The sequence below is a fragment of the Shinella sp. OV683 genome (genome assembly GCF_057787725.1).
The window spans coordinates 5,119,954-5,176,718 of the sequence record NZ_CM173543.1 but is presented as its reverse complement, the minus strand read 5'-3'; the positions used below and the strand labels follow the sequence as shown (position 1 = coordinate 5,176,718).

The following is a 56,765-nucleotide window of genomic DNA, read 5'->3' as shown; positions in this document are numbered from 1 at the left end:
TGGTCATGGCGGTGCCGGAAAAAGTGCTGAACGAGAAGATCATCCCGCAGATCCCGGTCGGACGTCTGGGCCAGCCGGAAGAAATCGCCCGTTGCGTGGTCTTTCTTGCCTCAGACGACGCCGGCTTCGTCACCGGCGCCACTCTGAGCGCCAATGGCGGCCAGTATCTGGCCTGACCGCTAAAGCCGCCGGTTACGCCGGCGGCTGCTTTATCCGATAGCGCTGCTGGACGAGGCTCGACGAAAAGACCGCGGTTCCCAAGTGGTCAAGTGCGATATCCTGTTCCAGCGGCCCGAACAGCGGCAGGCCGTCTCCAAGAAGCACCGGGATTTGCGATATGACCATATCCTCGATCAGTCCCGCTCGCAGGAACAACTGGATCACCTTGCCACCATCGATATAGGCATGCACCCAGCCTTCGCTCGCCAGCTCTGCGGCAATCGCAGCAGGTTCGAGATCGGAAATCCGCACCTTGCCGGCAAGGCGTGCGGGCACACCGTCGGGTGCCAGCGACCGGCTGAGCACGACGACAGGCTTTGTGTAGGGCCATTCCTCGAATGAAATCACCTTTTCGTAGCTGCCCCGCCCCATAATCAGCCCATCCATGCCAGCAATGAAATCGCCATAGCCATAGTCGCCACCACCGGCGGAGAGGGCCGGCAGCCAATCAATGTCTCCGTTCCTGCGCGCTATGAAACCGTCGAGACTGGTTGCGATAAAGACATGGCCTTGCAGCATGAAAGCTCCTCCAAAGCGGCGCTGAATGGCTGTCAAACCCCGCCTGAGCATCTTCTCCGATATGGTTAAGAATTTGTTCTTGCACAATATATTGCAGTGAACAAAGCAGGAAACATGGCCGAGCCCTGATTCGTCAGCGATTCGTTCCATATTGGTTCACAGAGCCGGCCTGTATCAGGCAACGAGGCAAGAGATTGCATTTTCCGCACCTGAATCAGGACCATAGGGCGCAAAATCGAGCGATTCCCTCATTTCTGCGACTCGATATGGTTAACATACTCTTGCTGCACCATATGCTGTGGAGAACCAACAGGGAACACCGTGCCAACCGCGATTCGTCTGCGATTCGTTCCTCAAAGGTTCAGTGCACCTTATCTGTGCCGAGCTGAGGCAGAAGCCATCAAAGTTTACAATTGGTTAACCATATGTTGAATCTCGCTTTGACACGGTTTCCCGCAACTTTTGCCATCTTCCACAGCTTTCGTGTGGAATCATGTCAGGGATTCAGATCCTCGTAGCCATATTGGGTGAAACCACCACATCTTGCGGTGAACAATCCGGGAACGTCGGGGAGTCAGCGATTCGTCGCCGATTCGTTCCTACGCTGTTCCAATGCCTTCCGAATTGTTGATTTTTGCACTTACCACGGCGCTCAAACGGCCTATCTATGTGTCATCTCACCCCTTGCCGGATCCTGTCTTGCAATTGCAACAAAGGAGATGCAAGGAATGCCGCCCGGCTCGACAGCCAGGCAAGACAGTGAACCCTGGACTGGACCGATTTGAAATCCGATCCCATGACATTGAGCGGCCGCGGGGTAACTGCGGTGCTCGGGCCGACCAATACAGGCAAGACCCACTACGCCATCGAGCGGATGGTCGCCCATTCGTCGGGCATCATCGGGCTGCCGCTCAGGCTGCTTGCGCGTGAAGTCTATGGCCGGGTTGTCGAGAGGGTCGGCGTGGCCAATGTCGCGCTGATCACCGGCGAGGAGAAGATCTCGCCGCCGAACGCGCGCTTTTCCGTCTGCACCGTCGAAGCGATGCCCAACGAAACGCGCGCGGCCTTCGTGGCGATCGACGAAGTGCAGTTGGCCACCGATTTCGACCGTGGGCACATCTTTACCGATCGCATCCTCAATCTGCGCGGCCGTGAGGAGACCCTGCTGCTGGGCGCGGCGACGATGAAGTCTATTCTCGCCCATATCCTGCCAGGCATTCACATCACCGAGCGGCCGCGCCTGTCGCAGCTTTTCTATGCCGGCTCGAAAAAGATCACCCGCCTGCCGCGCCGCAGCGTCATCGTCGCATTCTCGGCCGACGAGGTCTATGCGATCGCCGAACTGGTCAAGCGCCAGCGCGGCGGTGCCGCCGTCGTGCTTGGCGCACTCAGCCCGCGCACCCGCAACGCCCAGGTCGCCCTCTATCAGGAAGGCGAGGTCGAATATCTCGTCGCCACCGATGCCATCGGCATGGGCCTCAACCTGGATGTCGACCACGTCGCGTTTGCCCAGGACCACAAATTCGACGGCTTCCAGTACCGAAACCTCAATGCCGGCGAACTCGGCCAGATCGCCGGACGTGCCGGACGCTACATGCGCGACGGCACCTTTGGCGTTACCGGCAACACACCGCCGCTCACCGATGAGTTGGTCGAGCGCATCGAATCGCACCATTTCGACTCGGTCAAGGTCATGCAATGGCGCTCCAAGTCGCTGGATTTCTCCACGCTTGCCAGCCTGCACGCCAGCCTCGACACCGCACCCCGCGTTCACGGCCTGACAAAAGCCCTGCCGGCGGACGATTTGCAGGCGCTGGAGCTTTTGTCGCGCGACCCCGACATTTTGCGGCTTGCCACGACGCGGGAAAGAGTGGAAAAGCTCTGGGAGATTTGCGCATTGCCGGATTACCGGCGGATCACCTCGCTGCAGCATTCCGATATGGTTGCGGCAATTTACAAGGACATTGTCCGGCACGGCGCAGTCGATGAGACGTTCGTGGCCGAGCAAGTCCGCAGGGCAGACCGCACCGATGGCGAGATTGACACGCTGTCAGCGCGTATTGCGCAAATCAGGACTTGGACCTATGTGTCCAATCGCCCGGGCTGGCTTGCCGATCCGGTACACTGGCAGGAAAAAACGCGCGACATTGAGGATCGCCTCTCTGATGCGTTGCATGAACGGTTGACCAAACGCTTCGTAGATCGCAGGACATCTGTGCTCATGAGGCGCCTAAGAGAGAATGCTATGCTGGAAGCTGAAATCAGTGTGAATGGTGATGTCTTTGTTGAAGGACATCATGTGGGACAATTGTCGGGCTTCCGGTTTACGCTGGTGGCAGGTGCTGACGGCCAGGATCTGAAGGCTGTGGAAAGTGCTGCGAGCAAGGCGCTTGCGCTCGAATTCGAGGCGCGCGCCGCACGTCTGCACGCTGCAGGCAATAACGATCTTGCGCTATCCAATGACGGCCTGGTGCGCTGGCTCGGCGAGCCTGTGGCACGGCTGACCGCATCCGACCACATCATGCGGCCGCGCGTGGTGCTGCTGGCCGACGAACTGCTGTCCGGCCACGCCCGCGAACATGTGCAGGCACGTATCGAGCGCTTCCTCAATCACCATATCGCCACGGTGCTGAAGCCGCTCGACGATCTGATCCGCGCCGAGGACCTGCAAGGCATCGCCAAGGGTCTGGCCTATCAGCTTGCCGAAAATCTCGGCGTGCTGTTCCGTCGCGACGTGTCGGAAGACGTCAAGACGCTCGACCAGGATGGTCGCGCTTCGATGCGCAAATATGGCATCCGTTTCGGCGCCTACCATGTCTTCATGCCAGCGCTTCTCAAGCCTGCGCCCGCCGAACTGATCACCCTTCTCTGGGCGCTGAAGAACGACGCACTGACCAAGCCGGGCTATGGCGATCTGATTCCGGCGCTGGCCGCCGGCCGCACCTCGATCGTCACCGATCACGCGTTCGAGCGTAATTTCTATCGTCTCGCCGGCTTCCGATTCCTCGGCAAGCGCGCGGTGCGCATCGACATTCTCGAGCGTCTGGCCGATCTTATCCGTCCGCTGCTGCAGTGGAAGCCAGGCGCGCCGTCGCGCCCGGAAGGCGCCTATGATGGTCGCCGCTTCGTCGCGACGCCATCCATGCTCTCCATCCTCGGCGCCACCGCCGACGACATGGAGGAAATCCTCAAGGGTCTCGGCTATCGCGCCGACAGCGTGACCGCAGAAGAGGCAGCAAGCCATCTGGCGGCAAACGCGCCGGCCGCTGCTGCACCGGCTGCTGCGGACACCACGGAAAATGCGTCGGCCGAGAGCGAAACATCCGACGATTCGGCAGTTGAAGCATCGGCGCACACGTCATCCGAGCCGGAAGGCGAAAGCACCGAAGTTGTTGCCGCTGCAGCAACTGAGGAGACGCCTGCGACCGAAGCAAGTGTTGAAGTCGCTCCGGCAGTTGAAGTGGTTGAAGCAGGCGCCGAAACGGCCGCTGCTGTCGAAGCTGAGGCGGCTCCCGCTGCTGAGGCCGTTGTCGAAGCTCCGCAGGAAGAAAAGCGTGTGCTGCTTTGGCGCCCGGGTGGCGGCAAGCCGGAAACCCAGCGTCGTCCCGGCGAAGGCCGTCGCGAGCAGGGCAACCGAGACAATCGCGGTGAAAACCGCGGCCCCAATGGCCGCGGCGGAGAGCGTACTGGCGAACAGCGCCAGCAGCCCCGCCAACAGCGCGGCGACGGACAGAAGGACCCGCGCCCGGCTGAAGCCCGCAGCGACCGGCCGCCACGTGGCGATCGTCCGCCGCGCTCGGATCGCCCGAACAACGAGCATCGTGGAGAAAACAAGCAATCCGGCCCCAAGCGCGACAAGCAGGATCGCGCCCAGCCGCAACGCTTCGATTCCAAGCCCCCGCGCAAGGACAAGCCGATCGATCCGGATTCTCCCTTCGCCAAGCTCGCGATCCTCAAGGAGCAGATGAAGAAGTAGTGACATGGCTGACCAGCCTCCGACCCAACGCCAGCGCATCGACAAGTGGCTGTTTTTCGCCCGTATCGCGAAATCCCGCACCTTGGCGCAGGAATGGGTCGAGGCCGGCCACGTCACCGTCAACGGTGAGAAGGTCAGGCGGTCGAGCGCCGATGTCCGCCTCGGCGACAAGCTCGAGGTCACGACACGCGAGCGCGACTATGTCGTCGTCGTCAAGGCACCTGGTGAACGACGCGGACCATTCGAGGAAGCGCGCCACCTCTACGAAGATCAGTCTCCGCCGCAGGTGAGGCGAACGCCCTTCGAACAGGCGCAACGCGATCCCGGCACCGGGCGACCGGAAAAGAAGGAACGCCGCGAACTCGACCGGCTTAAAAACGGCGGCTTTTTCAGTCAGGACTGACGCGAGGCCGAATTTGGCGAAATGCAGGTCAGACCTGCCTGGAATGCAATGCTGCTTTCCACGTCCCAGTTCTTGCAAAGACCGTGCAAAGCCGCTAGTGGACGAACAATTCTGGAGCATCGGCTCCGCAAACGCGTATCGAGAAGCTGGAGTGTCTCATGACATATGTCGTGACCGACAACTGTATCAAGTGCAAGTACACGGACTGCGTCGAAGTCTGCCCGGTCGACTGTTTTTACGAGGGCGAGAACTTCCTCGTCATCCATCCCGACGAATGCATCGATTGCGGCGTCTGCGAACCGGAATGCCCGGCCGAGGCGATCAAGCCGGACACCGAGTCCGGCCTGGACAAGTGGTTGAAATTGAACGCCGATTTCGCCTCGATCTGGCCCAACATCACCCAGAAGCGTGACGCCTTGCCGGAAGCCAAGGAATTCGACGGTGTTGAGGACAAGCTGGAGAAGTACTTCTCCGACAAGCCGGGCACGGGCGACTGATCCGACCTTGCCTTGCTACCGGCCCCGGGTCGCCTCTTGGCACCCCGTTCCTGATACGAACTTTACAGTTTGTTGACGGACTATTTGAGTTTTGAACGGGAATGAACGGTGCGGCTTTACCATCCCGGCAGAAGCCTTCCGGGCCTATTTGCCGCGGTCAAAGCAAATTATTGATTTCCACTGTTTTTTATGTTATTCAAGCCAGTACTGATCCCAGAGGGCATATTTGTGCCCAGACATCACGAAAGCTACGATCCCCAAATGCGGTCTTCTTGAAAAATGCGCCCGTTCGGTTGCCGGTTTTCATTTTGCCGTGTTGAAGGTTTGTTTGCGTTGTAAATGTGGGTCCAGTCCGAAAATCTTGGCGCCAACGCGCCGTTCCCCGGCCACCACGGCCGCACCCGGGCAACCGGAAGCATATTAGGGAGTTTGTGAGAAGCATGACAACCCAACTTAAGAAACCTTCGACACGCCAGGGCTTCAAGACAGGTGAATCGATCGTCTATCCGGCGCATGGCGTCGGCATGATCGTGACCATCGAGGAACAAGAAGTTGCCGGCATGAAGCTTGAGCTTTTTGTTATCGATTTCGAAAAGGACAAGATGCGCCTGAAGGTTCCGGTCGCCAAAGCCGTCAGCATTGGTATGCGCAAGCTTTCGGAGACCGATTTCGTCGAGCGTGCCCTCAAGGTCGTGCAGGGCAAGGCGCGCATCAAGCGCACCATGTGGTCGCGCCGCGCGCAGGAATATGATGCCAAGATCAATTCCGGCGACCTGATTTCCATCGCCGAAGTCGTGCGCGATCTCTTTCGTGCCGATAACCAGCCGGAACAGTCCTATTCCGAGCGCCAGCTCTATGAACAGGCACTCGACCGGATGGCGCGCGAAATCGCCGCTGTCAACAAAATGTCCGAAACCGAAGCTGTTCGCCTGGTCGAGACCAATCTCGCCAAGAGCCCGCGCCGCGCCGGCAAGCTGACGGAAGAAGACGAGCAGGAAGAAGCCGCGTAAGCGGTAACATCCAACAACACCATTTCGGACTGACAAGAACCCGGCCTCAGTCGGGTTTTTTGTTGCGGTATCGAAACCCTCCCGCAGCGCCTGCCTGTGGTACTGCAGCGGACGAACAATCGTGTATCCCGTTCAGGCTTCAGATAAAAATGAGGTTATCGACGATGCTGCCATTGTGATCGACATCGGCGACGCCCTCAAGTCGGATCAGGTCTCCATCGCCGTTCAGCACAAGCTGCCAAACTCCGTGCACAAGGCTTTCGCCGGCGATACTCGCCTCCGCGTGCGGGAGGTCTATGACGTCCACCTGCTGCCGGCGATAGTCGTCTATGTCGGTGACCTCGAATACGCCGTCACGGAGAGTTTTGAAGCTGAAAGTGTCTGCTCCCGCGCCACCGGCAAATTCGGCGTTTCCAGATCCACCTACCAGTAGATCACTGCCACGTCCTCCGAACAGGCTGTCCCTGCCGTCGCCTCCACGAAGCGTGTCATTGCCGTCACGACCATACTCGGTATCGTTGCCCGCTCGGCCATTGATCTCATCACCTCCGGAATACCCCACAAGGTGGTCATTACCCGCCAGTCCATTTATTGAAATGCCAACGAGTTGCTCATACTCTCCGTCCGACGTCGTCGTCAGCACCTCCCCGACACCCGCAATATAGAATTTATGCTCGATATCACCGGGACTGAGCGGTGAAAATTCCTTAGTCTTCAGCGTATGATGGGACGCGCCGTAGACGGTGAATACATTTGCATCAAGACTGAGCACTCTCGCCCTATCCTCCGCAACGCCTTTTGCATTCTCCTGATGATAGACGTCGCCTACATGCGGTCTTGCCTCCATGATAATGCCCGGCATGGCGCCAGCGACCCCAGCGCGCCACGATCCCACGGTCCCGATCGGGACGGGGTTCCCCGGTTCGTATTGCGTAGAATCCTCGCCAAAATACCAGACGTTTCCCTGCTTATCTTGTGCGTAGTAGTCGAATGTGTCTTCTTCCAACTGCCCGTTGACGAAGCTGACATCATGCACAACAACGCATGTTACCCCGTCGATCACAGCCGTCTTGTGGGTTACGATGGTATTGGTCGTAATGGCAAGGCCCTTATCCTCATAGTGGAACGTCGTTCCCGCTTTTAGGATCATGTAGGGATTGTCTATCGTCGTCGTGAAATTCTTCGGGCTGATAGCCCCGCTGGTGTAAGTCGATTGCGTGAGCGGTAGGTTGCCGATGTCCGGCGCGCTATTTGGGTTTCGCTTGGTCATGATCTGATCCTCCCTGAAGCCCACCTGTTTTCATTGTAGTCCCATGAATCATCCGAATTTGTGTCCTGAATGAACGTGTGGGCAGCGTGGTCCAGCAAAAGGTTCTTCATTGCCACGAAGAGAATGCTGCCCGCCTATCTTGTATCGGCTGACCGACATCACTAACGGTGAAGTCGTTGTGACCAATGTGGAGTGCGCTCAAGCCATTCGCGGGTTTCTTATGACAACAAGAATTTGCCCAGTCGCTCGCTGGCGCTGCCGCCGGGCGAAGGCCAATAGATTTTTTTGATATTTGAACCCGTTATCGCAATGCCACCGCCGGGTTGGCGCATTCGGCAGCCAGCGGCCACCTCGGCTGTGTCAAAGGTCGATGGCAGGCACTATCAGTTTAGCGTCGAGTCAAGCGGTCCTTAGCCCAGCCAAACGGATGCGCCAGAGTCAAGTAGATGACCCCACCTTTGCTGATCTGGAACGAGCGCGTTGCATCCAAGCCTCAAGATCTATTCCGCGATGATCTTGACCTTGTCACCCGCCGACACGGTGGCGCCGAGCGGCAGTCCGTTGATCAGCCGGAAGAGCTCCAGCTTGCGGTCGGTGCCGAGCATGCGGTCGGACAACGTCTGGATGTTTTCGCCCGGCTTGACCACCACCACCCGGACACGCAGCGGCTTGAGGTTGGCCGCCTCTTGCGGCGTCATCCGCCGGAAGGTTTTGCGCAGCTGCTGTGCGGTTGCTGCCAGCGCCGCTGTGTTACCCTTGGGAACGGCCGTCAGGAAGCGATAGATCTTTGGGCCGTTACGAACGACGGTGACATCGAAATCCCAGCGGTCGGCCGACGCGCGGGCCGTGGCCGCCGGCATGCCGTTGACGAAGGCTGCACGGATCGTCTCCGGCATCAGCCCGGTGACCCAGCCGCTGGCAATGTAGTCGGTCAGGCTACCGCCCGATTTGTCATCGACCAGGTCGAAGCGAATGGCGATTTCGCCCGGGCCGGTTGCCATCACGGCTTCGGCCTTGTTGTCGATGCGGAAGCCGGCCGGCGCTTCAAAACGAATGCCGAGATTGCCATGCAGGAACGTCTGTCCACGGACATAGCCTTCCTGCGGGCTATCGCCATAGAGCAGGCCGTCTATGCCTTGCAGGAAATAGTCGCGTCCCTTGTCGCCCGCCTTGTCCTCCATGCCGAAGGCCCTGGCATGGCGCCGCGCAAGGTCGACGCGCTGCGGCGTGCTCGGATGGCTGGAAAGGAAGTCCATGCCCGGATCGGAATCCGGATCGACCGCATTGAACCTGGAATAGGCGCCCATCGCATCGAGGAAGCGCGCTGCGGCATAGGGATCGTAGCCCGCTTCGCCAAGCATGCGCACGCCGATCACGTCAGCCTGCAATTCCTGATTTCTCGAAAAGGCTGCAAGCCTGAGTTTGGAACGCGCCAACGCCTGCTTGCCGGCGAGCTCGGAAGACAACACCTCTGTCACCACGCGGCTGGCAATGACTTCTGCTTCTTCACGCTGTTGCCGCTCGATACCATGGTTGGCCGTGACGTGGGCCATTTCGTGGCTGAGCACTGCGGCGACCTCGGACGCGTCGGTGGCAAGCGCCAGCAGACCGCGCGTCACATAGACATAGCCACCGGGCAGCGCGAAGGCATTGATGGCCGGGGAATTCAGGATGGTGATGCGATAGGATTGCGTTGGATTTTCGGAAACCAGCGTCAGCGCACCCATGATGCGAGCAACCAGCTGTTCGGTCTTCACATCCTTGTACTCGCCGCCGTAGGACGCAACGATACGGGGATGCTCACGCGCGCCCATCTCGGCACGCGGATCGTTTTTCTGAACTTCGTCAACGATTTGCGGTGTCTGCGACGGCGCGACATCCGGCTCGTAAGTCTGGTCGAGGATCGACTGGCAGCCGGCCAGCGCGGCTGTCGCGAACAGCACGGCAAGCGTGTGACGGCGCAAACCCCGATTGCCCACCCGGCTTGGGAAGGTGGTCGTCGCCGTAAATTTTCCGCCAGCCTGTATGCTCTCGACCGTCAGGGCCCTGTCCTTCATATCAACCGGATTCCTTGCGGAAACGGGCCACTTTCATCCGATTTCACAGCTTACTGCATAGCACAAACTACGGAGATTCCGATGGCAAAGTCGAGAATAAATCGGTCGATTTTGAGGCTGGCACGCGGCTAGGAAGAATTTTTTTCTAACGTGACCCAAGTGGCTGTATCGCCACAATACACATTTCGACCGTCCGATACCTCGATGACGCGACTGGCGAGTCGCACAACTTCCCGGCGATCGTGGCTGATCATCAGCACCATCATGCCGCTCTCGGCTTGCAACCGCTTCAGCAACTCGCCCATATCGGCGCGCAATTCCTCGTCGAGGCTGCCAAAAGCCTCGTCGAGCAGCAGGAACGGACGCTTGCGGACCAGCGCGCGGGCGAATGCCACACGCTGTCTCTCACCGCCCGACAGTGCCTGCGGCATGCGTTTCTCAAACCCGGACAGACCGACCTTCGTAAGCGCGTCGCTGACGTCGACATTGTCCCGGGGGCTCAGCGACAGAGACGGCGACAAGCCGAGAGCGACATTCTTCCTGACATCGAGATGTGCGAAGAGATTGTGATCCTGGAAGATGTAGGTTAGCGGCCGCTTACCCGGCGAGACGCCGGCCATATCAACACCGTTCAGCGTGATCGTGCCGCTCTTGGCCGGCTCAAAGCCTGCGATCAGATGAAAGAGCGTCGATTTTCCCGAGCCAGACGGACCGGTGACGGCAACGATCTTTGGCCCGTCGAGGGCAAAGTCATAGACAAAACTGCGCGCGCCGAGCTGCGTTGAAACATGTTTGAGCGTGATCGTCGGCGTCATGATCGCGGCTCTGCCTTTCTGCGATCGCTGAGCAATGCCGGAAGCATCAGGACCAGGCACAGAACGCCGAGGATCAGAGACAGGCCCGCCGCATCCGTCGATCGATAGTTTCCAAGCTTCGCATAAAGCAGCGACGGCAGCGTCATGAAATCATCGCTGCCGAACAACGCGATAGCGCCCATATCACCCAACGACAAAGCCAGGCCGAAACTCAGCGCCATCAGCAGCGGCCCCTTCAGCACCGGCCAATCGACGATGCGGAAGCGATTGAGGCCATGAATATCGAGGCTGTCGGCCAGCTGCGCAGCCCTGATCTCATGGGTGCGAAGCTCCGGTCCGAGAATACGGCTGGTGAAGGGCAGTGCCATGATACAATTGATGGACATGACGATGAGGACTGCCGGATTTCCGCCCACACCTGCCTTGAGCAGAAAGACGAACCATCCGGCACCCAGTGCGAGCGGCGGTATCAGCAACATGAATTCAGGCAGGCGAAACAAGGCGGCGGATTTCCGGTGACCTGTTGCGGCAAGTGCAAGGCGGCCGCGCAAAATGACATAGGTGAGCGACACCGAAAGCAACCCGGCAGCAGCTGCAATGAACAGGCTGGTCCTCAATGCCTGCAGGAAAAGACTGTCCACCAGCAGTCCACCGAGATCCGCACGCAAGCCTGCGAGCAGCACAGCCAGCAACGGCGCACCGACAAACAGCAGGAAGAAAACGAGGATGGCGCTGTCCCCGACCATCGCCATGGGCCTTGCCGCATCCGATCGGAAGGGCGCATGTTCGGTGGCGCTGCGATCCTCTTCCGGATCCGGAAAGAGGTTGAGGAGCAGGAATACGACCGAGGTCAGCACCAGCTGCAACACACAGAGCGCCAGTGCACGCGGTGGATCAAACTCGAACTTCAGCGCCTGGTAGATCGCCACTTCCAGCGTCGAGGTCGCCGGACCGCCACCCAGCGTCAGCACGATCGTAAAGCTGGTAATGCAGAGCATAAACACCAGCCCCGCAATGCCGGGCAACACCCGCAACAGCGCCGGCCCTTCGACGAAGCGAAAAAGCGCGATCCGCGGAAAATCCAGGCTTGCCGCCAACCGCCATTCGTTGCCTGGGATTTTGGCCAGCGCCCTCAACATCAGCCGCGCCGCGAGTGGCAGGTTGAAGAACACATGCGCCAGCAGGATGCCGCCGAGCCCGTAGATCGAAAATCCGCCATCCATTCCCGCCGAGCGCATGAAATCGTTGACCCAGCCTTGCCTCCCCCAGACCTCGACAATGCCAAACACGACGGGCAGCACCGGCAGGCCAAGGGGCAGGATCATCAATGCCAACAGCAAAGGCCGCCCAACAAATCGTCGCCGCCGGGCCATAGCCAGTGCAACAGGAAGCCCCAAGACCAGCGACAGAACTGTCGACGCGGCCGCTTGGCCCACGGTAAACACTGCCACGCGCAACACATAGTCGGCTGGCGGCCAGGAGCTTTCCTCGCCGCTACCGATCACCAGCATCATCAGCGCAAGAACGCAAAACGCCGCGATCAGAGCAAGAGCGCTGGCTCCCGCCCAGATCCACAGCCGATTTTCGCCCTTGCGATCCATGGTGTGAATCCGGCTAAGCTTAGTTCATGCTCATGGCGGCGAGCCATTCGTCGATCCACACCTTGCGTTTCTCGGCGGCTTCCATTGGTGGAATCGTCAGTGTCTTTGCAGGATGCACGAGCGAATCGAACACCGGATTGAGCTTTTGCGCGGTCTCGCCGGCCGGCATCATCCAATTGTTTTCAGGAATGATGTCCTGAAATGCCGGGCTGATCATGAACTTCAGGAATTGCCTGGCCAGTTCAGCGTTTGCGGTCTTGGTCATCGCAGCGACTTCGATCTGGATGGGATGTCCCTCGGAGAATTCGAGCGCCTGATAGCGGTTCACCTTCTCGGCGATCATGTGGTAGGCGGGCGACGTCGTATAGGAGAACACCATTGGCGCTTCGCCCTTGGTGAACAGCCCATAGGCTTCCGACCAACCGGGGGTCACTGTGAGAATACGCTTCTTGAGCTTCGTCCAGGCTTCCGGCGCCTTGTCACCATAGACCGCCTTCACCCAGAACAGCAGCCCGAGACCCGGCGTCGATGTGCGCGGATCTTCGATGACGATCTTTTCCGAGGGATCACCTTCGACCAGTTCCTTGAGGCTCTTGGGCGGGTTCTTGATCGTATCGGTATCGACGACGACAGCGAAATGGCCGTAGTCATAAGGCACGAAGACCGGATCAGAAAATCCGCCGGGCACCTTGACCGCGGATGTGTCGATGCCATGCTCGGCAAACAAGCCGGTCTTGCTGGCTTCTTCAGTCAGGTTGTTGTCGAGGCCCAGCACGATGTCGGCCTTGGTCGCGTCGCCTTCCATCTTCAGCCGCGTCAGCAGGGCGACGCCGTCGCCGAGGCTGACATATCGTACCGAGCAGGCGCAGATCTTCTCAAAGGCCGCCTTGACCTTCGGCCCCGGCCCCCACTCGGCCGTAAAGCTCTCATAGGTGTAGATGGTCAGCATCTTGTCAGCGGCCTGGCTGGGCGTGAACAGCGAAAATGCCGCGACGGCTGCGATTGAAAATAGGGTTGTCTTGCGCATTGGCGCCTCCTTGGTTTCATAAAAAACGGGAATAGGGCGCTCGCAATGTGCCGTCTAATCCCTCCGCCGGTATGAGCCGGATCAGGTTCTGCGGGTCGGTCGAAACCTCTCAGCCCAGGACCGTTTCCGGCCGAGGACACCCCGTTAGAGCGGTGTCATGATTAGACGCCTGTCATGAAAATGACAAGTGGCGAAGTCGAAAGGTGTAGTCTGTGAAGGAGCGCGGGCCACGCTCAAAGCAGGTCCTGCTGATATGCGAGGCGCTGGAGAGGGCAATGCGGGAGCATCGGCCACTTATACGCAATCACCCCACGGCTGGCCTTCTCCTGACGAATCTCTGCTCTGGTAGATCAAACCCCCATTGGGTGCCTGACCATTCCTCGGCCAGTGCGAAGCCCACCGATTCGTAAAGTTTTCGAGCCGCATCCAGCCCCCTGAATGTCCAGAGCTGGGTCTCGGAAAATCCGTTCTCGTCGCAGAATTTCACCGCTTCCGTCACGAGTTTGCGGCCGGTACCCGTGCCGTGCAGGTCTTTTTCAAGGATGACCCAGCGAATGTGCGCCTTGCCGTCACCCAGATCTTCGCCGTCGACGACGATAGAACCCTTGATCTGGCCGGCTTGCGTGGCAAGCCACATCTGGTTTCCCGGGTGTCCAAGACGTGGAACGAAATCCGCCAGTCCGCCAGCGATCTTGGCTTCAAAAATTGGCGGAAAGCCCCATTCCCGTCCATAATAGTCACCATGCATCTGCGCGATGCGTCCGGCGGCACCGGGCTGGAAGCCGGCGGAAACCTCGATTGCAGCACCTGGATCCTGGCGGACGGCATCGTCCGCACCCACCTTGAGCGCACACGCGTAGGCTTGCAGCCCATTCACCACCTGTGTCCGGATATCCGCGCTGAGGGCGTGCAGTGCGCGACCAACCTGACGGTTGGCATAGCGCTCTATATCGCCAAACAGCGCCGTGCCAGACTCGGTTAGCGAGAGGATCTTCGACCGGCCATCCGCCTCGCTTGCCATCTCCGTCACCAGCCCGCGCTCGATCAACCGGGCGAGCATCCGGCTCACCGAGGATTTTTCCAGAACCAGCGTCTGTGCCAGCTGGTTTGCGGTCAATCGCTCATGATTGCCAAGCTCGATGATCGCATGGACTGCCGACGCCGACAGATCGGTATTGGCCATGGTCGACCGCATGAATCCGAGCTCGCGCACCATCCGGCGGGATGCATCGCGAACGGCAAGGATATCGGCATGCTTAAGCGGCGCGTTCATGAGAGTTTCCTTCGTATAGTTGTAGCTTACAACTATATTTCAAATCGCCGCCCTGGGCAAGCCCGCACCGCCGTACCGGAAACGGCATTAGCGGCTTGAAAACCCGGATATTGCGGATTATGCAGGCCCCAATTTCAACCCTCGAACCAAGAGAGTATTGGCAATGTCCGTACGCAAGCTTCTTCTGCTTCCCGGTGATGGCATCGGCAAGGAAACCATGGCCGAGGTCCGCAAGTTCATTGCGGCCATGAACGAGAAGTTCAACGCCGGCTTCGAGACCGAGGAAGGCCTCGTCGGCGGCTCGGCCTATGATGCGCACGGCGTTGCGATTTCCGAGGAAGACATGGAAAAGGCCATGGCGGCGGACGCCGTGCTGTTCGGTGCCGTCGGCGGCCCCAAATGGGATAGCGTTCCCTATGACGTCCGCCCCGAGGCTGGCCTGCTGCGCCTGCGCAAGGATCTGGCACTGTTCGCAAACCTCCGTCCGGCCATCTGCTACCCGGCACTCGCCAATGCATCATCGCTGAAGCAGGAAATCGTCGAAGGCCTGGATATCCTGATCGTTCGCGAACTCACCGGCGGCGTCTATTTCGGTAGCCCAAAGGAGATCATCGATCTCGGCAACGGCCAGAAGCGCGGCATCGACACCCAGGTCTATGACACGTTCGAGATCGAGCGCATCTCCGCCGTCGCCTTCGAACTGGCGCGCACGCGCAACAACAAGGTCTGCTCGATGGAAAAGCGCAACGTCATGAAGTCGGGCGTGCTCTGGAACGAAGTCGTCACCCAGACTCACAAGGCCAAGTACTCCGACGTCCAGCTCGACCACATGCTGGCCGATGCCGGCGGCATGCAGCTCGTCCGCTGGCCCAAGCAGTTCGACGTCATCGTCACAGACAACCTGTTCGGCGACATGCTGTCCGACATCGCCTCGATGCTGACGGGCTCGCTCGGCATGCTGCCGTCCGCCTCGCTCGGTGCACCGGACCCGAAGACCGGCAAGCGCAAGGCCATGTATGAGCCGGTGCATGGCTCGGCCCCGGACATCGCTGGTCAAGGCATTGCCAACCCGATTGCCATGATCGCCTCGTTTGCGATGTGCCTGCGTTATTCCTTCAACATGATCAAGGAAGCCGATACGCTGGAAAAGGCGATTGCCAACGTGCTCGACCAGGGCATCCGCACCGGCGACATCATGGCGGAAGGCGCAAAGCAGGTTGGAACGACCGAGATGGGCGATACCATCCTCGCCGAATTCCTCAAGCTTTCGGCCTGATCTTACCGATCACTACTTTTAAAATAGAAAAACCGGCGCAATCGCTTGCGCCGGTTTTTTGTTTGGGAGCCCTCATTTCAGATCGCGTGTACGTCGTTGTCCTTGGTTTCCTTCAGGAACAATGTGCCGATGATCAAGGTCATCACCGCGATGATGATCGGATACCAAAGGCCGTAATAGATATTACCCTCGGCTGCGCTGAGCGCAAACACGATGGCCGGCAGCAGCCCACCAAACCAGCCGTTGCCGATGTGATAGGGCAACGACATGCCGGTATAGCGGATGCGGGTCGGGAACATCTCAACCAGCATCGCCGCGATCGGGCCGTAGACCATCGTCACGTAGATAACCAGCACGGTTAGGATCGCGATCACCTGCACCCAGTTGATCTGCGCGGGATCGGCGACGATCTTGAACTCGCCGCCTGCGGGCACCTTGTAGACCGGCAACTCCGTGACGCCTTCGAGATCCTTTGATGTGGCGACCTTGTCACGGATCATCTTGGCGGCCGACATCGTCTCCGGCGGATTGACCTTGACCTTTGCCTCGTCGAGACCGAGCTCCGGATTGGCGGCAATGAATGCCGCGATCTTCGGCTCGGGCACTAGTGCTGCGCTGCGTGCCAGCGGATAGCCTGCCGCCTTGAGCGCGGTATAGGCGACCTTCTGGAACTTCGCGGTATTGGCTTTCGCATCATCGCCGGCATTGACATAGCTCGGAATGACCGTCTCGCCGATCTTCACCGACGCCATCGTTCCGGCAGCGGCCGGTACGACATCATAGGCGATGGAGTTCTTGGCCAGGAATTCCGTGGCGGCATCGCATGACGTGGTGAACTTGCTCGTGCCCGTCATGTTGAACTGGAACGAGCAATCGGCCGGATCTGCCGTCACCGTCGCATGAATAGAAGCCTGTGCCGTATAGAGCGCGGGGTTGCCGGCCCAGGTCAGCGCCTTGAACAGCGGGAAATAGGTGACCGCCGCCAACAGCAGGCCGAGCATGATGATCGGCTTGCGGCCGATCTTGTCAGACAGCCAACCGAACACGACGAAGAAGATCGCGCCGATGGCCAGAGCCACCGCCACCATCTTGTTGGCTGAGGCGAGATCAATCTTCAGCACGTTCTGTAGAAAGAACAGCGCATAGAACTGGCCGCAATACCAGACGACAGCCTGACCGGCGACGGCGCCGAACAGCGCCAGCAGCGCTATCTTGGCATTCTTCCACTGGCCGAAGGCTTCGGTCAGCGGCGCTTTCGAGCCCTTGCCCTCTTCCTTCATGCGCTTGAAAGCCGGCGATTCATTGAGCTGCATGCGGATCCACACGGAGATCCCGAGCAGCACTGCGGAGATCAGGAAGGGTATGCGCCAGCCCCATTCGGCGAAGGCATCCTTGCTCATCAGCGACTGGACGATCAGGATGATCACCAGCGACAGGAACAATCCGCCGGTCGCCGTCGTCTGGATCCATGACGTGTAATAGCCGCGGCGGCCCTCAGGCGCGTGCTCGGCGACATAGGTCGCTGCACCGCCATATTCACCGCCCAGCGCCAGGCCTTGCAGAAGCCGCAAGGCGATCAGGATGATCGGGGCAGCAATGCCGAGCGTTGCCGAGCCGGGCAGCAGGCCGACCAGAAAGGTCGACGCACCCATGATCAGAATGGTGATCAGGAATGTATATTTGCGGCCGACGAGATCGCCAAGCCGGCCGAACACCAGCGCGCCGAACGGCCGGACCAGGAAGCCTGCCGCAAAGGCGAGCAACACGAAGATCGTCCGCGTGCCTTCCGGATAGGAATTGAAGAACGCATAGCCGATATAGACGCCAAGCGAGCCATAGAGATAGAAATCGTACCATTCGAACACGGTGCCGAGTGAAGAGGCGAAAATCACCTTCTTCTCCTCGGATGTCATGCCGCGCCTTGCGGGCATATTGACGGCTACTTCTGCCATGATGAAATCCTCCCAATTCGTCGCAGTACCCTCTCCTCAAAGATTCCCAGGGCGCGAACGTGACCTCAGAATGCCAGAGTTCCCGCCTACACCCCAGCCGTGCTTTGGGATTATGACGAAAGTATTAGGTGCAACGCAGCATCTGCAAATTCACCGCATGAGACTGAGAGTGCTTGACTCCTCGGCAAAAATGGCTAGAGGAAACGCTTGTAAAAAGGAACACGTCATGAGCGGTCGCTTTTCAGCACCCCATATCATGCACCGCCCGGACAGCCTGTCCGGCGGACGTTTGCTTTTTTCTCCAGTTTCCAAAACCTGGGCCACCAAAACGACGACGAAAACCGTCTGACGTTCCTGGCCCGCCGCTCTCTCCCCGGCTTTAGGCTGGGAGCAGGACCTGACGCGGTTTTCGCTAAGTGGTCCAAATCTCAAGCAACCGGCGGAGAGAAGAGAAAGAGACGATCAAAATGGGTTTCAAGATTGCAGTCGTAGGCGCCACCGGCAATGTCGGGCGCGAAATGCTCAACATTCTCGCCGAACGCGATTTTCCGGCCGACGAAGTCGTGGCGCTGGCATCCAGCCGCTCGCTCAACACCGAAGTGTCCTATGGCGACAAGACGCTGAAGGTCAAGAACCTCGAAAACTACGATTTTCATGGCACCGATATTTGCCTGATGTCGGCCGGCGGCGCGGTGTCGCTCAAGTGGTCGCCGAAGATCGGCGCCATGGGCTGCGTCGTCATCGATAATTCCTCGGCCTGGCGCTACGACCAGGAAGTTCCGTTGATCGTTCCGGAAGTCAATCCGGATGCGATTTCGTATTTCCGCAAGAAGAACATCATTGCCAACCCGAATTGCTCGACTGCCCAGCTCGTCGTGGCGCTGAAGCCGCTGCATGACAAGGCCAAGATCAAGCGCATCGTCGTCTCGACCTACCAGTCGGTGTCCGGCGCCGGCAAGGATGGCATGGACGAGCTGTTCAACCAGACCCGTGCCGTGTTCGTCGCCGATCCCATCGAATCCAAGAAGTTCACCAAGCGCATCGCCTTCAACGTCATTCCACATATCGATAACTTCATGGAAGACGGCTACACGAAGGAAGAGTGGAAGGTTCTGGCTGAAACCAAGAAGATGCTCGACCCGGCGATCAAGGTCACCTGCACGGCTGTTCGTGTCCCCGTCTTCATCGGCCATGCCGAATCGGTCAACATCGAGTTCGAAAACGAGATCACAGCCGACGAAGCCCGCGAAATCCTGCGCGATGCGCCGGGTTGCCAGGTCATCGACAAGCATGAAAACGGTGGCTACATCACGCCATATGAATGCGCTGGCGAAGATGCGACCTTCATTTCCCGCATCCGCGAGGACGCAACCGTCGAAAACGGCCTCAACATGTGGATCGTTTCCGACAACCTGCGCAAGGGCGCCGCGCTCAACGCAATACAAATCGCTGAACTTCTTGTTAACCGTGGCCTGCTAAAGGCGGCCAACGCGGCTTAACTTTGATATTTCCGAGATGAATAATAACCCCGCAAGAAACGTCACTTCTTGCGGGGGTTTACCTTGAAGTAAATCAAGGCAGGCTGATACTGGTTAAGCAGCGATTCGGCGGCAGAAACGCCGGGTTTGCGATGAGGACACCCATGAACATGATTCGGAAAATGACTGGCGCGCTGCTCGTAGTGGCTGCATCCTATTCTTTGGCGACATCGGCCAATGCTGCCTCCTGCAGCAAGACTGCAGCTGGCTTCGACGATTGGAAGGTCGAATTTGCCGGAGAGGCCGCCGCCAACGGCATCAGCCAGCGCACGCTCGACAAGGTGTTCTCCTCCGTTTCCTATAACAAGGCGACCATTCGCGCCGACCGTGGCCAGAAGAGCTTCAAGCTGGGACTTGATGCATTCATGCGCAAGCGTGGTGCATCGACGATCGTCTCGCGCGGCCGCAGCATGAAGCGCGCCAACGCCGCCCTGTTCGCCTCGATCGAGCAACGTTTCGGCGTGCCGTCCGGCCCGCTGATCGCTATCTGGGGCATGGAAACTGGTTTCGGCTCCTATATGGGCAAGGAGCACACGCTCTCCGCCGTCTCGACCCTCGCCTTCGATTGCCGCCGCACCGAATATTTCACCGACCAGCTCTATGCGGCGCTGAAGCTTGTCGACAACGGCACGCTCTCGGTCAATGCCCGCGGTGCGGCCCACGGTGAAATCGGCCAGACGCAGTTCCTGCCCAAGAACGTCCTGACATACGGCGTCGACGGCGATGGCAACGGCCGCATCGACATGGTCGGCTCCAAGGCCGATGCGCTTGCCTCCACCGCCAACTTCCTGCGCGGCCATGGCTGGCGCGAAGGCGCTGGTTATCAGCAGGGCGAAGCGAATTTCGGCGCGATCCAGGGTTGGAATGCTGCCAGTGTCTATCAGCAGGCAATCGCCATCATGGGCGCGCAGATCGACGGCGATACCCAGTAGGGGATTTGCTTTCGACGATGAATTGAGGGCGGCCAGCAGGCCGCCCTTTTTTATTCCTTGTTGACTTCAGGTCTGACGAAGTCACCCGTCTCGGGGTTCATAACCCAAAGCTCACCCGTCGAAATGTCGAACCAAGCACCACTGAGGGTCATGCGCTTCTTCTCAAGAAGAATCTTCACGCAGGGAAAGGTCATCAGATTGTCGATCGATGTGCGGATCGAGATGCGTTCGAGCGCGCGCTGACGCTCGGCCGCCGTCATGGATTTGTAGTGTGAAACCTCTTCGGCCGCCGGCCGCAGCATGCCCATCCACTTGCCGATGAAGTCGCCCGGAGACAACGGATTGCCGTCATGATTGAGCGCCGCATGAATGCCGCCGCAGCGTCCATGCCCCATCACGACGATTTCGCGGATTTTCAGCGATTGCACGGCAAATTCCAGCGCCGCCGAGGTGCCGTGATAGTGATCGTCCGGCGCATAGGGCGGCACGAGATTGGCAACGTTCCGGACCACGAACAATTCGCCGGGGCCACTGTCGAAAATGGTCTCCGGCGCTGAACGCGAGTCGCAACAGGCGATCACCATCGTCTTCGGTGTCTGGCCGGTTTCGGCAAGGGTGCGATAGCGATCAGATTCGCTCACATAACGCCCGCTCATGAAGTTGCGATAGCCTTCGAGCAAGTGTTCGGGAAAATGGTCCATCATCTGTCCTCCTTTGCCTACTTTCTCTTCGCCCGCGACGGATGCATCAGCTGTCGCATCTGCACCATCGCCATCGGCGTTGAAAAACTTGAGTAATCCTCGGAAAGCATCAATTCGTCGGCACCACGCTTGACCGAGCGGGCCAGGATCTCGAACACCGCCGCCGTGGTCATCTGCAGCGCCCGCTCCTCGCTCTCGCCCTTGAGAAGCCGCGACAGGAAGAGTGCCGACGTCAGGTCTCCGAGCCCGTTGGGCGGATTGCCCACCATACGGTGTTCCGCAAGAATAGCGTGGCGGTCCGTTAGCAACAGGTTGCCGATACCGCCGGTCATCATTGGCACAGCGGAGGTCACCAGCACGCGGCGCGGCCCCAGCGCGATCGCGGCCTCCATGATCTCGGCATTGCTCTCCAGCGCAGCCCCGGACAGCCAACCCAGCTCATAGCGGTTCGGTGTGGCGATATCGGCAAGCGGCATCAGCTTGTCGCGGATCGCCACCGCGATCGCCTCGGGAACATAGAGCCCGTTGAGATCGCCGATCACCGGATCGCACAGACACAGCACTTCGGAATTCTTCTCCTTCAGCGCCGCGACCAGTTTCGCCGCAGCCTCGACCTGGCCGGGCGCACCGAAATAGCCTGTGATGACGGCCTTTAGGTTTGCAGCCCAGGGTGAACGGATGATGTCGTCGATCGCAGCGGCGAACTGCTCCTCGGGAATGACGATGCGTGTCGAAGAGCCGTGACCAGGATGCCAGGGAAGAATGACGGTGGGCATCGACCAGACGGGATGGCCCATGGTTTCGAGACTGAAAACGATAGCGCGATTGCCGACCGATCCGCGCACGACATGGCTCGATATGGCGATGATTTCCGCCGGGCTGGCATTATCAGTCATTTCGCATTCCCCATACCCCGGGACACTTGATTGCCGCAGTGCAGCGGATTGTCAACCGCTTTAAGGACGCAACACCTGCGCAACTCACCTTGAATGTGTTTCGCCGACATGCCACTTTGGCGAAACGGCGCGACGGGAGCTTGCAAGTGGCTGAAATCTCTCTGGGATTGAAAAATCCTGCAAGCAAGCGGGCGATCTTCGGCTGGATGATGTTCGACTGGGCGGCACAGCCGTTTTTCACCGTCGTCATAACCTTTGTCTTCGGTCCTTACTTTGCCGCGCGCATGGCCGCAGATCCCAATGCCGGCCAACTCGCCTGGAGCAATGTCGGCACGATCTCTTCGATCATCATTGCCATCCTGTCGCCGGTTCTGGGCTCGATCGCCGATGAAACGGGCAACCGCAAGCACTGGATCGGCTTGTTTGCAGTGATCAAGATCACATCGCTTCTGGCGCTCTGGTATGCCGCACCCGGCAGCTCGCTGATCGGCATCGGCACTCTCATTATTCTCGCCTCGATCGCCGCCGAGTTCTCGATCGTCTTCAACGACTCCATGATGACGCGGCTGGTTGACAGCCACAATGTCGGCAAGGTCTCCAACATCGCCTGGGGGCTGGGCTATGCCGGCGGGCTGATCGCACTGTTCTTCGTGCTGCTGTTTCTCGCCGGCAGCCCATCGACCGGCAAGACGCTGATCGGCATCACGCCATTGTTCGGTCTCGATCCCGCGCTTGGCGAGGATGCGCGGATCACCGGGCCGCTTTCGGCAGTCTGGTACCTCGTCTTCACCCTGCCAATGTTCCTGTTCACGCCTGACAGTTCCAAGCATGTGCCGCTTGGCAAAGCGGTCGATCGCGGCTTGAGTGAACTCTGGGATACGCTCAAGGACATCCTCAATCGCGGTGGACTACTGAAATTCCTGATCGCCCGAATGATCTTCCAGGATGGGGTCAACGGCCTGCTGTTTCTCGGCGGCGCCTTTGCGGCCGGGATGTTTGGCTGGGCGACGACGGAAATCGGCCTGTTTGGCATCATGCTGGCCTTCGTCGCCATCTTCAGCTGCCTGGTTGCCGGCTACCTCGATGCAAGCCTGGGATCGAAACGCGTCATCCTCATCTGCCTCGTTTTGCTGATCATTGCGACAACGGGGATTATTTCCACAGGTCCGGGATTTACGCTGTTCGGCTTCGTCCAGCTGTCGCCCATGGATAGCGGCGGTCTGTTCGGAACGGCGGCAGAGAAGGTCTACATTCTTTATGGCCTGCTGATCGGGCTCGCCTTTGGGCCGGTGCAAGCTTCGTCGCGGTCGTACCTAGCCAGAAGCGTCAGCGTCGCTGAAGCCGGCCGCTATTTCGGCATTTATGCTCTCTCGGGCCGAGCGACCTCATTCCTGGCCACGGCCGTCAACAGCCTGCTGATCTGGCTCACGGCCTCGGCCCGGGTCGGCATGAGTTCGCTGATCGCCTTCTTCGCGGTCGGGCTGCTGATCCTGATCGTCACACCTTATCCGGCAAACAAGCAAGACTAAAGCATGTTGCGCCTTAGTGCCGGAAGTGGCGCATGCCGGTAAACACCATCGCGACATCATGCGCGTTGGCGGCATCGATGACTTCCTGGTCGCGCATCGAGCCACCCGGCTGGATCACCGCAGTGGCGCCGGCATCGACGATCGACAGCAGTCCGTCCGCAAACGGCAGGAAAGCTTCCGAAGCGGCGGCCGAGCCCTTGGTGAGCGGCACGGCCCAGCCGGCGGCTTTTGCAGCTTCTTCAGCCTTGAGGGCCGCGATCCGGGCTGAATCGACGCGGCTCATCTGGCCGGCACCGATGCCCGCCGTCTGGCCGTCCTTGGCATAGACGATGGCGTTCGACTTGACATGCTTGGCAACCTTGTAGGCAAATTTCAGGTCCTCGAGTTCGCGCGGCGTCGGCGCGCGCTTGCTGACCACCTTGAGATCGATGTCCTCGATCATGCCATTGTCGCGGGTCTGGACCAGCAAGCCGCCGGAAACGGTCTTGGCGGTGAGGCCCGGCGTGCGCGGATCGGGTAAGCCACCGGTGACCAGCAGCCGCAGATTGGCCTTGGTGGCGATGATCGCCTTGGCTTCGTCGCTGACGTCGGGCGCGATGATCACTTCCGTGAACAGCTTGACGATCTCGGCCGCGGTCTCGGCATCCAGCAGCGTATTGAGCGCCACGATACCGCCGAACGCAGAGGTGGAGTCGCAAGCCAGCGCCTTGAGATAAGCTTCGCTTAGCGTGCCGCCGGTTGCCACGCCGCATGGATTGGCGTGCTTGATGATCGCGCAGGCCGGCCCCTGTGCCGGCGCAAATTCTGCGACGAGCTCAAAGGCAGCATCAGTGTCGTTGATATTGTTATAGGAGAGCTGTTTGCCCTGCAGCAGGGTCGCGTTCGAGACGCCGGGCCGAGTGTCACCGGTGACGTAGAATGCCGCCTTCTGGTGCGGGTTCTCGCCATAGCGCATTTCCTCGCGCAACACGCCACCGACAGTTCGATATGCAGGCGTATCGATCTTCAGATCCTCCGCCAGCCAATTGGAAATTGCAGTGTCATAGGCCGCCGTCCGCGCATAGGCCTTCTGCGCCATCTTCTGCCTGAAGGCATAAGGCACGGTGCCGCCGGACTTCAGAAGTGCGGCTAGTTCGCCATAATCGGCCGGATCGGTGATGACAGTGACATAGGCATGATTCTTGGCCGAAGCACGGATCATGGCAGGACCGCCAATGTCGATATTCTCGACGCTCTCGGCGTAGTCTTCCCCACGTGCCCGCACTTCCTCGAACGGATAGAGATTGATCACGGCGAGATCGATGCCGTCGATGCCATGCGCCTGCATGGCCAATTGGTGCTCGGCATCGTCACGGATCGCCAGCAAGCCGCCATGCACCTTGGGGTGCAAAGTCTTGACGCGGCCATCCATGATTTCCGGGAAGCCGGTGACCTCGGAAACATCGGTGACGGCAATGCCTGCGTCGCTCAGTGCCTTGAAGGTGCCGCCCGTCGACAGCAACCGCACGCCCAAACCTGCCAGGTCGCGGGCAAACTCGACGATGCCGGATTTGTCGGACACCGACAGCAACGCGGTGCCAATGCGAACGAAGTCCGGCGCCGGAATTCTCTTGGAGTGGACGGCCATGATTTTACCCCGCATCGATGAATGAGATCTCGTGCGGGTCGCGTAACACACGCCCGCCGGCGATAAAACCCAAAAGTCGTTCGCGAGCCGTACTTTTCAGGCCTTTGCGGCGCTTCGGCTCTTGGTCATGACCCAATAAATTTCCGGCTGCTCGGCAAGCTTGATCGTCAGCTCGATCTGGCGCGAGGCACGGATGCCGCTGGGATCAGCGAAGAACACGTCGTCTTCGATGGCAATCTCGGCATCGAGCGTTGAAAACGCCCAGGTCTCGCCATCCGGCGCGGTCAGCCGCGCCTCGTGCTTGTCGATCAGTTTCGCCTCGATCTGCGGATGGATATGGAAGCGGATCACGGCGACATCCTCCGATGTTGCGTCGGGGTCGTTGCCTTCCTCGGTCATCAGCCGGTCCTTGCCGCGGATCAGCGTGCCGGTCGAATTGAGCTGGATGGTTCGCTCATGCCGCAGGCCGAAAACATCGAGATAGCCGTCATGCGACGCGGTCAAGCCTTCACCGCCTTCCGTATCATGGCGTTCGACCGTCGTCTCCGTGACCCCATCGATCAGGATTGGTCCGGCAACGCTGGATTTCGAGATGCGGCTCGACGACGTGTCGTTGACCGTCACTGTCGAATGCGCCGCCGTCGCTCGCGACAGCTGCTTGTAGTGATCGCCGGCAAAGCGTGGTGCGCCGGAATTGATGATATAACGGTGGCGCCCCGACGACATTTCGAATGACAGGCACCCGGCATGCGCCGTCTTCGACATTTCAGCCGACAGCGGCAGGCCGGTATCGACGAGTATGACCGTGTCTTCGACCGCCAGCCGATGGTAGTTGATATGCGGCAGCGCCTTGAAGGGCTTACCTGCCGTCTCATCGTAGCGCAGCACCGACATCAGTTCATTGGCAAGCGTGGTCGTCGCACCATTGAAAAGTGCAAGTTCGCCGCCCTGATGGCGGAAGAAGCGCAGCGCCGGATACATGCGGTCGATCGCCGGGATCAGCCGCGACGGCAGGTCGTGGCCGAGATTGACATAGGTCTGGCGGAGCGGCAGCAGGTCCAGCAAAAGCTCGAGCCCGGTGCGCGGATTGCGCGAGATGTGACCACCATCGGACAATATCTGTCGGTCGAGCTCGCTATCCAGCTGACGCGCGGCTTGCTTGATCTTCGAGTTGGACGAGGGGAGTGCGACCGACGAAGCCGCCAGCGCAATTCGGACACGCAGACGCGCCTCACCATCCGGCACATGATGCGCGGTCTTTTCGAGATAGCGGACATGAGCGATCAGGCTCTTGAGGAACCGCCTGTAAAAACCGACATCGGCGCCCTTCAGCAGCACCGTGGAGTGCGACAGCCAGGCAATGATCCGCTGGGCGGCGACATCCGGCTCCCACGGAATTCCCGAAACCCGCTTGCCATGGATGGCAAGCCACTCATCCGTCAGCCGTCGCGCCACGGCGCTATGCGCATCCGAGCGCGACGCCCTGACATGCCGTAGCCAGGAAAAGCTGTGCAGACGGGCTGCAAACTCTCGCGAAGGCAATTCCAGCGAAAAGGGCGACTGGTCGTCGGCAACCAGGATGCGGCCAGCCAGCGGAAAGCGGCCGGCGGCAATTTCTTCGGCAACGAACGAATCGGCTGCGCGCAGATCGGTCGGCGCGACGATCAGCCGGTCGGGGATACGCCTGAGCGACGGCAAGGCAACAGTACGGAAGGCCGCAAAGCGCAGCGACGTGCGACGCTTGGCCTCCCAGAGGTAGTGAGTCAGGTTCCTGCGCCGCCGTGATATGCTCATGCCGCCGTTTGCTTACGCTCTTTATTGATCATTAAAATGCTAATTTTCTCCCGGGCAATTCTAAGCGCGCCCAGGATCAGCTTGTAAAGCGAAAGTGTATACGCGCGACATAGGCCGCGAGATCTATTGATAACGTTAAGTTTCAGATATTTGGTTGGGGTTTCAACCTAGCGTCGTCGCAGCACGGCAGCATAGAAGCCGTCCATGCCGCCGAGCATCGCAGGCGTTGTACGGAATTCGCCCTTGTCGGTAATCGCCGTCTCAAGCCCCGGCCAATCCGATTTGTCGATTGGCACGCGTTCGACCTCGGGCTGTTGCTTGAGGAATTTTTCCACAAGTTCTTCGCCTTCAAGCCTGTCGAGCGAGCAGTTGGAGAAGACGATCGTTCCACCCGGACGCACCAGATTGAATGCACTGGCAAGCAACCTGTACTGCACGCCGGCCAGCGTCTCGATATCTTCGGCGCCCTTGGTCCAGAGCACATCGGGATGCCGGCGGATCGTGCCGGTGGATGAGCAGGGCGCGTCCAGCAGCACCGCGTCGAATGGCTCTGCAGGCTCGTATTCCTCCAGGCGCGCATTGACGATCTCTGCAGTCAGGCCGAGCCGGTCGAAATTGCCTTTCATCCGCTTGATGCGGCTGGCGGATTGCTCGACGGCCGTCACCTCCGCACCCTGGACAATCAGCTGGGCGGTCTTGCCGCCGGGCGCCGCGCAGAGATCGGCGACGCGCTTGCCTTTGATATCGCCCATCAACCGGGCCGGAATGGCTGCTGCCGCATCCTGGACCCACCAGGTACCATCGGCAAAGCCCGGCAGGTCGGAAACGGCACCATCGAATTTGTCGAGCCGCACGGTTCCCGTCGGCAGCACGGTGCCGCCAAGCGTGTCCGCCCAATGCTGTGGGTCCGACTTCACTGTCAGGTCGATTGGAGCAAGGGTCAGAAACGCGTCGCCGATCGCCTTAGTGGTTTCGGCGCCATAAGTGGCGATGAGACGTTTCTGATACCAGACGGGCAGGGGCGACACTTCCTTGCTGACGCCTTCGATCACGTCGTGCTTTTCGCGGCCGAGACGGCGAAGCAAGGCATTGACCAGATTGGCAAAACGGCTGGAGCGCGGGTCGCGGCGGGCCTGCTCGACGGCAATATCCACCGCCGAATGGTCGGGCACATCCAGGAACAGGATCTGCGTCGCCGCAACCGAGAGAATGTGACGCAAGTGGCTGGCGCCCTCGGGCAACGGCTTGTCGAGATAGCTATCGAAGATCGCGTCGATCCAGGTGAGATGCCGCAGCCCGGAATTGAGGATGGCGCGCACCAACGCCCTGTCCTGCAAAGACAGTACGGAGAAGGCGGGGTTGCCGTGGTGATCGTCGAGCATGCCGTCCAGCGGCGTCTTCTGGCCGATGACGGCGCTCATGACCTTGACGGCCGCGGCGCGTGCCTGGAATCCCGGCTTTTCCGGCTCGGATCTGCGGGGAGAATGCACCTTGCCGCCTTTCGCGGTGGGATGCTGGCTGCGTCGGCCAGTGTCTGATGTCAAGAATAGGGTCCTTCGGGTGGTTTGTTGCTGCCGCGTCCCCAGGTGATGTTCGGGACCGAGCGGCCTTTGTTGGGCACGGGCTTATCAGGCTCGGCCTCTTCCGTCGAGGGTCCCCACGGACCGGGATTGGTATTTTGCGGCTCAGGCTGCTGTTCCTGCGGGCTTTGCGCGCTGGCCTGCCGTGGCGCCGGACGAGCCTGCGGCTGACCGCTGCGCGCCATATCCTGCAATGCTGCGATCCGGTTATCGGTGTTCGGATGGGTCGAGAACAGATTGTCCATCCCCGCACCCGAGAGCGGATTGATGATGAACATATGCGCGGTGGCGGGATGCGCCTCCGCATGCGCGTTGGGGATCTCGTGGGCGTCCCTGGCAATCTTGTTGAGCGCCGAGGCAAGCCAGAGCGGGTTGCCGCACAGCTCGGCACCCCGGCGGTCGGCCGCATATTCACGGGTGCGGCTGATGGCCATCTGCACCAGCATTGCCGCAAAGGGCGCGACAATCATCGCCACAAGGCCGGCAATCGGGTTGTGACGCTCGCCATCGCGCGAGCCGCCAAAGAAGAAGGCGAAATTGCCAAGCATGGAAATTGCGCCGGCCAGCGTGGCCGTCACCGTCATTGTCAGCGTATCGCGGTTTTCGATGTGCGCAAGCTCGTGCGCCATCACCCCCGAGACTTCCTCGGGCGTCAGTCGCCTGAGCAGGCCGGTCGACGCGGCCACTGCGGCATTCTCCGGATTACGGCCCGTGGCAAAGGCGTTGGGCTGTTCCTCATTGATGAGATAGACACGTGGCATCGGCAGGTTGGCGCGCGCCGAGAGATCGCGGATCATGGTGAAAAATTCGGGCGCGTTCTTCTCGTCGATTTCCTGCGCGTCATAGGCGTTCAGCACCGAGTTCCCGGAATTCCACCAGGAATAGACGTTCATCCCGGCGGCCATGACCAGCGCGATCATCATACCGCTGCGGCCGCCGATCAAGAATCCGACACCCATGAACAGGGCAGTCATGAATGCAAGCAACATGGCTGTCCGGAAGAAATTCATCGTTCACTCCTCAAAAGGCGGATGGACATTCCTTTGCCTTGTCCATTTTCTGTCCTATAAAATGGGATAAGGGCACGAAGAGTTCAACATATCAGACTGGATAGCGCCGAATGAGCATAGCAGATAACGACAATGATGAAAAAGGCACCCGCCCGCTTTCGCCTGCAGCCCTGCGCGCCTTGAAGGAAGCCGAGGAGCGCCGCAAGACCGAAAAGCCGCAGAAGCTGCCGGCCGAAATCGGCGGTCGCGGCGGCGCCGACCCCGCACGCTTTGGCGATTGGGAAGTCAACGGTCGCGCCATCGACTTCTAGTATGAAATAATTCCTATTGATCATGCGATATTTGCGGAATATATTCCTGCAATGGTACCACGCTGGTTGATTCTCGCCCAGATATGTCTTTCGCTCCTGCTTTGGCCTGCAGGTGGTAGCTTCGCGGCTGGTCGCCATGACCGTTACTATGTCGAAGGCCCGGTCGAGGCCGAGTTGATCTCGATCATCGATGGCGACACGTTGCTGGTTGCCGCCAAACCCTGGCCGCAACAGACGATCTCGGTGTCGGTACGCATTCGCGGCGTCGATGCGCCGGAGATGAAGTCGAAATGCCCGGAACTGCGGGCCCGCGCTGTGGCGGCGAAGGAAGCCTTGGCTTCCATGCTTGTAGCAACAAACGGCAAGTTGACCTTGTCGTCGATCTCGGGTGACAAATATTTTGGTCGGGTCGTGGCGGATGTCATTGTCGATGATGGGCGCGATGCTGCAGCCGAATTGCTGGCCGCCGGCATGGTCAGACCTTATGATGGCGGCAAGAAGCCGCGTGAGATCTGCCCCTAGCCGGGTTGTAAACAGTTGCTTGACGGAGAACCAGAGAGAGATTTTTTGTTGCCCTTGGAGTTCGGGGCGCGCTAATGACATCGCTATCTCTTCTGATCGGCCGCTTGGCGTTGCCCGCGATTACGCTGCTTCCGCCCGCGATACATGGACAAGCACCATTCGCCGTGGCGGCAAGAATGAGCTGCAAGCAGGTCAATTCTTGCGAGGAAGCCGTGGCCATTTGGTGTGGCGGTTATGTCAGAGCCGACGGAGACAGCGATGGCATTCCCTGTGAAAACGTCTGCCATTCGGTCGAGCAGGTCGAGGAAATCAAATCTCGACAGGGTTGCTGAGGCCGGCAACGATTGGCTACCGGCCCGCAGAGAGCTGGCAGATCAGCCCTTCTTGTTCTGCCGGTTGGCGATCAGTTCCTCGACAACAGCCGGATCGGCGAGCGTCGAGGTATCGCCCAGCGCACCGAAATCGTCCTCGGCGATCTTGCGCAGGATGCGCCGCATGATCTTGCCGGAACGCGTCTTCGGCAGGCCCGGCGCATACTGGATCTTGTCGGGCGAGGCGATCGGGCCGATTTCCTTACGGACATGCGCCACCAGCGCCTTTCGCAGCTCGTCCGTGCCTTCGACGCCCGACATCAGCGTCACATAGCAATAAATGCCCTGGCCCTTGATGTCGTGGGGATAGCCGACGACAGCAGCTTCCGAGACATCATGATGCGAGACGAGCGCCGATTCAACTTCCGCCGTGCCCAGGCGATGACCGGAGACATTCAGCACGTCGTCGACGCGGCCGGTGATCCAGTAGTAGCCATCCTCGTCGCGGCGGCAGCCGTCACCGGTGAAATACTTGCCCTTGTAAGTGGCGAAATAGGTCTGGATGAAGCGGTCGTGGTCGCCATAGACGGTGCGCATCTGCCCCGGCCAGCTGTCGGTGATGCACAGATTGCCGTCGGCAGCGCCTTCGATAATCTTGCCTTCGTTGTCGACCAGCTCCGGCTTGATGCCAAAGAACGGCCGCGTCGCCGAGCCCGGCTTGAGATTGGTGGCACCCGGCAGAGGCGTGATCAGGATGCCCCCCGTCTCTGTCTGCCACCAGGTATCGACGATCGGCGATTTGCCCTCGCCGACCACGTTGTAGTACCATTCCCAGGCCTCGGGGTTGATCGGCTCACCGACCGAACCCAACAGCCGCAGGCTCGAGCGCGACGAACGTTTGACGAAGTCGTCGCCGGCACCCATCAGCGAGCGGATCGCGGTTGGTGCCGTGTAGAAGATGTTCACCTTGTGCTTGTCGATGACTTCCCAGAAGCGGCCCTGATCGGGAAAGTTCGGCACGCCCTCGAACATCAGCGTCGTCGCGCAATTGGCGAGCGGCCCGTAGACGATGTAGGAGTGACCGGTGACCCAGCCGACATCGGCCGTGCACCAGTAGATATCGCCGTCGTGATAGTCGAAGACATATTCATGCGTCATCGACGCATAAACGAGATAGCCGCCGGTCGTGTGCAACACGCCTTTCGGCTTGCCCGTCGAACCCGACGTATAAAGGATGAACAACGGATCTTCCGCCTTCATCTTGGCCGGCGGGCAATCCGCCTTCACGCTGGCGGTTTCCTGATGATACCAGAGATCGCGGCCTGGCGCCCAGCCGGTCTTGCCGCCGGTGCGCCGCACAACCAGCACATTCTTGACCATGACATAGTTCTTGGCGGCAATATCGATAGCAGTATCGGTGTTTTCCTTGAGCGGGATCGGTTTGCCGCCGCGCACGCCTTCGTCGCAGGTGATCACAAAGGTCGATTCACAGTCGACGATGCGTCCGGCAAGCGCCTCGGGGCTGAAGCCGCCGAACACCACGGAATGCACGGCGCCGATGCGCGAACAGGCGAGCATCGCATAGGCAGCCTCCGGCACCATCGGCATATAGATGGTGACGCGGTCGCCCTTCTTGACGCCATGTTTTTTCAGCACATTGGCGAGCCGGCAGACATGCTCGTAAAGTTCGTTGTAGGTGATCTTCTTGTCGATATAGGGATTGTCGCCTTCCCAGATAATGGCGACCTGGTCGCCATGCTTTTTCAGGTGTCGGTCGATGCAATTGTAGGAAACGTTGGTCTGGCCGTCCTCATACCACTTGATCGGCACCTTGCCCTTGAATGAGGTGTTCTTGACTTTGGTATAGGGCTTGAACCAATCGATGCGCTTGCCGTGCTTTCCCCAGAATTTGTCAGGGTTTTCAATGCTGTCCTCATACCACTTGAGATATCTCTGATTGTCGATCAGGGTCCGCTCCTTGGCGGATTTCAGCACGGGGTAAACCTTCGACGACATGCATTCCTCCCACAGTCATAAAAAATTGAGCGCGTGTTACGCGCTTCTGTGCTACATTCATAGCAGCAGATGCGCGCCCGGCAATCAGACTTTGGTCAATTGATTCTCAAAGAATTGCAATTGCGCGACAGTTACGTTATAAGGCCGCCGATTTCCCGGACATTGTGAACTAACACAAACGGCCTGCGGCACCGGCGCAGGCGGCTCAGAAGGATTGTATCCATGGCTCAGCAGCAGCTTCTCATGCCCAAGGCGACCGCCGTCTGGCTGGTCGACAACACGGCACTTTCGTTCGATCAGATCGCCCAGTTCTGCAAGCTGCATCCGCTTGAGATCAAGGCAATCGCTGATGGCGAAGCAGCGCAGGGTATCAAGGGTCTCGATCCGATTTCCACCGGCCAGCTGTCGCGCGACGAAATCGCCCGCGCCGAAGCCAACCCGATGCACAAGCTGAAAATCTCCGAGCCAAAGGTTCGTGTGCCTGAATCCAAGCGTAAGGGCCCGCGCTACACCCCGGTTTCCAAGCGCCAGGATCGCCCCAACGCTATTCTCTGGCTGGTGCGCAACCATCCCGAACTGAAGGACGCGCAGATTTCGCGCCTGGTCGGCACCACCAAGACCACCATCCAGCAAATTCGCGAACGCTCTCACTGGAATTCGGCCAACCTCGCGCCGATGGATCCCGTGACACTCGGCCTCTGCTCGCAGATCGACCTCGACATGGAAGTCGAGAAGGCCTCCAAGGGCCGTCCGTTCCAGACCGCTGAAGAGGCGGGCGCCACGCTCGAATCCGCACGCGAGACGGAAAAGGCACCGGCCGAGCACGACGATTTCAAGGAAATCGACGCAGACGCCGTGTTCGCCAAGCTCAAGTCGTTGACCGGCAACCGCGAGGAAGAGGAAGAAGACCGCTTCTGAGCGAGCGATCTATTCTTCTGGATTTTAAGGCGGCTTCGGCCGCCTTTCTATTTTCAAGTGCTGCGTCAAGGCGAACAAATAAAGCAGGCGCCTTTACTCAAGTTTACCCAAGCATTTCTCCCCACAATGCCGATTGATAATTGCTGATTCGCGAGTAAACTCGGCAATCGTGGGCCTCGATATTGAATCGGGGCGATCTCGGGGAGGGGAAACCATGAACACGCTTGCACGACTCTGTTGGATTACGTCGCCGCTTTATCTTTTGGCGGGAATGGTCTTTGGCATCTGGATGTCAGCCACCGGCGATCACACGCTGGCGCCCGCGCATGCACATCTCAATTTGATCGGCGGCGTGATGATGGCGCTGTTCGGGACATTCTACACGCTGAGGCCCAACGCCGCCGTTGGCATATTGAGCAAGATCCAAGTGGCGCTGGCCCATCTGGCGGTCTGGGCGATGTTTCCCGGAATCATCATGGCGATCACCGGCAACGGCGAAACGCTCGCCAAGATCGGCTCGATCCTGTTCATCCTCTGCATGCTGCTTTTCGTGGTCATTGTCGCGCGCGCGACCTCGCCGCGCTCAGCGTGATCCGAAGATAGCCGAACCGACGCGAACGCTCGTCGCCCCAAAGGCGACGGCGATCTCGAAATCTCCAGACATGCCCATGGAAAGCTTCTCGAGCCCGCATTTGCCGGCAAGCTTCGCCAACAGCGCAAAATGCGGGCCGGGATTTTCGTCCGCCGGCGGGATGCACATCAGTCCCTCAACGGCGAGTCCGAGTTCCTTGCGGCAAAGATCGACGAACGCAGTGGTTTCATCAGGCGCAATCCCCGCCTTTTGCGGCTCGAGTCCGGTATTGACCTGAACATAGACGCGCAGCGATCGCTGCTGCTTGTCCATTTCGGCCTTCAGCGCCCGCGCGATCTTCTCGCGATCCACTGTCTCGATGACATCGAACAGGGCGACAGCTTCGCCCGCCTTGTTGGATTGCAATGGTCCGATCAGATGCAGTTCGATGCCCGGATACCGGGCCTTGAGATCCGGCCACTTGCCCTGCGCTTCCTGGACACGGTTTTCGCCATAGATCCTGTGACCTATCTCCAACACAGGCGTGATGTCTTCGGCCGCAAATGTCTTCGTGACCACGACAAGCTCGGCATGATCCCTGCGCTTGGCATCACCCGCGGCCTTTTCCATCCGCGCTTTGATCTCGTTGAACCGATCGACGACCGTCATTTTGACTACCTCTGTTGCTCGCTATTCCCTACCGGAACCACCATATGATTGCCAAGACAGGGGCAGGGCGATTTCGTCCGAAAAACTTGACGCGACGCAGCTTTCATGATGAAGGTCAGCCCAAATTTATTCGAGAATTCAGGGTTCCGGACAGCATAAATGGCATCAGAACGTTACAATCCGGCCGCGGTCGAGCCCCGCTGGCAGAAGCGGTGGAACGAAGCAAAAGTCTTCGAAACCAACAACGACGATCCGCGCGACAAGTACTACGTGCTCGAGATGTTCCCCTATCCGTCCGGCCGCATCCATATGGGCCATGTCCGCAACTATGCGATGGGCGACGTCGTGGCCCGCTACAAGCGTGCGCGCGGCTTCAACGTCCTGCATCCGATGGGTTGGGACGCCTTCGGCATGCCGGCCGAGAATGCGGCGATGAAAAACAAGGTTCATCCCAAGGCCTGGACCTACGAAAACATCGCCACGATGCGCAAGCAGCTGAAATCCATGGGCCTTTCGATCGACTGGTCGCGGGAATTCGCAACCTGCGACGTCGAATACTACCAGCGCCAGCAGCACCTGTTCCTCGACATGATGGAAAAGGGCCTCGTCTACCGCAAGAATTCCAAGGTCAATTGGGACCCGGTCGATATGACGGTGCTCGCCAACGAGCAGGTCATCGACGGCCGCGGCTGGCGCTCGGATGCATTGGTCGAACAGCGTGAGCTGACACAATGGTTCTTCAAGATCACCGATTTTGCTCAGGATCTGCTCGACCAGCTCGATCATCTCGACCAATGGCCGGAAAAAGTCCGGCTGATGCAGAAAAACTGGATCGGCCGCTCCGAAGGCTTGACCATCCGTTGGGAAGTCGTACCGTCCAACAGCTTTCCCGAGGTAAAGGAAATCAAGGTCTACACGACGCGCCCGGACACGCTGTTCGGCGCCTCGTTCCTGGCCATTTCCGCCGATCATCCGGTTGCCAAGGCGGCCGCCGAAAATCGCGCCGAGATTGCCGCTTTCTGCGATGCGTGCCGCCACTCCGGCACCTCCGTGGCGGCGCTGGAAACGGCCGAAAAGATGGGCATGGATACCGGTATCAAGGTCGTGCATCCGCTCGACCCGAACTGGCAGATCCCCGTTTACATCGCCAATTTCGTGCTGATGGATTACGGCACCGGCGCGATTTTCGGCTGCCCTTCGGGCGACCAGCGCGACCTCGATTTCGCCAACAAATACGGCCTGCCAGTCGTCCCGGTCGTCATGCCCGCCGATGCGGACAAGGAAAGCTTCAGGATTACCGATGAGGCCTATGTCGGCGATGGCGTAATGATCAATTCGCGCTTTCTGGACGGCATGACCATCGACGCGGCTTTCGAGGAAGTTGCCAATCGGCTGGCCAGCCACTTCATCCGCGACGAAGCCCAGGGCGAGCGCAAGGTCAATTTCCGCCTGCGCGACTGGGGTATCTCCCGCCAGCGCTACTGGGGCTGCCCGATCCCCGTCATCCACTGTGAGGTCTGCGGCGTCGTTCCGGTGCCGAAGAAGGATCTGCCGGTCAAGCTGCCCGACGACGTCGCCTTCGATGTCCCCGGCAACCCTCTCGACCGTCATCCGACCTGGCGCCATGTCGCCTGCCCGCAATGCGGCAAGGACGCGCGTCGTGAAACCGACACCATGGACACGTTCGTCGATTCGTCCTGGTATTACACGCGCTTTACCGCGCCTTGGGAGAACGATCCGACTGACCCCAAGGTCGCCGACGCCTGGTTGCCCGTCGACCAATATATCGGCGGCATCGAGCACGCGATCCTGCATCTGCTCTACTCGCGCTTCTTCACCCGCGCCATGCGCGCCACCGGCCATGTCGGCCTCGACGAGCCGTTCAAGGGTCTGTTCACCCAGGGCATGGTGGTGCACGAGACCTACAGCCGCGGCGAAGGCCACGGCCGCGAGTGGATCGAACCCGCTTTTGTCAAGATCGAGGAGATTGAAGGCAAGCGCGTCGCGACTCATCTCGAATCCGGCGAAGCGATAGCCATCGGCTCTATTGAGAAAATGTCGAAGTCGAAAAAGAACGTCGTCGACCCCGATGATATCCTGGCGTCGTACGGCGCGGACACGGCGCGCTTCTTCGTTCTCTCCGATTCCCCGCCGGAACGTGATGTCATCTGGTCAGAATCCGGCGTCGAAGGCGCCCATCGCTTCGTCCAGCGCGTCTGGAGACTGATTTCGGAAGCCGCTGATGTCCTGAAGTCCGCAGAATCTAAGCCGGCTAAGGAAGGTGCGGCCTTCACTGTGTCGCAGGTTGCCCACAAGACGCTGATGCAGGTTCAGTCCGACTATGAGCGTCTGGCCTTCAACAAGGCCGTCGCGCGCATGTACGAGCTCGTCAACGCACTGGCGCAGCCTCTTGCCTCTGTGGCTGAGGGAAAGGCGGACAGGGACTACGTCTCCGCCATTCGCGAGGCTGCGGAGATTCTCGTACATATCATCGCGCCGATGACGCCGCATCTCGCTGAAGAATGCTGGAAGGTGCTGGGCAACGATGGCCTGCTCGCCGACACCGCTTGGCCGATCTATGACGAAGCGCTGGTGGTGGAGAACGAGATCACTTTGCCGGTGCAGATCAACGGCAAGAAGCGCGCCGATTTGACAATTGCCCGGGATGCAGATCAAACTTCCATCCAGCAAGCTGTCCTCGCTCTTGAAAGCGTCAAGGCCGCTCTCGATGGCAAAGAGCCGAAGAAAATCATCGTGGTTCCACAAAGGATCGTGAATGTCGTCGTCTGATCGCAAGACCCCATCGAGGCGCCTGCTATTGGGCGTGGCCGGATTGTCATTGTTGTTGATCGCGGGCGGCTGCCAGGTGCGGCCACTCTATGCGACCAACGGCGCCACCGAGGCCGCGCTGAAATCGATCGCCTTCTCCGAAGCCGAGGACCGTGTCGGGCTGGAGGTTCGTAACCAGTTGATCTTCATGGCTTCTGGCGGCGCAGGCGAGCCTGCGAACCCGGAGTATGACGTCGATTTGAAGATCAAGGAGCGCAATATCGGCGTTCTGGTCGAGGTTTCTTCCGACCAGCCGCGCGCCGGCCGCATCGTTCTGGTCGCGGATTTCACGCTGAAGCGTCGCGCGACAGGCGAAGTACTCAAGACCGGTCGGCGTTCGACTGTGGCGCTTGTCGATTTCTCCGAACAGGAATTCGCCAAGATTCGTGCCACGCGTGACGCGGAGAACAGAGCCGCCCGTGAACTTGCGGAGCTGATCCGCGCCGATCTGGCAGGCTGGCTCGGGCGGTGATATGGCCGAGATCAAGGCGCATGAGTTCGAGCAGTTTGCCAAGCGCCGCAGCCGGGATTTTCGGCTGTTCCTGATCTATGGCCCGGATAGGGGCCTCGTCTCCGAGCGGGCAGGCGTGCTCGCCAAACTGAGCGGCGTCGATACGTCAGACGCTTTCTCTTTCATGCGGCTCGACGCCTCCGACATTACCAGCGATCCAGGACGCCTGTTCGACGAGGCCTACTCTACTGGCCTTTTCGGCGGCGACAAACTCATCTGGATCAAGGGCGCCGGCGCCGACAAGGGATTGGCGGATGCGGTTTCCGCACTAGCCGAAAAGATGCCTGAGAGCGTCACCGTCCTCATCGAGGCGGGAGACCTCAAGAAAGGCGCCAATCTCCGCAAGGCCGCCGAGGCCGCCGGCGGCGCAGTGGCAATCCCCTGCTATGCGGATGACGTAAAGAGTCTCAACGTACTCATAGACGCCGAACTGGCGGCGTTTGGCGTCGGCATTACATCAGAAGCACGCCAAGCCCTGCTGGAGTGTTTGGGCGGTGACCGTATTGCTTCTCGCAATGAAATCAGGAAGCTCGGCCTCTACGCTATGGGCGAAAAGCTGATCGAACTGCGCCATGTCATTGAAATCGTTGGCGATGCCAGCGCCATATCCACCGACGATGCCATCGATTCGGTCCTTGAGGGCAACCGTCCAGGCTTTCTCAGCGCCATGCAGAAGGTCACCGCGTCCAAGACACCGGTCTTTCTCGTTCTCCAGGGATGCCTGCGCATGTTCCAACTGATGGACGTGATGCGCGCCGACATGGACGAGAAACGTCTCGGTGCTGCAGAAGTGATGAATATCCACGCTCGACACCTGCATTTTCGTCGCAAACCGATAGTGGAAACTGCATTAAAACAGTGGAATGCGGGCTCAATCGGCAACGAACTGAACAGGCTGCAGAACGCAATCCTGCAAACCCGCCAGCGTTCCTCCCTGGAGGATACGATTGCAGTACAGACCCTGCTGGCGACGACGCTTATCTCGGCACGCAATCGCGCCGCAAGCCGCAGCTAATCATTCCGCTAGCGAAATAATATTATCGGCGCTCCAGAAGACGGCAGATTTCTTCCAACTGCTCCAGCGATCGATAAGAAATCTGCAGCTTGCCGCCCTCGCCCTTGTGGTTGACCTTCACTTCAAGGCCCAGGCTGTCGGAAAGCGTGCGCTCAAGCGCCATTGTGTCCGCGTCCTTCTCGGTCTTGGTGGCCGGAAGAGGGTTGGTTTGCGCTTTAATATCGTTCTGTGCCAGACGCTCGGCATCACGCACCGACATACCCTTGGCGACAATCGAACGCGCCAAAGCCACCGGATCGGATGTCGGAATCAATGCACGCGCGTGACCGGCTGAAAGGCTGCCATCGAACAGCATGCCGCGAACCTGGTCTGGCAGCTTCAGCAAACGCAGGCTGTTTGCCACATGTGAGCGGCTCTTTCCAATGATTTCGCCGAGATCGTTCTGCGTGTAGCCATGTTCGGCAATAAGCTGCTCGTAACCCAACGCCTCTTCAACCGGATTGAGGTCAGCGCGCTGGACATTCTCGACGATCGCTAGCTCAAGAGCCGTTCGATCGTCGACTTCGCGGATGATAACCGGAATATCAACCAGTCCAGCCAGCTGGGCTGCACGCCACCGACGTTCGCCGGCGATAATCTCGAATTTGTTGCCCTCAACCGGGCGGACGACCACTGGCTGCACGATACCATGCTGGCGGATGGACGATGCCAGATCCTGAAGGTCGCCCTCCAGGAAGCTTTTGCGCGGGTTCTTGGGGTTTCGCACGACATGCTCGATCGGCACTTTCCGATCGGCGCTAACGCTCGGTCTTCCCATCGATTCGATCGGTTGATCCATTTCGCCAATCAAGGCGGCAAGACCGCGCCCCAGACGGCGCTTTGAGGGATCATCGTTCATCTTATTCTACCTAAAACATTTCGCAGGCGAATTAATCATGCTGCCCGATTATGTTGTCGTTCACGTTGAATGACTTCTGAAGCAAGCTGCAGATACGCCTGGCTGCCGGCACATTTCAGATCGTAGAGAATCGCAGGCTTGCCGTAGGAAGGGGCCTCCGAGACCCGCACATTCCGCGGGATCAACGTATGATAGACTTTGTCGCCCAGATGCTCCCGCACATCCGACACCACTTGTTGAGCCAGATTGTTGCGAGAATCGAACATTGTCAACACGATACCTTGGATATCGAGGCCAGGATTGACGGTCCTGCGAACCTGATCGACGGTTTCCAGCAGCTGACTAAGGCCCTCAAGGGCGAAAAATTCGCATTGCAGCGGCACCAGAACCGACTGAGCGGCGGCAAGGGCGTTCATCGTCAACAGGTTGAACGACGGTGGGCAGTCGATGAGAATATAGCTGTAGATGCTGGCCTCCGGCGCCTCCAGAGCCTTCTTCAGGCGGAAAACGCGATCAGACTGTTGGCCGATCTCCGTCTCCACCGCCAAAAGATCCATCGTCGATGGCGCTATGGCGAGGTTCGGCACGACGGTCGGCATCGTGACTTCCAGAATGCTCTGGCTCCCCACCATCAGGTCATAGGTGGACAGCTTGCGGTCCTTCCGGTTAATGCCCAGGCCGGTGCTGGCATTGCCCTGAGGATCAAGATCTACGATCAACACATTCTCGCCGATGGCGGCAAGCGCAGTCGCAAGATTGATGGCCGTCGTCGTTTTGCCGACGCCACCCTTCTGATTGGCTATAGTGATGATACGATGCTTAGGTCTGTTCATGCTCGCCCGCCGAATCTTTTCAACTCTTGCGCATGAGACCGCCGACTTCAAGAATGACGGAATCTGCCTCGATAATGCTCTGATGTATTACCAGATCAAGATTCCACCGCCTATGCGAAAGTTCGAGTTCGCGCCGGTAATCCCGGCCTTTATGCAAATAGGCCTTCAGTTCTGCATTCCGGATGGCCCAAGGCTCGATATACCCGAACAGTTGATCTAGATCGGCGAGTGCTCTCGCCGAGATACGATCACATTGCTGAATGATGTCAGGCGCCTTCTCAATCCGAACCGCGTGGACCGTTCCCCGCGCGCCTGTCTCCTGCAAAACGGTCCGCAGAAATGCCGCTTTTTTATTGTTGCTCTCGACCAAATGCACCCAGCCGGCATTGCGCTCTGCCAGACAGATTGCAGTTACGATACCCGGGAAGCCACCTCCGCTGCCAAGATCAGCCCAGATTGCCGGTATGGGCGAAAGAGCCTGGATTTGCAGGCTGTCTCGAATATGGCGATCCCACAGATCTCCGATGGTCGACGGCGCCACCAGATTGATCGTTCCCGCCCACTTTTGAAAGAGCGCGGCAAAGTGTCGGAGACGCTCGACTGTTTCACGTGAAACACCCAGCGCGTTTGTCTCCGATGGTAGACTCTTATTCATTGCAGTCTATCCTGCTATCCGCTGTTCCTGGTCGTGCCTGCGAATAGCCACAAGCAGCAGCGAAATCGCAGCCGGCGTCATCCCATCAAGCCGACTAGCCTGTGCGATATTTGCGGGACGAAGGCGAGCGAGTTTCTGCTTGAGCTCATTCGACAGGCCGGACAGACTCGAGAAATCCAGATCGGCAGGGATAGATTTGCTCTCCTCGCGGCGAATCTCGGCGATATCTGCCGCCTGGCGATCCATATAGACCGAATACGACGCCTCAATCTCCAAGGCTTCTCGTACACTGCTAGTCATCTCCTGAAGATCCGGCCACACCGTAGAGAGAAATTCGACCGTCTGTTCCGGATACGAAAGAAGTTCAAACGCAGTGCGTCTCTGGCCATCCTGGTTCAGCTTCAGGCCTACCTTCCCGGCTTCACTCGGCGTAAGCGAGAGAGACTGCAGCCGATCGCGCCACTTGGCGACTTCGAGTTGCCACCTGCCGAATCGGGCAGAGCGCTCCTCATTCACGAGACCGAGTTCGATGCCTCTCGGCGTTAGGCGCTGATCGGCATTATCAGCCCGGAGCGATAGCCGGTACTCTGCTCTGGACGTGAACATCCGATAGGGCTCGGCAACGCCACGCGAGGTGAGATCATCAATCATCACACCAATGTAGGATTCTGTACGGCTGAACTCGACGGTCTCGGTCGAGCCGGCGCGACGCGCAGCGTTCAGGCCCGCCACCAGACCCTGCGCAGCGGCCTCTTCATAACCCGTTGTGCCATTGATCTGGCCGGCCAGGAACAACCCCTCGACCCGCTTCGTCTCCAGACTCAGTTTGAGCTCGCGGGGATCAACATGATCATACTCGATCGCATAGCCAGGTTGCAGGATACGAACGTGCTCAAGACCCGGAATTGTCTTGATGAACAGCTCCTGGACGTCCTCGGGCAGCGAGGTGGATATGCCATTGGGATAGACGGTGTTGTCGTCCAGCCCCTCCGGTTCCAGAAAGATCTGATGCCCATCGCGTTCGCCAAACTTAACGATCTTGTCCTCGATCGAGGGACAGTAGCGTGGGCCGACGCCCTCAATCTGCCCAGAATACATCGCCGACCGACCGAGATTGTCTGCAATAATCTTGTGTGTCGCGGCGGTTGTTCTCGTCACGCCGCAATCGATCTGCGGATTGGTGATCGTGTCCGTCATGAACGAGAAGGGTACAGGCCTTTCATCCGCGCCTTGTCGGCCGACGGCACTCCAGTCGATGGTGGTGCTGTCCAGTCGAGCTGGTGTGCCTGTCTTCAGGCGGCCAAGCGAGAAGCCGGTACGTCGAAAAGTCTCGGACAAACCCATAGAAGGCTGCTCACCGACTCGCCCGGCCGGGATCTTCCGGTCGCCAATATGAATAAGCCCGCGCAAAAAGGTGCCCGTCGTAATCACAGCCGATCGGCACGCGATCGAGCGCCCATCGGAAAACGTTACGCTACCGACTCGATTGTCTTTGATATCAAGATCAAACGCGTCTCCCTCGATAATCCTCAGATTCGGATAGTCAGAGAGTATCGCTTGCATGGCAAGGCGATAGAGCTTTCGATCTGCCTGAGTACGCGGACCGCGGACAGCCGGCCCCTTTTTCCGATTGAGCAAGCGAAACTGAATACCTGCCTGATCGGCGACGCGGCCCATGAGCCCGTCCAGTGCATCCACTTCACGAACGAGATGGCCCTTTCCGAGGCCACCAATCGCCGGATTGCAGGACATGACGCCGATCGTGTCACGCTTGTGGGTCACCAGGGCAGTCTTCGCGCCATAGCGCGCCGAGGCAGCTGCGGCTTCACAGCCGGCATGCCCGCCGCCAATAACGATCACATCATATTGTTCGTTCATCTGTCCACTCCGGCAACTGTTCCGCTACCGATTCAAATTACACGCTGCGTTTCACGTGAAACACCTAAGACTCGTTTGCCGCGAAATTCCATGTCACTTGCCAATACAGAATTCGGAGAAAATCACATCCAACAGGTCTTCAACATCCACGAAACCTGTAATCTTTCCAAGCAGATGCGCGGACTTCCGAAGGTCTTCCGCTCTCAATTCAATGCTACGCCCGGATTGATTGAGACACATTTGCAATTGCTCAAAAGTCTCACGCAACAAGTCAACTTGCCTGGCCCGGACTGCCGTTGCTTCACCGGAATAGTTTACGGTATTGTCGAGAAATGCAGAGATTCGTTTCGTTAGAGAATCGATTCCGGATCCATCTTGTGTGGAAACGGCAATTTCCGCGTCACCCGTTGGCATCGACAAGTCCGGCCGTGTATCAACTTTAGTGACTATTTTCAATAGTGCTGCCGGCGAATCGATTTCGGGATAGTCTTCGTCGTCGGCCACGTCCTTCAATACCAAAACCAGATCGGCCTCTTGCATCGAACGGATTGCACGGCGCACACCTTCCTGTTCCACGCGATCCTCTGTTGCGCGCATACCTGCGGTGTCGGTCAGGCGGACGAGATAGCCAGCCATATCAAGATCAACCGATATCAGGTCGCGGGTCGTGCCCTCGATCTCCGTAACGATTGCGACTTCTCTTTGAGCCAATGCATTCAGGAGGCTTGATTTTCCAGCATTGGGCCGGCCGGCGATAACCACCTTGAACCCACCCCTGACAATTTCGGCCGCTTTATGCTTGTCCAGATGATCAGCTATTTCTTGAGCGATCTCAGCCACGGTTTTCCATACGGCGTCACTGACGGAGCCTGGAATGTCCTCTTCCTCGGGGAAATCGAGCTCCGCCTCGATCAACGCCCGACAACGCGTCAATCGGGTCATCCATGATTGATAAAGCGCTGAGAGGTGACCATTGCTTTGCTCCATGGCAAGTCGACGCTGCATTTCCGTCTCTGCAGCTATGAGATCAGCCAGGCCTTCGGCTTCGACCAAGTCCATCTTGCCATTGTCAAACGCCCGTCGTGAAAACTCCCCGGCTTCTGCCAACCGGACACCCTCAAAGGAAGCTAGTGTCGCCAACAGTGCCGCAACAGAGGCACGGCCGCCGTGAACCTGGAACTCGAGGCAATCTTCGCCGGTAAAGGAAGCAGGGCCAGGGAAATGCAGGACAAGCCCTTGGTCGATCGGCTCGCTGTTGCGGTCGCAAATCCATCGCAGGGCGGCTTGCCTCGGGGCAGGAAGCACACCGCAAAGGGATTCCGCTACCTCCAGTGAGCGACTGCCGCTGATGCGAATCACCGCAACGCCGGCGGGCAGCGTACCGCTGGAGAGTGCGTAAATCGTATCCTGGCTCCTGGCCATGTCATTCTATCCCGAGTTCAGAACGCTTGAAGCGCCCAAAGCCTCATAACAAGGCCGGGCGCTCCTGGGCAGTCGCTCCACATTAGATTGGCGAATCCGGCTAAGTGATACCGGAATCCGGCAAATCAAGTATTCATCGAATCGAAGAAGTCGGCGTTGGTCTTGGTCTGCTTGAGCTTGTCGATCAGGAACTCGATCGCATCGGTGGTTCCCATCGGGCCCAGAATGCGACGTAGAACAAAGACCTTCTGCAGGTCCTGACGCGGAACGAGCAGCTCTTCCTTGCGTGTACCGGACTTGAGAATGTCCATCGACGGGAAGATGCGCTTGTCGGCGACCTTACGGTCGAGCACGATTTCCGAATTGCCGGTTCCTTTGAATTCTTCAAAGATCACTTCGTCCATACGGCTGCCAGTATCGATCAGCGCGGTGGCGATGATGGTCAGCGAACCACCTTCCTCGATGTTACGCGCGGCGCCGAAGAAGCGCTTCGGGCGCTGCAGCGCATTGGCATCAACACCGCCTGTCAGCACCTTGCCGGACGACGGCACGACAGTGTTGTAAGCGCGGCCGAGGCGCGTGATGGAATCAAGCAGGATGACGACGTCGCGGCCATGTTCGACCAGGCGCTTGGCCTTTTCGATGACCATTTCGGCGACCTGAACGTGGCGCACGGCCGGCTCATCGAAGGTCGACGACACGACTTCACCGCGCACCGAGCGCTGCATATCGGTGACTTCTTCCGGCCGCTCGTCGATCAGCAGAACGATCAGATAGCATTCCGGATGATTGGCGGTGATCGAGTGGGCGATATTCTGCAGCAGCACGGTCTTACCGGTGCGGGGCGGAGCGACGATCAGTCCGCGCTGGCCCTTGCCGATCGGGGCCACGAGGTCGATGACCCGCGGCGACATGTCCTTGCTGGTGGGATTGTCGATTTCCATCTTGAAGCGCTCGTTCGGATAGAGCGGCGTCAGGTTGTCGAAATGCACCTTGTGGCGGATCTTTTCGGGATCCTCGAAATTGATGGTGTTGACCTTGAGAAGAGCGAAGTAACGTTCGCCTTCCTTCGGGCTGCGGATCGGACCCTCGACCGTATCGCCCGTCTTCAGCGAGAATCGGCGAATCTGGGAGGGCGAGATATAAATATCATCCGGACCCGGGAGGTAGTTGGCGTTGGCAGAGCGCATAAAGCCAAAGCCGTCCTGCAACAATTCGACAACACCTTCGCCGATGATCTCGACTTCCTGCGCCGCCAGGTTTTTCAAAATAGCGAACATCAGCTCCTGCTTGCGCATGACGCTGGCATTCTCGACACTCACCGATTCGGCAAATGCCAGGAGATCAGTCGGCGTCTTGTTCTTAAGTTCTTGAAGCTTCATTTCAGCCATTAAATAGGACCATGGAAAAGTGTGCGGAGGGGGAAGAACCGGTATCGGTTTTCAGGAGAGGGCACGGTGAGGGACTGGGACACATGCCGTAGTGCTTGGAAGCAGCGGTAAAATAGCGCTTCGCTTTTCACGCTGCAAGAGCGCTGTGCCAGAAATGTCCAGCTTTGGCAAGATATATCAGAACGGCTTGAGCACAACCATCAGCACGATGACAATCATCAACAACGCCGGCGCCTCGTTCATCACACGCCAGAAGCGCTGGCTCCTCGGGCGCTCCTCGCGACCGAAAGCCCGTATGGCACGGCCGTAATAGACGTGCGTCCCTGTCAAAAGAACGACAGCCAGCAGTTTCGTGTGCAGCCAGCCACCCTGAAAGCGAAACCCATCCCAGGCCAGGTAGAGACCGCAGAGCCAGGCGATCATCATCGCCGGGTTCATGATGATCCGGAAAAGCCTGAGCTCCATGGTCTTGAAGAGATTTGACGCCTCGGAACCAGGCTGCGTCTGGAAGTGATAGATGAACAGCCGTGGCAGATAGAGCAGGCCCGCCATCCATGCGATCACGGCAATCACGTGGAACGCCTTGACCCACAAATAGGCATTATCGCCATCGAAATACAGAATTGCCGCGGCAATGAGGACGACGATCAGCAATGCGACCGCCGCCCTGATCTTGGCCTTGCCGCCCGGCGCCACATCTCGCTCGCTCATGGATATCTCCGATCAGCCCTTAAAGGATCGCACCCGCTCGAGCAGCCGCGTGACATTCTCGGGATCCGCCTGTGGGGTTATCCCGTGACCGAGATTGAATATTAGTGGCCCGCCGCCCAGATGCTGGAGAATGCGATCGACACCCTCGTCGAGCGAACGTCCACCGGACACCATCGTCAACGGATCGAGATTACCCTGAACGGGGCCGTCCTTCTGCAACTCAGCCGCAAACGCGAGCGGCACGGACCAATCGAGGCCGATGGCGTCGGCATTCGTGCCTTGTCGATAGGCCTTGAGATTGTATCCGGCACCCTTGGCAAAGGCGATAATCTTGGCATGCGGGCGGGCGGCCTTCACTTCGTCGATAATCCGCCGGACCGGTTTGATCGCATAATCCTCAAATTCCCGGTCACCGAGCACGCCTGCCCAGGAATCGAAGATCTGAAGCGCATCGGCGCCGGCATCGATCTGGGCGATCAGGTAATCCACCGAGGCCTCGGCGACGATCGCCAGCAACTTTTCGAAAGCCTTTGGGTGCTGATAGGCAAACAGCCTGGCCGGCGCCTGGTCGGGCGTACCGTGGCCGGCAATCATGTAGGTCGCAATCGTCCAGGGCGCCCCACAGAAGCCAAGCAGCGTGGTTTCGCTCGGCAGTGTCGTCCGCAAGCGGCCAACCGTCTCTAGCACCGGTGCCAGGAACTTGGCGATATCAGGCATCACAAGCGCTTCGATCCCGGCCACGTCGATCGGGTCAAGCTGTGGGCCTTCTCCTTCGACAAAGCGAACGTTTCGATCGAATGCATCGGGTATGACGAGGATGTCGGAAAACAGGATGGCTGCATCAAAGCCGAAGCGGCGGATCGGTTGCATGGTCACTTCAACAGCCAGATCCGGCGTATAACAGAGATCGAGAAAGCCATTCGCGGTACTGCGAGTCGCCCGATACTCGGGGAGGTAACGGCCTGCTTGCCGCATCAGCCAGACGGGCGGTGGCGAGATTGTCTCTCCGGCCAACACCTTCATCACAGTCCGCTCCGGCCTATCCACAGCCCACCTCTATCAAAAGATTTCTAATTTTCTTGATTTCTATTTCTTAAGAGTCGGTGAGTTTCAAGGATTAAAGTGTCTCAGGTGTTCTCCACGGTTTTTGGGATTCAGTGTCACTCACGAGGACAACGATTCCGGCTGTAAGACGTAAAAGTGACGGAAACATAGATTACGTATATTTTTCAGATGCTTGGCTAAATTGAAGGCGGTTCCTTCATTGTGGATAAGCTGTGGATGCCAAACATGGTTATCGAGGTTTTCCCGCTTCTCCACAGATCAGTTTGATTTCTGTCCCGTCGGGTAAAGGGTGTGGACAACTCTCGAGTTTTACCGGACATGAGAAGGGGTGCGGTCTAGACCGGCAGTTTATCCACCTTCATCAACAGGCGGACCTCTTAAACGTGGAAAACAAGAAAAAGTTCTTTCATCTGCATCTCATTTCTGACTCGACCGGAGAGACTCTCATTGCTGCGGGCCGGGCAGCTGCCTCGCAGTTTGGCGACTCGCTTGCGGTCGAGCATGTCTATCCGCTGGTCAGGAACAGGAAGCAGGTTGCCGATGTCCTGGAAGAGATTGATGCCGCGCCGGGTATCGTGCTGCACACGGTGATTGATCATGAACTCGCCGGTCTGATTGATGAGGCGTGCCGGACGATGGGGGTGCCGTGCGTCTCGGTCATCGAACCGGTTCTGCAGATTTTCCAGGCGTATCTCGGTGCCCCAACAAGGAGGCGGGTAGGCGCGCAGCATCAATTGAACGCCGGATATTTCGCCCGTATCGAAGCGCTCAACTTCACCATGGATCACGACGACGGCCAGTTGCCGCATGATATCGACGAGGCCGATGTCATTCTCCTGGGCATATCGCGGACGTCTAAGACGCCGACGGCGATCTATCTTGCCAATCGCGGTATCAAGACGGCCAATGTGCCCATCGTCTATGGAATGCAGTTACCAGAGAAGCTGTTCACGGCCGCCAAGCCGCTGATCGTCTGTCTCGTAGCGACCATCGACCATATCTCGCAGGTCAGGCAGAACCGGGTGCTTGGCTCGACGGTCGGATATCAGGAGACCTATACGGATCGCTCAATGATCTCGGAAGAGCTGAAATACGCCAAGCAGGTCTGCGCGCGCTACAACTGGCCGATCATCGATGTCAGCCGAAAATCCATCGAGGAAACCGCAGCCGCGATCGTTGCCCTGCGCCCGAAGCTCAGATAGGAAATTCAGGCGAAAACCGGATCATGACTATGGCTGCAAAACTGATACTCGCCTCAAAAAGTGCGTCGCGCCGATCATTGATGAGCGGTGCTGGGCTCGTGTTCGAGGCGCAATCCGCCGAGATTGATGAGCGAGCAATCGAAGCCCAGCTGTCAACTCGATACGCCAAGCCCGCCGAAGTTGCTGTCGAGCTGGCGAAAGCCAAGGCGCAATGGGTCTCGGAGCGCAACCCAGACGCCTATGTCATCGGTTCCGACCAGGTCCTGTCGCTGGATGATCGGGTGTTTCACAAGCCGCTGTCGATGGGCGAGGCGGGCAATCATATCCGCGCCATGGCGGGGAAGATGCACCGGCTGAATTGCGGCGTGGCTGTTGCTTTCCGGGGCGCGGTCGTCTGGTCCGATATTTCAATTGCGGAAATGACCATGCGCAGCATTTCGCCCTCCTTCCTTCAGACTTATCTGGATATGGCTGGCCCCGATATCCTGCAGAGTGTTGGCGCCTATCAGTTTGAGGGGCCGGGAATTCAACTTTTCGAAAAGATCGACGGCGACTATTTCACCATTCTGGGCCTGCCGATGCTGACGCTGCTGTCAGGCCTGCGCGCGCTTGGAGTGATCGATGCGTGATTCACGTGAAACATCGTTAATGAAAGCTTTCGTCACCGGTCACCCGATTAAGCATTCACGCTCACCGAAGATCCATGGCTATTGGCTCAAGCAGTTCGGCATTGATGGCAGCTATGAGGCCATCGACATCGCGCCGGAAAGCTTCGCCGGCTTTATAAGTGCCCTCAAAAGCGGCGAATCCGGCTACAGAGGTGGTAATGTCACAATCCCACACAAGGAACGGGCGTTTCAATCGGCTGAGAAACCCGACGAACTCGCGCGTGAATTGGGCGCCGCCAATACGCTCTACATGCTGGACGGCGCGCTCTGCGCCACCAACACCGACGGCTACGGTTTCCTTGCCAATCTAGATGATCGCGCCCCGAGCTGGGATGCCAGTAAGGATGTCGCCGTCATCCTTGGCGCAGGGGGAGCCAGCCGCGCCATCATCCAGTCAGTTCGAAATCGTGGTTTCAGGGAAATCCACGTGCTGAATCGCACGGTCGAGCGCGCCCGCGAACTCGCCGATCTCTTCGGCCCTAAGGTGCACGCGGCACCGATGGATGCACTTGGTGAGCGGCTTAAGAGTGCCAACCTCTTCGTCAACACAACGTCGCTTGGCATGGATGACGGTGACGCCATCGAAATCGATTTCTCGCCAATGAGTCCGGACGGCCTGGTGACCGACATTGTCTATGTGCCGCTGATGACGCCGTTTCTCAAACAGGCGCAGGCGCAGGGCAGGAGGATCGCCGACGGCCTGGGCATGCTGCTGCACCAAGCGGTGCCGGGTTTTGAAAAGTGGTTTGGCCCGCGCCCGAACGTGACCGCGGAATTGCGCGAGTTGATCGTGGCCGATCTGGAGCAGCTCTGATGATTCGGCTCGGGCTGACCGGATCGATCGGCATGGGCAAATCGACGACGTCGAAGATGTTTGCAGCCCAGGGTATTCCGGTCGTCGATGCCGATGCTATCGTCCATGAACTTTATACGGGCGAGGCTGTCCCTGCGATCGAACAGGCGTTCCCCGGGACGACTGGGGAAGGCGGCGTCGACCGCGCAAAACTATCCACGGCCCTCGCCGAAGATCCGGCAGGCTTCAAGACCCTCGAAGCCATCGTCCATCCACTGGTATGGCAGAAGGAACGAGAGGCGCTCGAACAAGCCCGGCAATCCGGCGCCGATATCGTTCTGCTGGATATTCCGTTGTTGTTCGAGAACCATGCAGAATCGCGCGTGGACAAGGTTGTGGTTGTCACTTGCGACCCGGCTTTGCAGCGTCAGCGTGTTCTGGATCGTCCGGGAATGACCGACGAGAAGTTTCAGATGATCCTCGCCCGCCAGATGCCGGATGCCGAGAAGCGGAAAAGAGCGGATTTCATCATCGATACCGGACTTGGTCTTGACCATGCGGCACGACGCGTGGAAGAGATTCTCGCTGAATTGCGATCCGGGCGGTAGGCTAGACATATGCGCGAAATCATTTTCGATACGGAAACGACGGGCCTCGATTCCCGCGAGGACCGCATCATCGAAATTGGCGGTATCGAGCTCAAGGATCATTTCCCGACTGGCCGCACCATCCACCTCTTCGTCAATCCGGCGGGCCGCAAGGTCCATCCTGACGCGCTGGCCATCCATGGCATTACAGATGCATTTCTGGCGGACAAGCCGGTTTTCTCAGGTGTGGTCGATCAGATCAATGAGTTCTTCGATGGGGCAACGTGGATTGCCCACAACGCCAACTTCGACATGGGCTTCATCAATGCGGAATTTGCGCGGCTTGGCCTGCCGCCTGTCGAAGGCAATCGCGTTGTCGATACGCTGCAGCTTGCCCGCCGCAAGCATCCGATGGGCCCGAATTCACTCGACGCGCTCTGCCGTCGCTACGGCATCGATAATTCCCATCGTTTGAAGCATGGCGCGCTGCTCGACTCCGAATTGCTGGCCGAGGTCTATATCGAGCTGATCGGCGGCCGGCAGACTGCGCTTGGTTTTGGCGGCGCTGAAGCACGGCGTTCTCAGGTCCAACAAAGCCAGCAACCGGCGATCGCTTTGCGGCCGCGGCCCATGCCCCTCGGCTCGCGGCTGCGAGTGGAGGAAGTTGAGGCGCATATGGCACTTGTTGCCAAAATGGGCGACAAGGCGGTCTGGCTGAAATACGGCCTCGAGGTCACCAAGTCAGCAAAATAAAACGCCCGGCGGACGGATCCACCGGGCGCTCGTTCAAAGCAAAGTCAATTTATCAGTTGTTGGCAGCCACTTTGGCCTTGGCCTGTTCTTCGGCCATGCGCTGCTGGAACATCTGCGCGAAATCGATCGGATCGATCATCAGCGGCGGGAAGCCACCGTTGCGCGTTGCGTCGGCAACGATCTGGCGTGCGAACGGGAAGAGCAGGCGCGGGCACTCGATGAACAGGACCGGCAGCATATGTTCCTGGGCAAAGCCCTGGATACGGAAGAGTCCGCCATAGGACAATTCGGCGTGGAAGACGACCTTGTCGCCGTCCTTGGCCGATGCGTCCAGCGTCAGCACGACGTCGAAATCGGTTTCCGACATCGGGTTGGCATTGACGTTGACCGAGATGTTGATCGACGGAGCCTTTTCGCGGGCCTGCAGCGAGCGCGGTGCACCGGGATTCTCGAAGGAGAAATCCTTGGTGTACTGGGCGAGAATGTTGATTGCCGGTGCTGCGCCTTCTGCTGCAGCTTCAGCGCCATTACCGTTTTCGTTAGACATGGGTAAGTCCTCATTACCTCTGGCGGGTCACCTTGCTGGCTTCTCCGCATCGAATTTTCTTTGCCAGGGTTTTCCGTTCGGGCGGCTTGGCGATGCCAAGGCCAGAAAAAGAACAATGCGGAAGCTTCTGCACCGGACCCTAAGGGTTCAGGCATCTAGCACTTCGGCCATGTGCTTACAACCCTGCCCGACACCAGGGTTGACATGGCTAATCCGGGCGGTGGAGCCTTGGATTGTCGTTGGGCTGATCATCTGTCCCGTCATCGTCGCGACGATAGTCGTCGGGCGAAAGGTCGACAAAATCTTCCCGGCGCTTGCCACGGCGGAAGCCACCAGCATAGTTATAGGATACGACCATATTGCGGCTGACGAAACCCCAGACCAGATGACGCACCGGCGGCAGCAACAGAGCCAGGCCGATGACGTCGGTGATGAAGCCCGGCACGATCAGCAGGAAGCCGGCGACGGCAACCAGAAAGCCATTGGCGATGCCGGCTTCCGGCGCCTGGCCGGTCTGGATATCGCGATTGATCTTGCGCAAGGCGCTCAGCCCCTGATAGCGAAGCACGGCGACACCCAGGACTGCGGCGGCTATGACCAGCAGAACGGTCTTCAACACGCCGATTGCGCTGCCGACATAGATGAAGGTAACGATCTCGAGAATCGGCAGTGCCAGGAATATCAGCACTGGAATGATGGGGCGCATGTCGATTCCCTCTTTTACGCTATTTGAATGATTGTCATTTCGCGACTATATGGGAAGCGAAGCATAAAAGTTAAGGCCATAGGCCAAGGCAGGGAAATGGGAACCGACAATATTATTACCTTGTTCTTCCTCATCGTGGCAGCGTTGATCTTTCTCAACCTGCGCAGCGTGCTGGGAAAGCGTACCGGTAACGAAAAACAGTCCAACGATTCTTACACCCCACGCGATACAGAGCGAGTGACCCCGATCACCGAAGACGGCAAGGTCATCACCCTGCCGCGGCGTGGCGCGGTCGAACCCGAAAACCGCTACGAGGAAATCGATACCTTCGCCGCCCCGGGCACCGAGCTAAATACCTCTTTGCGCAAGGTTTTCGATGCTGACCCAACATTCAGCGCCAAGCAATTCGTCGACGGTGCGCGTGCGGCCTACGAGATGATCCTGATGGCGTTTGCCGATGGTGATCGCAAGACACTGAAGAACCTACTCTCCAACGAAGTCTACGAGGGCTTCAATGCCGCGCTCGATGAGCGTGACAAGGCAGGCGAGAAGGTCAAATCGACTTTCGTGGGTGTCGAGAAATCTGAAATGACCGATGCGACGGTCGACGGCAGCGAAACGTCGATCACCATGAAGCTAGCCGCCCAGCTGATCACCGCGACTTACAACAGCGCCGGCGAAATCGTTGACGGCAATGCCGAGACTGTAGCTGAGGTCAAGGATCGCTGGACCTTTGCCCGCGACATCCGGTCGCGTGACCCGAACTGGAAGCTCGTCTCCACCCAATCCGAGGGCTGATGCCCGATGGACCACGTGCTGAGGCCGGTCTCTTTCGATGCACTTCTAGGCTGGACGGAGGATGATCCGTCCGGCCTTTTTGCTTCGATGGCGCGCTGTCTGGGACATATCGAGGGCGTGAAGCCCTATAAGACGGGCACACTGGGCTTGCCTGCGCAAGCGCTTGCCCAGGTGTTTCGACTTTCCCTGGATGAGAAGCCAGACACGGCAGCCGACGCACGTGCTTTCATTGAACGCAACTTCCAGCCTTTCCGAATCGATCGCACAGATGGCAAGCCGGGGTTCGTTACTGCATTCTACGAGCCTGAGGTGGATGTCTCCGATACACCGGACGGCATCTGGCGCTATCCGTTCTATCGCAGGCCGGACGATCTGGTCGATCTCGACGATCGCAACAGACCATCCGAACTCGACGCCTCCTATGCCTTCGGCCAGCGCGATGGCGCCGACATTTCCGCGTACCCAGATCGGCAGGCGATCGACCGGGGCTATCTTGATGGGCGGAGATTGGAAATCGCCTGGGCACGTTCGCGCGTCGATGTGTTCTTCGCCCATGTCCAGGGTGCGGCTCGGCTGAGGTTCCGCGATGGCTCCCTGCGGCGCATCACCTATGCCGCCAAGGCCGGCCATCCCTTTACGGGAATCGGCCGACATCTCGCCGATATCGGCGAGATTCCGCTGGCAGAAGTCTCGATGGGGTCAATCCGCAAATGGCTGGCCGATCACCCGGAGCGCCAGGATGAGATTCTCTGGCAGAACCGATCCTATATTTTCTTTCGCGAAGCGCCGGTGGAAGGTCTCGATCTTGGCCCGGTCGCGGCCGCCAAGGTGCCGTTGGAAGCGATGCGCTCGATCGCAGTCGATCGGCAGATCCATACATTCTCTTCGCTATTCTACATCCATAGCCGCAGCCTGACGCATCTGACCGGTGGGCGTCCATTCCAGCGACTGATGATGGCGCTCGATACCGGCACGGCAATCGTTGGTCCGGCGCGTGCCGACATCTTCACCGGCTCGGGCAAGGAAGCGGGCGATCTTGCCGGCAATGTCCGCAATGACGCCGATTTCTATATCCTGATCCCCAATGCGGCTGCCGCGGAGTATCTCTGATGGCGGGCAAGAAGTTATCGGATGATGATCGCATCCTCTGGGGCAAGGTGGCGCGCACCACACGGGCTCTGCCGGGACGCATGGACGAGATCGATGCATTTGAGGCAGATTTCCAGGCGGCCGCCAAGCAGGATCTCGAAGCTGTCCCGAAGGTCAAATTGCAGGCGCCCGCTGGCGAAGAGACTGCGAAGCCGCCCAAGAAGCCCTCCGGCCAGCACCAGCCGCTCGAGCGGCCGGTGAAGCGAAAGCTCGCCAAGGGGCGACTGCAATTGGAGGCGCGTATCGACCTGCACGGGCTCTTCCAGAACGAGGCGCATGCGCTGCTGCACAGCTTCATCCTTCGTGCCCATGAGCGCGGCCTGCGCCACGTGCTTGTCATCACAGGCAAGGGCTCGTCGATGGGCAGCGAAGGTGCGCTGAAGCGGGTTGTGCCGATGTGGTTTTCCAAGCCGGAGTTCCGTCACCTGATTTCGTCCTATGAGACATCGGCGCAGACCCATGGCGGCGACGGCGCGCTTTATGTGCGGCTGTCGAAAGCCGGTGGAGATCGCACATGACCCCGTTCGGCGCAGCGGTACGCAAGATCAGGAAGGAGCGGGGCCTGACGCAGAAAGCCATGGCCAAGGCGCTGGGTGTTTCGCCCGCCTATCTCTCGGCACTCGAAAACGGCAAGAAAGGCAGGCCAGGCTTCGATTTCCTGCAGCGGGTTGCGGGTTACCTGAACATCATCTGGGATGAAGCCGACGATCTTTTCCGTGTCGCAGCCCTTTCGCACCCGCGTGTCGTCGTCGATACTTCAGGCCTCCCAGCCGATTACACCGCGCTCGCCAATCGTCTCGCGGCGGATATTCGTCATCTCCGTCCGGAAACGGTACGCGAAATCTTGCAAATGTTGTCATCAGCCGCGAATTCGCGGGAAAAAGCCCATTAGACCCGGTTTTCCGCCGCAATTCTGGGGCCTATGCTTTGGGATTGCAGGCAAAAACCCTATAGTCGAACCACTTTGCACCAAGTGATTCGCGCGCGCCGCGCGTGCGCGCGAACACTCACTGAAAAGAGAAAGTTTCCATGACCGGATCCCCCGAAGAAGAAGTCCCGGCGGCAGCAGAATATGGCGCCGACAGCATCAAGGTCCTCAAGGGCCTCGACGCCGTGCGCAAGCGCCCCGGCATGTATATCGGCGATACGGATGATGGTTCCGGCCTGCACCACATGGTCTATGAAGTCGTCGACAACGCCATCGATGAAGCGCTAGGCGGTCACGCGGACCTGGTGACCGTGACGTTGAACGCCGACAGTTCGGTAACGGTCACCGACAACGGCCGCGGCATCCCGACCGGCATGCACGAAGAAGGCGTTTCAGCGGCGGAAGTCATCATGACCCAGCTGCATGCCGGCGGCAAGTTCGACCAGAATTCCTACAAGGTTTCCGGCGGCCTGCATGGCGTTGGCGTCTCCGTGGTCAATGCGCTGTCCGTCAAGCTCAAGCTCAAGATCCGCCAGAAGGGCAACATCTATGAAATGAGCTTCACCCATGGCGTTGCCGATGGCCCGCTGGTCATTACCGGCGATG

The 56,765-nt window shown here is 58.9% G+C and carries 54 protein-coding genes and 1 riboswitch (2 of these 55 only partly in view); of the genes, 28 read left to right on the top strand and 26 right to left on the bottom strand.

Annotated features, from left to right (window positions below):
- On the top strand, positions 1-176 hold the 3' portion of the coding sequence (gene phbB / locus ACXHRN_RS25005) for an acetoacetyl-CoA reductase (protein WP_488638966.1). It extends 550 nt beyond the left edge of the window; 176 of the gene's 726 nt are visible here — the last part of the coding sequence; its start codon lies off the left edge, out of view; the stop codon is at positions 174-176.
- A 16-nt stretch (positions 177-192) separates the two neighbouring features.
- Here the strand turns inward: phbB and ACXHRN_RS25000 are convergent, their stop codons facing one another.
- A complete protein-coding gene (locus ACXHRN_RS25000; protein WP_488638965.1) occupies positions 193-738 on the bottom strand; it encodes a dihydrofolate reductase family protein in 546 nt (181 codons plus the stop codon).
- A gap of 796 nt (positions 739-1,534) precedes the next feature.
- Here ACXHRN_RS25000 and ACXHRN_RS24995 point away from each other — a divergent pair.
- The 4 genes from ACXHRN_RS24995 to ACXHRN_RS24980 all read left to right on the top strand — a co-directional run bounded on the left by ACXHRN_RS24995 (position 1,535) and on the right by ACXHRN_RS24980 (position 6,624).
- Positions 1,535-4,714, top strand: a complete 3,180-nt coding sequence (locus tag ACXHRN_RS24995; protein WP_488638964.1) for a helicase-related protein — start codon at positions 1,535-1,537, stop codon at positions 4,712-4,714.
- Positions 4,715-4,718: 4 nt separating this feature from the next.
- On the top strand, positions 4,719-5,117 hold the full coding sequence (locus ACXHRN_RS24990) for an RNA-binding S4 domain-containing protein (protein ID WP_488638963.1): 399 nt from the start codon (positions 4,719-4,721) through the stop codon (positions 5,115-5,117).
- Between the two features lie 158 nt (positions 5,118-5,275).
- On the top strand, positions 5,276-5,614 hold the full coding sequence (gene fdxA, locus ACXHRN_RS24985) for a ferredoxin FdxA (protein WP_488638962.1): 339 nt from the start codon (positions 5,276-5,278) through the stop codon (positions 5,612-5,614).
- A gap of 440 nt (positions 5,615-6,054) precedes the next feature.
- The gene (locus ACXHRN_RS24980) at positions 6,055-6,624 is read left to right on the top strand and encodes a CarD family transcriptional regulator (RefSeq protein WP_488638961.1); all 570 of its coding nucleotides are present in this window, start codon (positions 6,055-6,057) and stop codon (positions 6,622-6,624) included.
- A 139-nt stretch (positions 6,625-6,763) separates the two neighbouring features.
- Here the strand turns inward: ACXHRN_RS24980 and ACXHRN_RS24975 are convergent, their stop codons facing one another.
- From ACXHRN_RS24975 to ACXHRN_RS24950, 6 genes are all read right to left on the bottom strand, one after another.
- Complete coding sequence (locus ACXHRN_RS24975) at positions 6,764-7,894, bottom strand: calcium-binding protein (RefSeq protein WP_488638960.1); 1,131 nt, start codon at positions 7,892-7,894, stop codon at positions 6,764-6,766.
- Between the two features lie 500 nt (positions 7,895-8,394).
- Positions 8,395-9,951, bottom strand: a complete 1,557-nt coding sequence (locus ACXHRN_RS24970; protein ID WP_488638959.1) for a M48 family metalloprotease — start codon at positions 9,949-9,951, stop codon at positions 8,395-8,397.
- A gap of 128 nt (positions 9,952-10,079) precedes the next feature.
- Entirely contained in the window at positions 10,080-10,766 is a 687-nt protein-coding gene (locus ACXHRN_RS24965; protein ID WP_488638958.1) for a thiamine ABC transporter ATP-binding protein, read from the bottom strand.
- Complete coding sequence (gene thiP / locus ACXHRN_RS24960) at positions 10,763-12,367, bottom strand: thiamine/thiamine pyrophosphate ABC transporter permease (protein WP_488638957.1); 1,605 nt, start codon at positions 12,365-12,367, stop codon at positions 10,763-10,765. Before thiP ends, ACXHRN_RS24965 begins: the two co-directional genes overlap by 4 nt.
- Positions 12,368-12,386: 19 nt before the next feature.
- Positions 12,387-13,394 carry a thiamine ABC transporter substrate binding subunit gene (gene thiB, locus ACXHRN_RS24955; RefSeq protein WP_488638956.1) on the bottom strand — a complete coding sequence of 336 codons (1,008 nt, stop codon included), beginning with the start codon at positions 13,392-13,394 and terminating at the stop codon, positions 12,387-12,389.
- A gap of 41 nt (positions 13,395-13,435) precedes the next feature.
- Positions 13,436-13,548, bottom strand: a riboswitch (TPP riboswitch).
- Between the two features lie 150 nt (positions 13,549-13,698).
- A complete protein-coding gene (locus ACXHRN_RS24950) occupies positions 13,699-14,667 on the bottom strand; it encodes a bifunctional helix-turn-helix transcriptional regulator/GNAT family N-acetyltransferase (RefSeq protein WP_488638955.1) in 969 nt (322 codons plus the stop codon).
- Between the two features lie 163 nt (positions 14,668-14,830).
- On the opposite strand from ACXHRN_RS24950, the gene leuB reads away from it, so the two are divergent.
- Positions 14,831-15,943, top strand: coding sequence for a 3-isopropylmalate dehydrogenase (leuB, locus tag ACXHRN_RS24945; protein ID WP_488638954.1), 1,113 nt, complete (start codon positions 14,831-14,833; stop codon positions 15,941-15,943).
- Positions 15,944-16,020: 77 nt separating this feature from the next.
- Here the strand turns inward: leuB and ACXHRN_RS24940 are convergent, their stop codons facing one another.
- Positions 16,021-17,895, bottom strand: a complete 1,875-nt coding sequence (locus ACXHRN_RS24940; protein ID WP_488638953.1) for an MFS transporter — start codon at positions 17,893-17,895, stop codon at positions 16,021-16,023.
- Positions 17,896-18,121: 226 nt separating this feature from the next.
- Here ACXHRN_RS24940 and ACXHRN_RS24935 point away from each other — a divergent pair, with 226 nt between their 5' ends.
- The 3 genes from ACXHRN_RS24935 to ACXHRN_RS24925 all read left to right on the top strand — a co-directional run bounded on the left by ACXHRN_RS24935 (position 18,122) and on the right by ACXHRN_RS24925 (position 20,365).
- On the top strand, positions 18,122-18,244 hold the full coding sequence (locus ACXHRN_RS24935; RefSeq protein ID WP_488638952.1) for a hypothetical protein: 123 nt from the start codon (positions 18,122-18,124) through the stop codon (positions 18,242-18,244).
- Positions 18,245-18,362: 118 nt separating this feature from the next.
- The gene (locus tag ACXHRN_RS24930) at positions 18,363-19,394 is read left to right on the top strand and encodes an aspartate-semialdehyde dehydrogenase (protein WP_488638951.1); all 1,032 of its coding nucleotides are present in this window, start codon (positions 18,363-18,365) and stop codon (positions 19,392-19,394) included.
- Positions 19,395-19,543: 149 nt separating this feature from the next.
- Entirely contained in the window at positions 19,544-20,365 is an 822-nt protein-coding gene (locus ACXHRN_RS24925) for a lytic murein transglycosylase (protein ID WP_488642021.1), read from the top strand.
- A 50-nt stretch (positions 20,366-20,415) separates the two neighbouring features.
- Here the strand turns inward: ACXHRN_RS24925 and ACXHRN_RS24920 are convergent, their stop codons facing one another.
- Complete coding sequence (locus ACXHRN_RS24920) at positions 20,416-21,066, bottom strand: carbonic anhydrase (protein ID WP_488642020.1); 651 nt, start codon at positions 21,064-21,066, stop codon at positions 20,416-20,418.
- Positions 21,067-21,083: 17 nt separating this feature from the next.
- Complete coding sequence (gene pdxY / locus ACXHRN_RS24915; RefSeq protein WP_488638950.1) at positions 21,084-21,962, bottom strand: pyridoxal kinase PdxY; 879 nt, start codon at positions 21,960-21,962, stop codon at positions 21,084-21,086.
- 206 nt (positions 21,963-22,168) lie between these two features.
- Here pdxY and ACXHRN_RS24910 point away from each other — a divergent pair, with 206 nt between their 5' ends.
- Positions 22,169-23,491, top strand: a complete 1,323-nt coding sequence (locus tag ACXHRN_RS24910) for an MFS transporter (RefSeq protein ID WP_488642019.1) — start codon at positions 22,169-22,171, stop codon at positions 23,489-23,491.
- 13 nt (positions 23,492-23,504) lie between these two features.
- Here ACXHRN_RS24910 and purH read toward each other — a convergent pair whose 3' ends face one another.
- From purH to htpX, 4 genes are all read right to left on the bottom strand, one after another.
- Positions 23,505-25,118, bottom strand: a complete 1,614-nt coding sequence (gene purH / locus ACXHRN_RS24905) for a bifunctional phosphoribosylaminoimidazolecarboxamide formyltransferase/IMP cyclohydrolase (protein ID WP_488638949.1) — start codon at positions 25,116-25,118, stop codon at positions 23,505-23,507.
- A 96-nt stretch (positions 25,119-25,214) separates the two neighbouring features.
- Positions 25,215-26,912, bottom strand: a complete 1,698-nt coding sequence (locus tag ACXHRN_RS24900; RefSeq protein ID WP_488638948.1) for a heparinase II/III family protein — start codon at positions 26,910-26,912, stop codon at positions 25,215-25,217.
- 167 nt (positions 26,913-27,079) lie between these two features.
- Positions 27,080-28,456, bottom strand: a complete 1,377-nt coding sequence (locus tag ACXHRN_RS24895; RefSeq protein WP_488638947.1) for an RsmB/NOP family class I SAM-dependent RNA methyltransferase — start codon at positions 28,454-28,456, stop codon at positions 27,080-27,082.
- Positions 28,453-29,502, bottom strand: a complete 1,050-nt coding sequence (gene htpX / locus ACXHRN_RS24890; protein ID WP_488638946.1) for a zinc metalloprotease HtpX — start codon at positions 29,500-29,502, stop codon at positions 28,453-28,455. The genes ACXHRN_RS24895 and htpX overlap by 4 nt, the downstream gene beginning before the upstream one ends.
- A gap of 110 nt (positions 29,503-29,612) precedes the next feature.
- Between htpX and ACXHRN_RS24885 the strand changes: the two genes are divergently transcribed.
- From ACXHRN_RS24885 to ACXHRN_RS24875, 3 genes are all read left to right on the top strand, one after another.
- The gene (locus ACXHRN_RS24885; protein ID WP_488638945.1) at positions 29,613-29,813 is read left to right on the top strand and encodes a DUF1674 domain-containing protein; all 201 of its coding nucleotides are present in this window, start codon (positions 29,613-29,615) and stop codon (positions 29,811-29,813) included.
- A gap of 51 nt (positions 29,814-29,864) precedes the next feature.
- Complete coding sequence (locus ACXHRN_RS24880; RefSeq protein ID WP_488638944.1) at positions 29,865-30,335, top strand: thermonuclease family protein; 471 nt, start codon at positions 29,865-29,867, stop codon at positions 30,333-30,335.
- A gap of 74 nt (positions 30,336-30,409) precedes the next feature.
- On the top strand, positions 30,410-30,667 hold the full coding sequence (locus ACXHRN_RS24875; RefSeq protein WP_488638943.1) for an excalibur calcium-binding domain-containing protein: 258 nt from the start codon (positions 30,410-30,412) through the stop codon (positions 30,665-30,667).
- Positions 30,668-30,709: 42 nt separating this feature from the next.
- Here the strand turns inward: ACXHRN_RS24875 and acs are convergent, their stop codons facing one another.
- Positions 30,710-32,662 (bottom strand): acetate--CoA ligase, encoded by a 1,953-nt coding sequence (gene acs, locus ACXHRN_RS24870; protein ID WP_488638942.1) that lies wholly within the window; start codon positions 32,660-32,662, stop codon positions 30,710-30,712.
- 222 nt (positions 32,663-32,884) lie between these two features.
- Here acs and ACXHRN_RS24865 point away from each other — a divergent pair, with 222 nt between their 5' ends.
- Positions 32,885-33,580 (top strand): DUF1013 domain-containing protein, encoded by a 696-nt coding sequence (locus ACXHRN_RS24865; protein WP_488638941.1) that lies wholly within the window; start codon positions 32,885-32,887, stop codon positions 33,578-33,580.
- Between the two features lie 214 nt (positions 33,581-33,794).
- On the top strand, positions 33,795-34,172 hold the full coding sequence (locus tag ACXHRN_RS24860) for a hypothetical protein (RefSeq protein ID WP_488638940.1): 378 nt from the start codon (positions 33,795-33,797) through the stop codon (positions 34,170-34,172).
- Here the strand turns inward: ACXHRN_RS24860 and ACXHRN_RS24855 are convergent.
- On the bottom strand, positions 34,164-34,820 hold the full coding sequence (locus tag ACXHRN_RS24855; protein ID WP_488638939.1) for a YggS family pyridoxal phosphate-dependent enzyme: 657 nt from the start codon (positions 34,818-34,820) through the stop codon (positions 34,164-34,166). The two genes, ACXHRN_RS24860 and ACXHRN_RS24855, sit on opposite strands and share 9 nt — an antisense overlap.
- A 159-nt stretch (positions 34,821-34,979) precedes the next feature.
- Between ACXHRN_RS24855 and leuS the strand changes: the two genes are divergently transcribed.
- The 3 genes from leuS to holA are packed head-to-tail and all read left to right on the top strand — an operon-like array spanning position 34,980 to position 39,175.
- Entirely contained in the window at positions 34,980-37,610 is a 2,631-nt protein-coding gene (gene leuS, locus ACXHRN_RS24850; protein ID WP_488638938.1) for a leucine--tRNA ligase, read from the top strand.
- Positions 37,597-38,121 (top strand): hypothetical protein, encoded by a 525-nt coding sequence (locus ACXHRN_RS24845; protein ID WP_488638937.1) that lies wholly within the window; start codon positions 37,597-37,599, stop codon positions 38,119-38,121. The genes leuS and ACXHRN_RS24845 overlap by 14 nt, the downstream gene beginning before the upstream one ends.
- A 1-nt stretch (position 38,122) precedes the next feature.
- Complete coding sequence (gene holA, locus ACXHRN_RS24840; RefSeq protein WP_488638936.1) at positions 38,123-39,175, top strand: DNA polymerase III subunit delta; 1,053 nt, start codon at positions 38,123-38,125, stop codon at positions 39,173-39,175.
- 22 nt (positions 39,176-39,197) lie between these two features.
- Here holA and ACXHRN_RS24835 read toward each other — a convergent pair whose 3' ends face one another.
- The 8 genes from ACXHRN_RS24835 to hemE form a co-directional block, all read right to left on the bottom strand.
- Positions 39,198-40,073 (bottom strand): ParB/RepB/Spo0J family partition protein, encoded by an 876-nt coding sequence (locus tag ACXHRN_RS24835; protein ID WP_488638935.1) that lies wholly within the window; start codon positions 40,071-40,073, stop codon positions 39,198-39,200.
- 35 nt (positions 40,074-40,108) lie between these two features.
- Entirely contained in the window at positions 40,109-40,906 is a 798-nt protein-coding gene (locus ACXHRN_RS24830) for a ParA family protein (protein WP_488638934.1), read from the bottom strand.
- A 19-nt stretch (positions 40,907-40,925) separates the two neighbouring features.
- A complete protein-coding gene (gene rsmG / locus ACXHRN_RS24825; RefSeq protein ID WP_488638933.1) occupies positions 40,926-41,561 on the bottom strand; it encodes a 16S rRNA (guanine(527)-N(7))-methyltransferase RsmG in 636 nt (211 codons plus the stop codon).
- A 6-nt stretch (positions 41,562-41,567) separates the two neighbouring features.
- Positions 41,568-43,439 (bottom strand): tRNA uridine-5-carboxymethylaminomethyl(34) synthesis enzyme MnmG, encoded by a 1,872-nt coding sequence (gene mnmG, locus ACXHRN_RS24820; protein WP_488638932.1) that lies wholly within the window; start codon positions 43,437-43,439, stop codon positions 41,568-41,570.
- A gap of 93 nt (positions 43,440-43,532) precedes the next feature.
- Positions 43,533-44,861 (bottom strand): tRNA uridine-5-carboxymethylaminomethyl(34) synthesis GTPase MnmE, encoded by a 1,329-nt coding sequence (mnmE, locus tag ACXHRN_RS24815; RefSeq protein ID WP_488638931.1) that lies wholly within the window; start codon positions 44,859-44,861, stop codon positions 43,533-43,535.
- A gap of 125 nt (positions 44,862-44,986) precedes the next feature.
- Positions 44,987-46,252, bottom strand: a complete 1,266-nt coding sequence (rho, locus tag ACXHRN_RS24810) for a transcription termination factor Rho (RefSeq protein WP_488638930.1) — start codon at positions 46,250-46,252, stop codon at positions 44,987-44,989.
- Positions 46,253-46,429: 177 nt separating this feature from the next.
- Positions 46,430-46,963 (bottom strand): protoporphyrinogen oxidase HemJ, encoded by a 534-nt coding sequence (gene hemJ / locus ACXHRN_RS24805; RefSeq protein WP_488638929.1) that lies wholly within the window; start codon positions 46,961-46,963, stop codon positions 46,430-46,432.
- A 12-nt stretch (positions 46,964-46,975) separates the two neighbouring features.
- Entirely contained in the window at positions 46,976-47,986 is a 1,011-nt protein-coding gene (gene hemE, locus ACXHRN_RS24800; RefSeq protein WP_488642018.1) for a uroporphyrinogen decarboxylase, read from the bottom strand.
- A 425-nt stretch (positions 47,987-48,411) separates the two neighbouring features.
- Between hemE and ACXHRN_RS24795 the strand changes: the two genes are divergently transcribed.
- From ACXHRN_RS24795 to dnaQ, 5 genes are read left to right on the top strand one after another with little or no spacing between them, the layout of a single operon-like run.
- Positions 48,412-49,230 (top strand): pyruvate, water dikinase regulatory protein, encoded by an 819-nt coding sequence (locus ACXHRN_RS24795; protein ID WP_488642017.1) that lies wholly within the window; start codon positions 48,412-48,414, stop codon positions 49,228-49,230.
- Positions 49,231-49,259: 29 nt separating this feature from the next.
- The gene (locus tag ACXHRN_RS24790) at positions 49,260-49,859 is read left to right on the top strand and encodes a Maf-like protein (protein ID WP_488638928.1); all 600 of its coding nucleotides are present in this window, start codon (positions 49,260-49,262) and stop codon (positions 49,857-49,859) included.
- Complete coding sequence (locus tag ACXHRN_RS24785) at positions 49,852-50,712, top strand: shikimate dehydrogenase (RefSeq protein ID WP_488638927.1); 861 nt, start codon at positions 49,852-49,854, stop codon at positions 50,710-50,712. The genes ACXHRN_RS24790 and ACXHRN_RS24785 overlap by 8 nt, the downstream gene beginning before the upstream one ends.
- A complete protein-coding gene (gene coaE / locus ACXHRN_RS24780; RefSeq protein WP_488638926.1) occupies positions 50,712-51,299 on the top strand; it encodes a dephospho-CoA kinase in 588 nt (195 codons plus the stop codon). The genes ACXHRN_RS24785 and coaE overlap by 1 nt, the downstream gene beginning before the upstream one ends.
- Positions 51,300-51,308: 9 nt before the next feature.
- A complete protein-coding gene (gene dnaQ, locus ACXHRN_RS24775) occupies positions 51,309-52,031 on the top strand; it encodes a DNA polymerase III subunit epsilon (RefSeq protein WP_488638925.1) in 723 nt (240 codons plus the stop codon).
- A 52-nt stretch (positions 52,032-52,083) separates the two neighbouring features.
- Here dnaQ and secB read toward each other — a convergent pair whose 3' ends face one another.
- Positions 52,084-52,578, bottom strand: a complete 495-nt coding sequence (gene secB / locus ACXHRN_RS24770) for a protein-export chaperone SecB (RefSeq protein WP_488638924.1) — start codon at positions 52,576-52,578, stop codon at positions 52,084-52,086.
- Positions 52,579-52,786: 208 nt separating this feature from the next.
- On the bottom strand, positions 52,787-53,284 hold the full coding sequence (locus ACXHRN_RS24765; protein ID WP_488638923.1) for an FxsA family protein: 498 nt from the start codon (positions 53,282-53,284) through the stop codon (positions 52,787-52,789).
- A gap of 96 nt (positions 53,285-53,380) precedes the next feature.
- Between ACXHRN_RS24765 and ACXHRN_RS24760 the strand changes: the two genes are divergently transcribed.
- From ACXHRN_RS24760 to gyrB, 5 genes are all read left to right on the top strand, one after another.
- Positions 53,381-54,082: a Tim44/TimA family putative adaptor protein gene (locus tag ACXHRN_RS24760; protein ID WP_488638922.1), complete on the top strand. Its 702-nt coding sequence runs from the start codon at positions 53,381-53,383 to the stop codon at positions 54,080-54,082.
- Between the two features lie 6 nt (positions 54,083-54,088).
- Positions 54,089-55,192 carry a murein transglycosylase A gene (gene mltA / locus ACXHRN_RS24755; protein ID WP_488638921.1) on the top strand — a complete coding sequence of 368 codons (1,104 nt, stop codon included), beginning with the start codon at positions 54,089-54,091 and terminating at the stop codon, positions 55,190-55,192.
- Positions 55,189-55,749, top strand: a complete 561-nt coding sequence (locus tag ACXHRN_RS24750; RefSeq protein ID WP_488642016.1) for a Smr/MutS family protein — start codon at positions 55,189-55,191, stop codon at positions 55,747-55,749. Before mltA ends, ACXHRN_RS24750 begins: the two co-directional genes overlap by 4 nt.
- Positions 55,746-56,123, top strand: coding sequence for a helix-turn-helix domain-containing protein (locus ACXHRN_RS24745; RefSeq protein ID WP_488638920.1), 378 nt, complete (start codon positions 55,746-55,748; stop codon positions 56,121-56,123). The genes ACXHRN_RS24750 and ACXHRN_RS24745 overlap by 4 nt, the downstream gene beginning before the upstream one ends.
- A 137-nt stretch (positions 56,124-56,260) precedes the next feature.
- Positions 56,261-56,765: the 5' end (the start) of a DNA topoisomerase (ATP-hydrolyzing) subunit B gene (gyrB, locus tag ACXHRN_RS24740; RefSeq protein ID WP_488638919.1), read on the top strand. The gene runs 1,928 nt beyond the window's last position; the window shows 505 of its 2,433 coding nt (coding positions 1-505); the start codon lies at positions 56,261-56,263; its stop codon lies off the right edge, out of view.

Coding starts and splice junctions, on each gene's coding strand:
- ACXHRN_RS24920 (WP_488642020.1), bottom strand. CDS start 21,066: ATGGACCATTTTCCCGAACACTTGCTCGAAGGCTATCGCAACTTCATG.
- leuB (WP_488638954.1), top strand. CDS start 14,831: ATGTCCGTACGCAAGCTTCTTCTGCTTCCCGGTGATGGCATCGGCAAG.
- fdxA (WP_488638962.1), top strand. CDS start 5,276: ATGACATATGTCGTGACCGACAACTGTATCAAGTGCAAGTACACGGAC.
- ACXHRN_RS25000 (WP_488638965.1), bottom strand. CDS start 738: ATGCTGCAAGGCCATGTCTTTATCGCAACCAGTCTCGACGGTTTCATA.
- ACXHRN_RS24865 (WP_488638941.1), top strand. CDS start 32,885: ATGGCTCAGCAGCAGCTTCTCATGCCCAAGGCGACCGCCGTCTGGCTG.
- mltA (WP_488638921.1), top strand. CDS start 54,089: ATGGACCACGTGCTGAGGCCGGTCTCTTTCGATGCACTTCTAGGCTGG.
- ACXHRN_RS24930 (WP_488638951.1), top strand. CDS start 18,363: ATGGGTTTCAAGATTGCAGTCGTAGGCGCCACCGGCAATGTCGGGCGC.
- htpX (WP_488638946.1), bottom strand. CDS start 29,502: ATGAATTTCTTCCGGACAGCCATGTTGCTTGCATTCATGACTGCCCTG.
- ACXHRN_RS24925 (WP_488642021.1), top strand. CDS start 19,544: ATGATTCGGAAAATGACTGGCGCGCTGCTCGTAGTGGCTGCATCCTAT.
- pdxY (WP_488638950.1), bottom strand. CDS start 21,962: ATGACTGATAATGCCAGCCCGGCGGAAATCATCGCCATATCGAGCCAT.
- thiB (WP_488638956.1), bottom strand. CDS start 13,394: ATGCGCAAGACAACCCTATTTTCAATCGCAGCCGTCGCGGCATTTTCG.
- ACXHRN_RS24885 (WP_488638945.1), top strand. CDS start 29,613: ATGAGCATAGCAGATAACGACAATGATGAAAAAGGCACCCGCCCGCTT.
- dnaQ (WP_488638925.1), top strand. CDS start 51,309: ATGCGCGAAATCATTTTCGATACGGAAACGACGGGCCTCGATTCCCGC.
- ACXHRN_RS24935 (WP_488638952.1), top strand. CDS start 18,122: ATGAGCGGTCGCTTTTCAGCACCCCATATCATGCACCGCCCGGACAGC.
- ACXHRN_RS24940 (WP_488638953.1), bottom strand. CDS start 17,895: ATGGCAGAAGTAGCCGTCAATATGCCCGCAAGGCGCGGCATGACATCC.
- ACXHRN_RS24835 (WP_488638935.1), bottom strand. CDS start 40,073: ATGAACGATGATCCCTCAAAGCGCCGTCTGGGGCGCGGTCTTGCCGCC.
- ACXHRN_RS24995 (WP_488638964.1), top strand. CDS start 1,535: ATGACATTGAGCGGCCGCGGGGTAACTGCGGTGCTCGGGCCGACCAAT.
- ACXHRN_RS24950 (WP_488638955.1), bottom strand. CDS start 14,667: ATGAACGCGCCGCTTAAGCATGCCGATATCCTTGCCGTTCGCGATGCA.
- ACXHRN_RS24880 (WP_488638944.1), top strand. CDS start 29,865: ATGGTACCACGCTGGTTGATTCTCGCCCAGATATGTCTTTCGCTCCTG.
- ACXHRN_RS24855 (WP_488638939.1), bottom strand. CDS start 34,820: ATGACGGTCGTCGATCGGTTCAACGAGATCAAAGCGCGGATGGAAAAG.
- ACXHRN_RS24975 (WP_488638960.1), bottom strand. CDS start 7,894: ATGACCAAGCGAAACCCAAATAGCGCGCCGGACATCGGCAACCTACCG.
- ACXHRN_RS24790 (WP_488638928.1), top strand. CDS start 49,260: ATGGCTGCAAAACTGATACTCGCCTCAAAAAGTGCGTCGCGCCGATCA.
- ACXHRN_RS24990 (WP_488638963.1), top strand. CDS start 4,719: ATGGCTGACCAGCCTCCGACCCAACGCCAGCGCATCGACAAGTGGCTG.
- ACXHRN_RS24845 (WP_488638937.1), top strand. CDS start 37,597: ATGTCGTCGTCTGATCGCAAGACCCCATCGAGGCGCCTGCTATTGGGC.
- purH (WP_488638949.1), bottom strand. CDS start 25,118: ATGGCCGTCCACTCCAAGAGAATTCCGGCGCCGGACTTCGTTCGCATT.
- ACXHRN_RS24900 (WP_488638948.1), bottom strand. CDS start 26,912: ATGAGCATATCACGGCGGCGCAGGAACCTGACTCACTACCTCTGGGAG.
- ACXHRN_RS24980 (WP_488638961.1), top strand. CDS start 6,055: ATGACAACCCAACTTAAGAAACCTTCGACACGCCAGGGCTTCAAGACA.
- ACXHRN_RS24965 (WP_488638958.1), bottom strand. CDS start 10,766: ATGACGCCGACGATCACGCTCAAACATGTTTCAACGCAGCTCGGCGCG.
- coaE (WP_488638926.1), top strand. CDS start 50,712: ATGATTCGGCTCGGGCTGACCGGATCGATCGGCATGGGCAAATCGACG.
- thiP (WP_488638957.1), bottom strand. CDS start 12,367: ATGGATCGCAAGGGCGAAAATCGGCTGTGGATCTGGGCGGGAGCCAGC.
- ACXHRN_RS24910 (WP_488642019.1), top strand. CDS start 22,169: ATGATGTTCGACTGGGCGGCACAGCCGTTTTTCACCGTCGTCATAACC.
- rho (WP_488638930.1), bottom strand. CDS start 46,252: ATGGCTGAAATGAAGCTTCAAGAACTTAAGAACAAGACGCCGACTGAT.
- ACXHRN_RS24860 (WP_488638940.1), top strand. CDS start 33,795: ATGAACACGCTTGCACGACTCTGTTGGATTACGTCGCCGCTTTATCTT.
- secB (WP_488638924.1), bottom strand. CDS start 52,578: ATGTCTAACGAAAACGGTAATGGCGCTGAAGCTGCAGCAGAAGGCGCA.
- ACXHRN_RS24785 (WP_488638927.1), top strand. CDS start 49,852: ATGCGTGATTCACGTGAAACATCGTTAATGAAAGCTTTCGTCACCGGT.
- ACXHRN_RS24830 (WP_488638934.1), bottom strand. CDS start 40,906: ATGAACAGACCTAAGCATCGTATCATCACTATAGCCAATCAGAAGGGT.
- ACXHRN_RS24765 (WP_488638923.1), bottom strand. CDS start 53,284: ATGCGCCCCATCATTCCAGTGCTGATATTCCTGGCACTGCCGATTCTC.
- hemE (WP_488642018.1), bottom strand. CDS start 47,986: ATGAAGGTGTTGGCCGGAGAGACAATCTCGCCACCGCCCGTCTGGCTG.
- ACXHRN_RS24875 (WP_488638943.1), top strand. CDS start 30,410: ATGACATCGCTATCTCTTCTGATCGGCCGCTTGGCGTTGCCCGCGATT.
- ACXHRN_RS24970 (WP_488638959.1), bottom strand. CDS start 9,951: ATGAAGGACAGGGCCCTGACGGTCGAGAGCATACAGGCTGGCGGAAAA.
- mnmG (WP_488638932.1), bottom strand. CDS start 43,439: ATGAACGAACAATATGATGTGATCGTTATTGGCGGCGGGCATGCCGGC.
- hemJ (WP_488638929.1), bottom strand. CDS start 46,963: ATGAGCGAGCGAGATGTGGCGCCGGGCGGCAAGGCCAAGATCAGGGCG.
- rsmG (WP_488638933.1), bottom strand. CDS start 41,561: ATGAATAAGAGTCTACCATCGGAGACAAACGCGCTGGGTGTTTCACGT.
- leuS (WP_488638938.1), top strand. CDS start 34,980: ATGGCATCAGAACGTTACAATCCGGCCGCGGTCGAGCCCCGCTGGCAG.
- acs (WP_488638942.1), bottom strand. CDS start 32,662: ATGTCGTCGAAGGTTTACCCCGTGCTGAAATCCGCCAAGGAGCGGACC.
- ACXHRN_RS24745 (WP_488638920.1), top strand. CDS start 55,746: ATGACCCCGTTCGGCGCAGCGGTACGCAAGATCAGGAAGGAGCGGGGC.
- mnmE (WP_488638931.1), bottom strand. CDS start 44,861: ATGGCCAGGAGCCAGGATACGATTTACGCACTCTCCAGCGGTACGCTG.
- ACXHRN_RS24760 (WP_488638922.1), top strand. CDS start 53,381: ATGGGAACCGACAATATTATTACCTTGTTCTTCCTCATCGTGGCAGCG.
- holA (WP_488638936.1), top strand. CDS start 38,123: ATGGCCGAGATCAAGGCGCATGAGTTCGAGCAGTTTGCCAAGCGCCGC.